Here is a 56,558-nt window from a genome sequence, read left to right as displayed (position 1 = left end):
TCCCCAATGGTGCAGCAGTGACGGTCTCCTGTGCAGAAGGGGAAGAGGGGCATGTCTATCAGGGACTGCTGCCCTTCCACGTGCAGGAAGTGGCTCTCGAAAATCTGCCGCGTACCCGCACCCAAATCCTGATGAACGTGGGCAACCCTGAGGAGGCCTTTAGTTTGGCGGCGATTCCCAATGATGGCGTTGGCCTGGCACGCATGGAGTTTATTATTGCCAACCACATTCAGGCTCATCCTTTGGCGCTGCTGCACTACGATGAACTGAAGGATGAGGCAGCAAAGCGGCAAATTGCTGAGCTAACCCAAAACTACAGCGATAAGGCGGAATACTTCGTTGATAAGTTAGCCCAGGGCATTGGGGCGATCGCCGCCGCCTTTTATCCCAAGCCCGTCGTGGTGCGCATGTCCGACTTCAAGAGTAATGAGTATGCCAACCTCTTGGGTGGTCGCCAGTTTGAACCCCATGAAGAAAACCCGATGATTGGTTGGCGGGGGGCTTCCCGTTACTACGACCCCAACTATGCCGAAGGCTTTGCCCTGGAATGCCGCGCCATGAAGAAAGTCCGCGATGAAATGGGTCTGACGAACGTCATCCTGATGATTCCCTTCTGTCGCACCCCAGATGAAGGGCGGCGGGTGCTGGCAGAGATGGCTAAACAGGGGCTGAAGCAGGGGGAAAATGGTCTGCAAGTCTATGTGATGTGTGAACTCCCCAGTAACGTGGTGTTGGCGGATGCCTTTGCTGAGGTCTTTGATGGCTTCTCCATTGGCTCAAATGACCTCACTCAACTCACCCTTGGCTTGGATCGCGATTCGGCCTTGGTGGCGCACTTGTTTGATGAACGCAATGAGGCGGTCAAACGCATGGTGGCGCAAGCCATTCAAACCGCGAAGGCCAAGGGACGCAAAATTGGCATCTGTGGTCAAGCCCCCAGTGACTATCCTGAGTTCGCTCGATTCTTGGTGGCGCAAGGGATTGACTCCATTAGCCTCAACCCTGATTCCGTCCTGAAGACCATGTTGCAAATTGCGGAGGCTGAAAAGGAAGCCTAGAACGCACAACCCAGTAGCAACTCCTCAGTTGAGGGCAGGGAATCGAAGCCGCGATCGCTCTGCCCTTTTCTGCGGCTAAGCGAGTAGGATAATAAGGAATTGGGTGGAGAATCTCGGCGTGGACACAGGGGCAATTCACGAACTCATTACCTCAGCGGATGTGGGCGATCGCCTGCGGGGCATCAATCAACTGCGCAGCCTTGATCCCAAGGACGCCTTTGCACTCATTCAACCCCTGAGTAAGGATGACAATGCCCGTGTCCGCTACGCGGCAGTCAGTCAGATTGCTAGCCTTGGGCACATCAACCTCAATCAAGCCCATGACCTGTTGCGCGATCGCCTGCTCCACGACAGCGAAACCGATGTCCGTGCTGCCGCAGCGGATGCCATGGCTGCTTTGCAAGTTCCCTTTGCCCTCGAAGATTTAGAAACCGCCTACCACAGTACTAACGATTGGCTGTTGCAGTTTAGTATCATTGCCGCCCTGGGTGCCCTCGGAAACCCCGCTGCTGTTGGCCTGCTCACGGAAGCCCTCAATAGTCCCCAAGAGTTGGTGAAATTGGCAGCGATTGGTTCGTTGGGTGAACTCAAACAACCAGAAAGCATTGAGCACTTGCGGCCGTTTGTGGCCTATCCTGATTGGCAAGTCCGCCATCGGCTGGCGATCGCCCTTGGCCAAATTGGCACCCTAGAGGTTCGCCCCCTTCTTGAACAATTGGCCACCGATTCTGCGGCAGCGGTTGCCGAAGCGGCGCGCAGTAGCTTGGCTCAGTTAACTACTCAGCACTAACTACTTAGCACCAATGGGTTATACGCTACCGGTTTTTGCAGCGGCTGCGGCTGTTGCTGCATTGCGTTGCCTCACGGAAGGCACCTGCCCTCAGGAAGTCACCCTTGCCCTGCTGCGCCCCAATCGCTGTGAAACGCTACCCATTGCCCAAGGGGCACCCTTAGATGACCAGCAGGCCTTGGCCATTACCTACAGTGAACCCAGTGACGCCCTTGATCTTACCCGCCATACCCCTATCTGGGCTTGGGTGCGCTGGCAAGACCCTGCAACTTCTCCCAAAATTCACATTGAGGGGGGCTTTGGGGTTGGGCGCGATCGCGCCACGGGCGAGGCAGCTATCTATCGTTATGCCCGTTTGTTGTTGACCACCAATCTATTGCTCTACTGCCCGAAAGAGCGGGCGATCGCCGTTACTCTTCTTTTGCCCCAAGGGCGAGACTTGGCAGAGCGCACCTCGAATGCCGCTTTTGGGATTGTTGAGGGCCTTTCCCTACTGGGGACAACTGCCTTGGCGCAACCCCTCACAGCCCCGGAGCAACTGGATCGCTATCGCGAGGACTTAGCCCAGAAAGCCGCCCAATCGCCAACCCTTGTCTTTTGCATTGGGGAGAATGGCCTGCAGGTGGCGCAACACCTCCGGATTCCCCCCTCCCTTTGCGTGAAAACTGCCAATTGGCTTGGTCCAATGCTGGTGGCAGCAGCGCAGTACAAGGTTCAACAGGTGCTGCTTTTGGGTTACCACGGCAAATTAATTAAACTTGCGGCGGGCATTTTCCATACCCACCACCACCTTGCAGATGCTCGCCAAGAAATTCTCACGGCCTTTTGTGCCCTTGCAGGCCTAGACCCAAAGATTCTGCATCAGGTGTGGCAAGCGCCAACGGTTGAGGCTGCCCTCAAACTTTTAGAAAGAATGTCTCCCCAACTCTTGCCTGAGATTCTGAGCCACATTGCCCACCGCATTGATCAACGTACCACTGCCTATATCCATGCCCATTGTGCCGCTCCCCTCGGACGGTCATTGCAAGTAGGCTGTGCCTTGTTTGGGCGCGATCGCCAAATTGTCACCACCAGTGAGACAGGAAACATCATTTTGAGGCGAATCAGCATCTCGATAGAGCCAGTCGGTTCTTTAGATTAGAGGCAAAGTAGAATACTTTATACTTTTCTATCACTTTTCTATGCAATATGATTTCCGATACCATCTCTTACATTAAGCAATAGATTAAGCAATAGGCAATAAATTAGATCTTAAACGAGGGGATTGCCTATCCTAAAACTGAAGTCATCTCAGCAGGCGACCTTCATGGCTTGCCGACTCCCTCTCACAATCACAGAAAGCTCTAAAGAACTGCAACACTATTTACCGCTTTCTATTTATTTAGGTCAATATCTTGTTAGGTCAATATCTTGACGCAACGTAACCGTGTAGCATAGCCAAACTACTGTTGTGCCCGTCATCCTTGTGAAAACGGCTGTACAGCACAAAACCGATGTCTGACCGCAGGAGCCCCTGCCGATGCTCTACTGGCTCCAGCAAGCACTTGTCTACAGCCGTCCCCCTCTATCGCAACGAGTCCACCATCACTTGCTAGCTGGACACCTATTGCCAAGGAGGACTCAAGCAGTGATTGGCCGTCAAGACACCCCCTGGTACTGCAGGAATCATCCCGCCAGCCGCTTTGACAACTACAGGAGCATCAGCTTGAGGTAGCCTACCCGCCGTGAACAACTGCAGTCAAGGCCATCGGTGTGGTGGCCAGGTCACTCTTCCTGCCTGGATTCTATCTGTTGCGATCATCCGTACTCAGTGCTGGCAACGTCTAGAGGCTTGGGACAACCTGCGGATTATCACGATTGGAATTCTTAGCTGCTGCCGCCAGCAAGCCATAAAAGAGAGGATGGGGCGCATTGGGACGGGAGCGAAACTCAGGATGAAACTGCACTGCAATAAAAAAGGGGTGAGCTGGATACTCAATAATCTCTACTAAGCGGCCATCGGGAGAGGTACCCGTAACTTGATAGCCCGTTTCCAAAAAGAGGCTGCGATAGGCATTATTAAACTCGTAGCGATGGCGGTGTCGCTCGTAGATGACTGTTTCACCGTAGAGCTTTTCCGCCAATGAATTGGGGGCTAGGCGGCAGGCATACAAACCCAGGCGCATCGTTCCCCCCAAATCGACAATATCCTGCTGTTCGGGTAATAGGTGAATCACCGGGTGGGGAGTATTGGCATCGAACTCAGCACTGTTGGCATTTTCTAAACCCGCAATATGGCGTGCCCACTCAATCACCGCGCACTGCATCCCCAGGCACAGTCCCAAAAAGGGAATTCCCTGCTCCCGGGCATACTGAATGGCAGCAATTTTGCCTTCGACCCCCCGAATGCCAAAGCCCCCCGGCACAACAATGGCTGTGACATTGCTAAGGGCATTTTCCACGCCATTTTCAACGATTTCTTCGGAGTTGACCCAGCGGATGCGCAGTTCGTGGTCTAAGGCGATCGCTGAGTGCCGCAGGGCTTCTACCACCGAAAGATAGGCATCACTAAGGCGTACGTATTTACCCACGATTGCCACCTCCAGGGGGCTGTGGGAACGGTAAAGTCGCTCCACAAGGGCTTGCCACTGACTGAGATCTGGCTGCCGTTGTTCCAGGTTCAACAGGTTGAGAACTTGGGTGGCAAGGCCCTCGCGCTCCAGCAGCAGGGGCACTTCATAGATGCTTTTTGCATCCGGCGAGGGAATGACGCATTCCACAGGGACATCACAGAATTGGGAGAGCTTTTCCTTAATGCCCGGTACAAGGGGGCGATCGCAACGGCAGATGAGAATATCCGGCTGAATACCAATGGAGCGCAACTCCTTCACCGAGTGCTGGGTGGGTTTTGTTTTCATTTCCCCTGCCGAGGGAATCCAAGGCACCAAAGTCACGTGCATAAACAGCACATGGTGCCGCCCCACCTCCGTGCGAAACTGGCGGATGGCCTCCAGAAAGGGCAGCGACTCAATATCGCCAACGGTTCCCCCAATTTCAATAATCACCACATCGGGATTTTTGTCCTTCGCCACCCGTAAAATACGTTCTTTAATCTCATTCGTAATGTGGGGGATGACCTGCACCGTTCCCCCCATATAGTCACCGCGTCGCTCTTTGTTAATGACTGCTTGGTAAATGGATCCCGTCGTGACGCTATTGAGGCGGGACATGGGTGTATCGGTAAAGCGCTCGTAGTGCCCTAAGTCCAAATCCGTTTCCGCCCCATCGTCGGTCACAAACACTTCCCCGTGCTGGAAGGGACTCATCGTGCCCGGATCGACATTGATGTAGGGATCAAGCTTGAGAATGGACACAGAATACTGCCGCGATTTCAGCAGCCGTCCCAGACTGGCGGCAACAATTCCTTTACCAATGCTGGAGACAACACCGCCGGTCACAAAAACATATTTCGTCATTGTTGAATGCTAGGGCTGAGCCCCAGAGGGCATACTCATCAAAACCTACGCAACTATTCTCGCATATTGCGGCATGGCGCCTAGGAGAAGTTATTCATCAATTCCTTGACGACTTGGGATTGCTCCTCAATGCGCCGCCTCAGCCGCTGACAGACCAAATCACACAGAGGAAAAATTGTCGGGTCAGCAATTTCGTAATAGACAGTAACTCCTTGGGGCTGTCGGCGCACCAGACCAGCCTGGGCAAGGGTTTTCAAGTGCTTTGAGACATTGGCCTGCCCCAATCCGGTTTCTTGAATAATCTCCGAGACATTGCGCCGTCCTTGTTTTAGAGCACAGAGCACTTGCAGGCGACTCGGTTCCGACAGCACTTTGAAATACTCGGCAACGTGGGTGAGCAACTCAGGGGAAGGGAGGTCAACCATAGGGGGTATTGTACTTTAGGGACATAGATTAATATAATCTAGGTCAGACATTCTATCATATAGCTGCACAGTAAATAATAGTGCTTCACCCCAGGGAGAGGGAATCCCGCTAGAAGCTTTAACGCAGTTTTACTGGTAACTTGATGGCAGGTTTGAGCGAGGTAGATGTTGTGTTTTTTGGGCGTAGCCGTTGGGCATAGAAGGAGGCCGCTTCATCACCGCGAGCACATTCTTGGGCAAAGTGAATCAGATGATGCCCCACCACACCCACGTGGATCAATTGTTCAATTTGGCCTTTTTTGAGGGCAGGCCATGCCAGTTTCCAGAACGTCTTGCGGTAGCTCCCCCAAAGCCCCACGTGCCAGAGGAGATTTTTCATAATCCGCAGTCCCCGCAGAATATTTTTACGGCTGAGGCGAGCTGGACTATTGGGCACTGCAATGCGATTGGGATAGGTGTGGGCCATTTGATAGGCAAACCGCTGGTAGAGAAACTCCGGTTCATAGGCAGTCGTGATAGTGCGGCGCCACATTTCTACCACTTCTTCATAGGGCATGAGGAACTCAACATTGGACTCGCGGTTTTCGTCGTGGTTGAGGCGGCCTTCCGCTTCCAAGCGACGCCAGAGGGGGGTACGGGGTAGGGCGTGCAGCAGGTTAATCGTTAATGTGGGGATGTGGGAGGCACGAATAAACTCAAGAATGCGATCGCCCGTTTGGGGAGTATCTGTATCAAAGCCAATAATAATGCCGGAGACAACTTCCATGCCATAGCGATTCAAAGTTTGCACAGCCTCCAAAATTGGCATACTCAGGTTTTGATCCTTGTGGATAGCGTGGAGGGCTTCAGGTTCTGGGGTTTCAATGCCACAGAAAATCGTACAGAAATAGGCTTCCCGCATCATCTCTAGAAGTTTTGGGCTTTGGGCAATGTTCAGTGTGGCTTCGCAGGCAAATTGCAGCGGGTAGCCATTGGCTTTTTGCCAGTCAATGAGGTGGGGCAGCAGTTCCATCACTGCGCGGCGATTGCCAATGAAGTTATCATCCACAAAATAGACTGCCCCCGGATTCCCTGAGGCCAGCATTGTGTCCAATTCCTTGAGGATCTGCTGCGGCGTTTTCAAACGCGGATTGCGGCCATAGAGTTCGGGAATATCGCAAAACTCACAGCGAAAGGGACAGCCACTGGAAAACTGAACACTGCCGAGGAAATAGTTTTCCATGCGCACATGCTGGTAGGCCGGCACAGGAAATTCACTGAGGGGTAGGCGAGCAGTGGTTTCAAAAATCAGTTGTTGGGGTGGACGCTGGCTACCGTATTCATCAAAGTAGGCAATCATCTTGTCCGTGGCATCTCCCAGTTCCCCCAGGTGGAGAATATCCACATCGGGATAGTATTCCGGACAACTGGAGACCGAGGGCCCGCCAAGGGCAGTGAGTTTACCGTGACGATGGGCAATTGCGTTGATTTCTAAAATTTGTGGCCGCTGAATGTGCATGCCACTGGTAATGACAATATCAGCCCAAGCATAGTCAGCATCGGTTGCTGGGTGTACATTTTCATCAATCAGGCGCACCTCCCACGATTCTGGAAGATAGGCGGCCACTAGCAAAATCCCTTGGGGTGGCATAAAGGCGCGTACCGTGCCCATGAGGGGGTAGGCGTGGTGAAATGTACCAAAGGAGCGGCTGTAGCGGGGAAAAATGCAGAGGATGCGGCGATGGTTACGGGGGGTATAGGGGACTCGACCACTGGTCATCTCGGGAACCAGTTTTATCTCATCGGTGCTCCGACTGAGGTTCATAGCCCACCACTCCTACCTACACGCACTTTTCAATAGGTATAGCCTACAAATGCGGCTATCGCCTAGGTTTTAGTACCCTTTGGCACTAAAGTCCAGCGTGAGGGGAATCTCTACCCGCTCAATGTAGGTTTTAAAAGTGCCATCGGGATATAGCGATAGATGACGAAAACCGGGACCAACGGGTTCAAGGGAAAATTCAGGGGCACGGGGCAAAAACTGGATACAGGTGGAGGGACAGCCGAGATACGTCACCCCTTGCCGCTCAGTAATAAATTCCTGATGGATGTGACCAAAGAGAACGAGCTTCACCTGCGGATGGGAATCTAACACGGCAAAAAGGTGCTCAGGGTTTTGTAGGCGGCTACTATCGAGCCAAGGGGCACCGGTCTCAAAGGGGGGATGGTGCAGGGCAATGAAGGTGGGGCGATCGCCCGTGTGACTCAAGGTTGCATCTAGCCAACTGAGGGTCTCAGGACTCAATTCACCATGAACTTTGCCATCGGCTTGGGAACTGAGGAGCAGGCCTTGCCAAGTCCCAAGATTGATTTGGCGATCGCCCCGTAGCGGCGGACGCTCTAGCGCCGGCACCATTGCCCTTGGCTCATCATGGTTGCCAGGAATCCAATATACAGGACAGCTAAAGTCCCTGAAAGCAGTGGCTAAACGTTCGTAGGTAGTAGTAACGGGTTCCTGTGCTAAGTCTCCCGTCAGGAGCAGGGCATTGGGACGATGATGACGAGTTGCCTCTAAAACAGCCGCTAGGGATTGAGCCGTAGGCAGGCCAAGGAGTCTGCCTTCATCTGTGGCAAATAAATGCAGATCTGATAACTGGATCAGGTAAACGGGTTCATTCATAAACTTGCTGCGGTCTGGGAATGCTGTAGCTCAAATGCTCAGGCTACTTCATCTGATCAACCACCTTAACGCTGATAGACGTTGCCGACTCCCGCAAGCGGGTGGGTAAGGGGAGTTGTTGCCACCACTGCCCAAGCACTTGGCGCTGATTAATGATGTAAATGCTAATGAGCGTCAGACCCACGCCTAGTAACTGAACTTGACTCAGGGTTTCCCCCAAGAACCAATGCCCAAAGGTGAGAGCAAATACTGGGGTGAGAAACGTTAGGGCACTGAGACTGGTGAGATTCCCCTTGGCAGCGAAATAGAAAAAGACACCGTAGGACAGCGCACTACCAAAGAAAGTCGCATAGCCAAGGTTGAGGACATCCGACCAGTGTAGGGCTGCCCAAGGCGCTGGGCTATTTAAGCTCGGCCAGATCAACAGCGGCAACCCGCCCAAGACCATGTGCCAGCCTGTAGCCACAATTGGATCCGCATAGCGTGCTAAGGGACGCATGAGAATCGTCCCCACTGCCATCGAGAGGGCAGCCAATAGCATCCACAGTTCGCCCCGCTGCCACCACTGTCCCCAAGAAATACTGTGCCATGCGCTGGGTTGATGGAGCAGGGTCAATAGATCATCACCTAGACCAATGCCACTAATGCCCACTAAGCCAAGAAAGAGCCCCAGCCAACCCCAGCCGCCAACTCGCTCTTGATACAACCAGCGGGACAACAGCGCCACCGCCAGGGGTTGGGAGTCAATCATCACAGAGCCAAGACCTGCGCCCGTTTTGGATAGGCCAGTGGCCAGAAGCCCCTGAAATAAAAAGCCATCCACAAGGGCAAAAAGACTAATCCATCCCCATGCCCGCAAGTGATTGGGTTGGGGCTTACCGAGGGCGATCGCCACCGCTAAAACTAGAAGACCTGCCGGCACAAGGCGCACACCGGCAACCCACAGCGGCGAGGTATGGGGCATGACCTCCTTCATGGCCACCATGGCAGTTCCCCAAAAGAAAAAGGGGGAGATTAAAATCAAGCGTTGCCAGAGTGCGGTCACGGGCGTTGCCAAACCAGGAGAATGTTAAGGATTATTGCGATTCGTATCCTTAAATTATAATCCTGCCGTGGGCAACGGCAACTTCAGGAGGGAATTCTCAAGTTGATTTGCTATAACAAGTTCTAATGACCTCCCTGGCATCCTAGGGAAATTTCAGGCAGTGGGTGAGGAGCCGCAGCAGGAGATGAAAGCACTAGAGGTTTGGCAACGGTGGTTCCGGCGGGTTCCTAAGTCAGCGGAGCTAGCGATCGCCCCTGTGGGGACAACGGCCACCGAATCTATGCCCGCCCGCTGGCAAGTCTATCGTCAACGGCTCATGGCATATGAGGGGTGGCCTTGGCTCATCCCTTTTTTTATCTCCGGGGCAACGCTCATGGCAGCCAGCACTTGGCTATTGCTGTTACCCCCCTTGCCCGATTGTCGTCACCCATTCTTGACCATGAGGGATGGCGATCGCCTCTACTGCGCCGATCAAGCAGCCCTCCACGGCAACTTACCCTCTCTTGCGCAAGCCATTGAAACCGTCAGTCAGTGGCCAGAAGATCACCCCCTGTTTCCTCAAGCTAAGCGGCGCCTGGACGAATGGTCAGCTGCCCTATTGGTCATTGCCCGCCAACAGTTGAGCCAAGGGAATATCAAACTGGCAACGCTGCTCCTGAAAAAAATCCCCACCACCGCAGCGAGCTACTCCCAAGCCCAGGAGCTACTAACCGCAACCAATGGGGGAGAAGGTGGAAACTTGTTGGCAACGGCTGAGGCGGCACTGCGCCAGCAGGATTGGGGATTGGCTTTGCTGCAAGTGAAACTCATGAACCAGCTCGGTACTGACTACTGGCGCGAACAGGCACAAAAGCTCTCGGTGCGCATCTCCCAAGAACAGGATGCGTGGGTACAACTGGTGCAGGCGCGGGATTTGGCGGCTTGGTTAACGGCCAATGAACTGGCGGCGGCAGTGATGCTGGCTCTGAAAATTCCCCCAGAGGCGGTTGTCTATTCCCAAGCCCAGGCGGATATTCGCCGTTGGATTCCTGAAGTGTTTGCCTATGCTGAGGAACGCTTAGCGGCCGGCGATCGCGAGGGTGCCTTAGCCCTCATTGAAAAAATTGCCCCGGCTCTCGATGTTTCCTACCACGATCGCCCAATCGTCATCCTTGGTCAAGCCAAAGCCCTTGCGGCGAAGGGAACGGTTCTCGGTTACTGGGAGGCGATCGCCCGGGTGCAGCAGATTCCGATCACGGATCCCTTCTATGAATCGGCTCAAGCCTACCTCAACAGATGGCAGCAACAGTTGCGTAACCAGCAGCACCTCCAGTGGGCAACATGGCTTGCCAATACCCGTCTGCGCTGGGGGTATGCCTTGGCCATTGCTCAAGCTCGGCAGGTGCCCCTTGGTCAGCCAGAACGGGGTCAAGCCCAAGGTTTGATTGCCCTTTGGCAGCGCGATCTAGGCACGATTGACGAGCGGCCTCTGCTCCATGCAGCAATCGCCCTTGCAAAACAGAAACAGTACCAAGCTGCCCTGGGGGTTTTACGATCTTTCCCCCGCGATGCAGTGCTGGCTGCCGTGATAGCTAACTATCGCGACCAGTGGCAAGCAAAACTCGAAGAAATTCAGGATCGTCCCATTTTGGATCGAGCGATTCGCTTGGCGCGGGAAGGCAAACTGGCGGAAGCCATTCAAACCGCTGAGCAAATTGGTCGAGATCGCGCCCTCTACCGTGAAGCCCTCAATCGCATTTGGCAATGGGACTATGAACTCAGCGTGCGTCAACGTCAACAGGCAGCACCCACGACGCCCGCTTGGTGGGAAAGCCCCCCCAGTACCCCTGAAGGGACTTCTGAACCAGTCGCCGAGCCACAATCAGCTCCCCCAGCAACACCCACGCCAGAGGCCACCACCCCTGCCCCTACCCCTGGGGTATCTCCCACACCCACCCCTGAAACCCCCGTTGCCCCTACCCCTACCAGTCCTTCACCAACACCTGACGCTACCGTTGTCCCTACGCCCACACCTGTTCAACCTCCACCAGCGGAACCTGAACCAACGCCTACCCCCTAGGGATCGCTGGTCATCGTAAAATAGAGGCTCTGTGCAGTATCGATAGCCCAGGTATGCGCCTCTCCCAAATGCTCTTTGTTACCCTCCGCGATGATCCAGCGGAAGCAGAAATTCCCAGCCACAAATTATTGCTGCGGGCGGGATATATTCGGCGGATTGCCAGTGGCATCTATAGCTATCTGCCTTTGATGTGGCGAGTGTTGCAAAAAGTGAGTGCAATTGTTCGTGAAGAAATGAACCGCAGTGGCGCCTTGGAATGTTTGCTGCCGCAATTGCAACCTGCTGAACTGTGGCAAGAATCGGGTCGTTGGGACACCTATACCAAAGCCGAAGGGATTATGTTTTCCCTCACCGATCGCGCTGAGCGGCAGTTGGGACTGGGGCCTACCCATGAGGAGGTGATCACTGCCCTCGCCAAGGACTTGATTCGCTCCTATCGTCAGTTGCCCGTGCACCTGTACCAAATTCAAACGAAATTTCGCGATGAGATTCGCCCGCGATTTGGCCTAATGCGGGGACGGGAATTCATTATGAAGGACGGCTACTCCTTCCATGCCGATGTGGCTAGTCTCAAGGAAACCTACCAGGTGATGTACGACACCTATAGTCGTATTCTGCAGCGCTGTGGCCTGAGGTTTCGAGCCGTGGAGGCCGATTCGGGTGCGATTGGCGGATCGGGTTCCCATGAGTTTATGGTACTGGCTGCCGCCGGCGAAGATGAGGTGCTCTATACGGCTGACGGCCAATATGCTGCCAATGTGGAAAAGGCCGTCTCGCTCCCCCCTGACGCAGTGCCGACAACCTACAAAAAGGTGGCGACGCTGGATACCCCCAATGCAGCGACGATTGATGCCCTGGTTGAGCAGTTGCAGTGCCATCCTACGCAAATTGTGAAAAATGTCCTCTATCGAGCAGTCTTCGATAATGGGCGAGTGGGTCTTGTGCTGGTGAGTATTCGCGGCGATCAAGAGGTGAACAGCGTCAAGCTGCACAACACCCTCACTTCCCTTGCGCCCAACTACGGGGCAACAAAACTGCTGGATCTGCGGCTGGCAGATGCCAATACAGCCCAAGAGTGGGCAGCCACCCCCATTCCCTTTGGTTACATTGGCCCTGATTTAGAAGATGCCGTTATTAAGGCCGATTCCCAAATTATTCCCCAGTGGATTCGCATTGCCGATCGCACCGTGGTGGAGTTAAAGCGATTTATTACGGGAGCCAATCGCGATCAACAGCATCGGGTGGGGGTGAACTGGGGCAAATCCTGTCCCTTGCCAGCAATTATTGCCGATGTTCGCAAAGCCCAGGCGGGCGATCGCGCCTGCCATGATCCAACGCAGCACCTAGAAACGGCACGGGGCATTGAAATTGGCCATATTTTCCAGTTGGGCACCAAGTATTCTGAGGCAATGAAGGCCACCTACACCAATGAGCAGGGGGAAGAGGTGCCTCTGGTGATGGGTTGCTACGGCATCGGCGTTTCCCGCTTGGCACAGGCGGCGGTGGAGCAGCACCACGACGCCCAAGGGATTATCTGGCCGCTGGCGATCGCCCCCTATCAGGTGATTATTGTTGTGCCCAACATTGAGGATGCGCAGCAAATGCAGGCGGCCACTGATCTTTACGAGCAGCTTCAGGCGGCAGGGATTGAGGTGCTCCTCGACGATCGCGATGAGCGGGCAGGGGTGAAATTCAAAGATGCGGATTTGATTGGCATTCCCTATCGACTGGTGACAGGACGGGCGATCGCCCATGGGGAAGTGGAACTCATCATCCGGGCAACAGGGGCGAAATCCACCCTCCCCTTAACCGAGGTTGTTCGTTATCTTCAAAAGGAGATTGCTCAGCAGTTAGCCCCATGATTCTCAATCCCCACCAGCGGACGAAATTGGACAGCCGTAGTGATGACCTCTTTTATGCAGCACCGCGCTTTGTCACCCATGTGGATGATTTCTTTCTGGCCCGCCTTACGGATCTCTACCGTCAATACTTGCAGCCGCAGATGCGAGTCTTGGACCTAATGAGTAGTTGGGTCTCCCATCTGCCGCCAGAGCTATCCTTTCAGGAAGTGGTGGGGCATGGGATGAATGCGGCGGAGCTAGCCCGCAACCCCCGGCTGGATCGTTATTTTGTTCAGAATCTCAATGAAGAGTTGGCCTTACCCCTAGAGGATGCCAGTTTTAATGCCGTGTTGATGGCGGTGTCGGTGCAGTACCTCCAATATCCTGAGGCAACTTTTACGGAAATTGCCCGCATCCTTAAGCCCCAAGGGGTAGTTATTGTCAGCTTCTCGAATCGCATGTTTTTTGAAAAAGCGATTCGGGCGTGGCGTGAGGGTAACGAGGGCGATCGCGTGCAGTTGGTGCAAACCTATATCAACAGCATTCCTGCCCTCAAGGTGATTGAAACGCATCTGCCTCGCCCTTGGTCTTGGCTGGGATTTATCGATCCCTTCTATGCTGTCGTTGGTCAAAAACAACCTGTGTAATGGTCAGAGGTGGGGTCTATGAGCAGTTTCGCGGCGCCCTCCTTGGACTCCTATGGGGGCTCGCTAAAGAGAAGGGCAATTTAGCGCAGACATTGCCCCACCAATGGTTAGCCCCTGACCAAGGGGAGTGGCCAGTTCAGCTGCCACAGTTGTTGGCATCATGGGATCAACCTTTGGTTTCAGTCCCCGAAGGGGTGCAGGAGATTCAGACCCTGCTCCATGAGTACCTAGAAGCAGCTTGGGCACCTGAGCCTTTGCCTGTCCCCCCCCAGAGAGGAGACATGCTCCGCTATGCCTTGGCGATCGCCCCTTGGGACTTAGAACTGGCCCATCAAATTGTCAGCAAACACCAACCCAGTGCTGCTTTGCTCTTAAGCTGTCTTTTTGGTGCCTATTGGGGGGCATTGGCCCTACCCCTAGGTGCTTGGGAGTATTGGACGCCCACCGTGGCTGAAGTGCTCAGGAAGGTGATGGCGCAATGGACAGGGGGGATGGGAAACGAGATCGTGATTGCCCCCAAGGCCGGCCTACAAAACTGGAGAAGGAACTGTACTGGGAACATAGCGCTCTAGCTGTGCGCCCAAACCCCGCAATTTGGCTTCGATTTGCCAGTAGCCCCGATCTAAGTGCTGCAAGCCATAGACGTGGGTTTCGCCGTGGGCAGCCAGTCCAGCAACAACTAAAGCCGCTGTGGCGCGCAAATCCGTACCTGTTACCGGTGCACCGGAAAGATGGGGCACCCCGCGAATGGCAGCGTGATTCCCCTTGACGCGAATATCGGCACCCATGCGATTCAGTTCAGCCACATGGCCAAAGCGATTTTCAAACACGGTTTCACTGACTAAACTATTGCCCTCACTGATCGCCAGCAACGTCATCATCAGCGCCTGCATATCCGTGGGAAAGCCGGGGTAGGGGAGCGTTTCAATGTCGGTGGCACGATAGCACTGGGCAGGGGTGAAGCAGGCACGGGTGGGATCGGGAAATTCAATCTTCGCTCCCATCTCTTCGAGTTTGGCAACCACAGGGGTCAGGTGGCTGGGAATCACAGGTGCAAGAGTAATGGCCGAGCGGGTGACAGCAGCTGCCAACAGAAATGTACCCGCTTCAATGCGATCGGGGATGATTTCGTATTCAGTGCCGTGGAGGCGATCCACCCCAACAATCGTGATCGAATTGGTGCCGGCGCCATAGATTTTGGCCCCCATCGTGATACAGAAGTTGGCCAAATCCACCACTTCGGGTTCTTGGGCAGCATTTTCAATCGTGGTTTCCCCCTCGGCAAGGGTGGCGGCCATCATTAATGTTTCGGTGGCACCGACGCTGGGATAGTCCAAGTAAATCCGTGTTCCTTTAAGTTTGGCCGCACTGGCGGTGACAACCCCATGATCGATCGTAACTTCGGCACCCATTGCTTGCAGACCACGCACATGCAGTTCCACCGGACGGGCACCAATGGCGCACCCCCCTGGCAAGGGGACGCGGGCAACACCCAACCGCGCCACCAAAGGACCAATGACAAAAAAACTTGCCCGCAGTTGGCTGACTAGGGTATAGGGGGGATCGTTGGTATTTAGTGCTGTGGCATCAATGGCGATCGCCTCACTCCCAAAGCGTTGTACCTTGACCCCCAATGATTGTAGAATTTCCCCCAGGCGGCGAATATCTGCTAGATCAGGCACGGCACGGAGAATCGTTGTATCCGCTGCTAGGAGTGCCCCCGCCATCAAGACTAATGCTGAATTCTTGGCTCCGCTAATCCTCACCTCACCCGCTAACCGATAGCCCCCCTGAATCTTGAGATGTGCCTGCTCTGTGGTCAGCGGCGTTGTGGTCAAGGCTAGCATATTTCACTCTCACAGCCAAAAGAATTCCAAGCGATTATATCCTATCAGTGCGAATTTTATGCAAAGATCAGTAGGGGAAAGACGGTTGTTGTGCCAGTAATTTCATCCTTTGATGGAACCCCAAAATCTCAGCGATTTACTGCGGCAAGAGGTCGCTAAGCAGCGTCCAGCCTCCAGCAAGCGGAGTCGTCATCAGCCCACCAAGGCAGAACTAGAGCAAGAACTGGCCACCCTCAAAGCAGCCTTAGCAGCCGTAGAAGCTGAGAAAACTGCTCACAGCGCCCAGATAGAACAACTGCAACAGGAATTACAAAGGTGGCGCGATCGCGCCCAAGCGCTCGACACCGCGCTTCAGGAACTCCAAACCCGCCATCAAGCCCTAGAAGCCAAATTTGAAGAGGCCAAGGCAGTCATTCGCCAACTCACTGCCCCTCAGCCCTACCGTTTTGAGGAGGTGGGATTTAAGCCCCTTGTCAATGAAATTCCTACCCCCAATCCCAATGCCTCTTCCCTTGGGGATGCGGAAATTGGTTGGTTTGACTAGGGATTGTCCAAGCCCTTCGGGGACCCTTTGAGAAGATTAAAAAAATGTAAAGGCGGATAAATCAATTATTAAAATTCCCGCAGTGGTAATCTAATGTACATTTCACAAATCTGTATTAGCCTTAAGTTAAGTTATTTCCGATTCCTGCAGAGCCACAGTTTTCATGAATAATCCCGACACTCCTAACGGTTATCCTGTTCATTCGGTTTCCCACACCCACCCTACTGCCAACGACGAACACTGCGATTTGTATATCGAGAGCGATCGCACAGGGATGACAGTGCAAACCCTGAAGCGCGCCTTTGTTGATAATCTCCACTACATCCAGGGCAAGGATGCCATGTTTGCCACGCCCTACGATTACTTCATGGCCCTGGCCTACACGGTGCGCGATCGCCTGCTGCATCGGCGGATTAAAACCGCCCAAACCTATTTTGAGCAGGATGCCAAGGTGGTCTATTACCTGTCGGCAGAGTTTCTCATTGGTCGCTTGCTCCTGAACAACCTGATTAACGTCGGCCTCTACGAGCAAACGAAACAGGCAATGGCCGATTTTGGCCTTGACCTCAATGAACTGATGGAGCGCGAACCGGAACCGGGGCTAGGCAATGGCGGTTTAGGACGCTTGGCGGCTTGTTTCCTCGACTCTCTCGCGACCCTTGAAATTCCCGCTGTTGGCTACGGCATTCGCTACGAGTTTGGCATTTTCGAGCAAATTATCACCAATGGCTGGCAGCACGAAGTCCCCGACAACTGGTTGCGCTTTGGCAACCCTTGGGAGATTGCCCGTCCGGATTACAACGTTGAAGTTAAGTTTGGCGGTCACACTGAAGCCTACACCGATGCCCAAGGGCACTACCGTGTCCGTTGGATCCCCAGCACTACCGTTTTTGGCACGCCCTACGATACGCCAATTCCCGGCTATGGCAAAAATACGGTGAATACGCTCCGTCTGTGGAGTGCCCGTGCAGCCCAAGACTTCAACCTTCAGGTGTTTAACGCGGGGGACTACACCCAAGCAGTCTCTGAAAAAACCTTTAGTGAGAACATCTCGAAGGTCCTCTACCCCAACGACAACACCCCCCAGGGGAAAGAATTGCGGCTGCGGCAACAGTATTTCTTTGTCGCCTGTTCGTTGCAGGACATTATCCGCCTCTACTTGCGTCGGCACACTAGCTTTGATGCCTTCCCCGACAAGGTGGCCATTCAGCTCAATGATACCCACCCCGCCATTGCTGTGGCTGAACTGATGCGATTGCTGGTGGATGAGTACCAACTGACGTGGGAAAAAGCGTGGCACATCACCCAGCGCACTTTTGCCTATACCAACCACACGCTGCTGGCGGAAGCCCTTGAACGCTGGTCGGTGGATCTCTTTGGTCAACTGCTACCACGCCACTTGGAAATCATTTACGAGATTAACTACCGCTTTCTAAATGAGGTTCGCCTGCGCTACCCTGGCAATACCGCGCGGTTGGCACGGATGTCCCTGATTGAGGAAGGTTATCCCAAGCAGGTGCGCATGGCACATCTGGCCTGTGTTGGCAGCCATACGGTCAATGGAGTGGCAGAACTGCACACAGAGCTGATCAAACAGGAGCTGATGCGGGACTTCTATGAGATGTACCCAAACAAGTTCCAGAACAAAACCAATGGCATTACCCCCCGCCGTTGGCTCCTGATGAGTAATCCCCGCTTGGCCAGTCTGATTACCGAAACGCTGCAGAGCGATCGCTGGATTACCCACCTTGACGACCTGCGCGGCCTAGAACCCTACGCGACCGATCCTGCTTTTCAGGCGAAGTGGCAACAAATCAAACAAGCCAACAAAGAGCGCTTGGCGGAGTACATCTGGCGCAACAACCAAATCGAGGTGGATCCCTACTCCCTCTTTGACATTCAAATTAAGCGCATCCACGAGTACAAACGTCAACATTTGGCTGTCCTCCACATCATTACGCTCTACGAACAAATTAAGGCCAACCCCAGCATTGACATTCAACCGCGCACATTTATTTTTGGCGGCAAGGCAGCTCCCGGCTACTTCATGGCCAAGATGATCATCAAGCTGATCAATTCTGTGGCCGATATGGTCAACCACGACAGCGATGTGAATGGTCGCCTCAAAGTGGTGTTCCTCAGCAACTACTCCGTCTCCCTGGGTGAAATGGTCTATCCCGCTGCCGATCTTTCGGAGCAGATCTCTACCGCTGGGAAAGAGGCCTCTGGCACTGGGAATATGAAGTTTGCTCTCAATGGCGCCCTGACAATTGGGACGCTGGATGGTGCAAATGTGGAAATCCGCCAAGAGGTGGGGGCAGAGAACTTTTTCCTTTTTGGTCTGACAGCGCAAGAGGTGATGAGCCTGAAAGCGGAAGGCTACAATCCCCGCGAGTACTACAACAGCAACCCAATGCTCAAGAAGGTAATTGACAGCCTGATTTCCAACTACTTCAATCCACGTGAGCCGGGGCTATTTGAACCGATTGTCAGTTCCCTGCTCAATGAGGATCCATATATGCTCTTGGCGGACTACCAATCCTATGTGGACTGTCAACAGCGGGCAGCCCAAGCCTTCCGCAATAAGAGCCACTGGACACAGATGTCTATTCTCAATGTGGCGCGCATGGGCAAATTCTCCAGCGATCGCACGATTGCCGAGTACTGCAAGGAGATTTGGCACGTTGAACCTGTTCCTGTTTCCCTGGACACGTGCCGGCCTGCTTTTCGCCCTAGCCGCATCAGTTAGGTCAGTGGTCTTTAGGTCACTGCCGCTTTTGCTCTACACTAGGGCAAGTCTCAAGCAGTGGAACGAAATGAATGGCGGGAATCGGCGCAGTCCTACGGGTTTTTCAAAGTCGCAAAATGGCGGCACTGCTCTTGTTAGGTTTTTCGTCAGGGTTGCCGCTGTTTCTCACCAGCCGAACGCTGCAAGCATGGATGACCGTTGAGGGCATTGACTTGACGGCCATTGGCCTCTTTAGCCTTGTGGGGTTGCCCTACTCCCTGAAGTTTCTCTGGTCCCCCTTGCTGGATCGCTATAGGATTCCCTTTTTGGGACGGCGGCGGGGCTGGTTACTACTGATTCAGGTGCTCCTGTTGGGGGCGATCGCCCTGATGGCGGTGCAGGATCCCAGAGGGAGCCTGCAGCTGTTGGCGATAAATGCCTTCGCCATTGCCTTCTTGAGCGCCAGTCAAGATATTGCTGTGGATGCCTACCGTGCCGATGTCCTCGAACCCCTTGAAATGGGAGCAGGTGCGGGTATTTATGTCCTTGGCTATCGCATTGCGCTTTTGGTCACCGGTTCCCTAGCCTTGATCCTTGCGGATCAACTGCCCTGGCCAGTGGTTTACGCCCTGATGGCGCTGCTAATGGTGGTGGGCATGGTCACTACTTTTTGGGCACCGGAACCAGAGGTGCATCCCCCGGCTCCGCCGTCATTGGCACAGGCAGTCACTCGACCCTTCCTTGATTTTTTCCAGCGCTACGGCTGGGGAACGGGGCTGATTATTTTGCTCTTTATCTGCCTCTATCGCTTGGGGGATGCCCTCACGGGCAATATGATGACCCCTTTCCTGTTGCAGCAGGGCTTTAGCCAAACCCAAATTGGCGCCGTACAAGGGGGGGTGGGGCTGATTGCCACCATCGTTGGCGCCCTTGTCGGGGGAGCGGCCATCAGTCAAATTGGTATTCACCGTGCCCTGTGGATTATGGGGGGATTGCAAGCTTCTAGCAATATCTCCTACTTTATTTTGGCCAATGCCGGTGCCAATCCAACAGTGATGGTGGCTGCCATTAGTGTTGATAACTTCTGTGCAGGGCTGGCGATCGCTGCTCTAACGGCTCTTTTAATGAGTCTTTGCAACCCCCAATTTAGTGCAACACAGTATGCGCTGCTCTCCAGTCTCTTTGCTTTTAGTCGGGATATCCTGGCGGCCCCTGCGGGTAAAGCGGCGGAAATGATGGGGTGGCCACTCTTTTTTCTCTTTACAATTGGCGCTGCCCTACCAGCCCTGCTGCTTTTGCCATTTTTTGCGCCTTGGCAAGCGAGGCCAGCCTTTCCCCGCCCCGGCAGTGACGATTGAAAATACATTGAAAATACTCAGTGTCGATGTCCCCCGCAAATCCTACAATGACAAGACTGATTCCCGTTCCCCTTGGTGAGCACTCCTACTGGATTGCCATTGGTGCCAACACCCGGCGGCAGTTGCCTGCCCTTTTGGCCGCATATACGCCCTTGACCCCGAAAGCACCTGCCCTCATCGTTTCTAATCCACAAATTTGGCGGCACTACGGCACGGATGTGCAAGAGGCATTAACGCAAGGGGGCTGGCAGGTTACCCCCTGTATCCTACCGGCGGGGGAACGCTACAAAACCCTCAGAACTGTTGAAAAGATTTATGATGCTGCCCTGACTCAGCGTTTAGAGCGGGGTTCCACCCTCTTTGCCCTTGGCGGTGGCGTCATTGGCGACATGACTGGTTTTGCGGCAGCGACATGGCTGCGGGGAATTGCTGTGGTTCAGATTCCCACCAGTTTGTTGGCGATGGTGGATGCGGCCATTGGCGGCAAAACAGGGGTAAACCATCCCCAAGGCAAAAATCTCATTGGTGCCTTTCATCAACCCCGTCTTGTGGTCATTGATCCCGATGTTTTGGCAACCCTGCCCCCGCGAGAATTTCGTGCGGGTATGGCAGAGGTGATTAAGTACGGCGTCATTTGGGATGCTGAGCTATTTCATTTGCTGAGTCAGTTGCCGCGCTTGGATCGCATGGGTGCTCTGCCCTCTGAGCAGTTGCTCCAAGTCCTGCAGCGTTCCTGCCAAGCGAAGGTGGATGTGGTTAGCAAGGATGAGCGGGAAGCGGGGCTGCGTGCCATTTTGAATTATGGGCATACGATTGGCCATGCCCTTGAAAGTATGGGCAACTATCGTCTTTTGAACCACGGCGAGGCGGTGGCCATTGGTATGATTGCCGCTGGGGAACTGGCTGTGGCGTTGGGGTATTGGTCCGCAGAAGCCGCCGCTGCCCAACGGGCACTGATTCTCAAAGCAAAGCTGCCAACAACGATCCCCGCCCACTTTGATGTGGAGGGACTACTGGCACTCCTACAGCACGACAAGAAGGTGCAGGCGCAAAATGTACGGTTTATTCTCCCCACCGCCATTGGCCATGGGGAAATTTGCGATCGGGTACCGGCAGAACTGATTCGAGAGACGCTCCATCGCCTGCAAGCTTAGCTAGCGGGTGGGGTATCTAGCAAACATTTTTTGCTGGCTTTTAATTCTTTCCAGAGATTTTTAATTTGCTTATAGGCTTCCTGAGGGGAGAGTTTGCCGCTGTTTTCGAGGCTGGCAATGTAGCTCACGCGGGTCGCAAATTCCTGCAAGTTGGCATCAAATAAAAAGTTTTCAGGTGTAAACTCACCGCGGTAACGGCTGTGGGGATATAAAAATTCGTATTTTTCGTATTTATCCATTGCTCATCTATCCTTTGCCCGCAGGCGTTAACCTATTTTTAACCTTATTTTAACCAATTTTCCCTGGAGTCACTGTAACTGCCGTAACAAAACTGTGATCTCCCTGAGGGTAAGACGGGGTTTTGTTAACAAGTATTAGCAGAAAATTAAGCATTATTAACTTTGATTGATTAAATAAAGAAGACTTATCACACTACATAAGGGAGGCGTGATCCCTAGCGATCGCCAGATATAGATACTGTGATTGAGGAAATAGATAGATGATGCACGGACTCTCCTTGGCGCCCCGTTATCGCTTAGATGATGTTGATCCTTGGCTTTTGGGAATTGATCCCAGCCGTCATTATTGGCTGCAAGTCAATGGAGATCCCCAGCAGCGGGTGGCCATTCCAGGAGTCTGCGTCCAGAGCATCTCTGAGCTGCGGGAGATCATGGCGGCGGTGCGATCGCTCCAACCGGGGCAGCAGTTGCAAATTCAGCGGGCGGCCACCTGCTTAGAAATTCACTGTGTCGCTGAAAATCTGCTGGCGATCGCTCACCCTGTTGACGGTGCCCCCGTTTGGCATCTTTTTGATCGCGAAACCCTCGAAAGTTTAGTCATGAGTGCCCATCCCCACTGGCAATGCCGGCCTGAGGACGTGGAGTTGGGGCGGCAGCAATTGTGGCAGTCCTTTCAGTTACCGGTGGCTGCCTGAGCCGTGTTAAGGGCTTCGCTAATCCGCCGCAGCACGCCATTGATAAAGCGGTGGCTGCCCTCATCGCTATAGCGTTTGGCCAGTTCAATGGCCTCGTTAATTGCCACCTGCTTAGCGACTTCAAGGTAACGCATTTCGACGACAGCAATTTCAATAATGGCACGATCTAGCTGCGTCAGCCGCTCCAATTGCCAATCCACCATTGAGCGATTTACCAGTTCTTCAATCTCTGTTTGGTATCGCTGTAAACAGCGGAGGATGGCGATCGCGTAGGCCTGAACTTCCTCCTGATGGGCAAAGTAGAGGATCTCAGGTAAATCCAAAGCAGTGCCTATTTTGTTCAAGCCCTTTTCCGCCCGCTGAAGGGCATCCTGAAGCACCATCTGTGCCTTTTCGAGGTGGGGCAACAGGAGTTCACTGTGGCGGAGCAGTCGTTGACTTTCACTAAGTTCGGTGCCCGCCTGTTCGAGGGTATCGCGCACATCACTCGCCAGCGTACGTACGGCCATCAAGATCAAACTGCGGCAGTCGCTTTCATCCAGCAGTTTTGGTTGGCGTAACACTTGAGCCCCACTCAGCAAAGCCAATTCACGAGCAACACGACGAGCAGTAATCATGGGTTAATCCTCAAAAAAAGTTCTTAGGGTACTAGAGCAGTGGTGGGGGGCAACGTCGAAGTTGGCACCGTTCCCGGTGTAACAATCCCTCCAGAAATAATTAGCTTAAAGGCGTCCTCGATCGAAATATCCAAATCTCGCACCTCCTGCTCACTGGCAATCACATACCAACCGGTGGTGGGGTTAGGGGAGGAGGGGATAAATAGACTCAACATTGGCTCGGAAAAGACCGTTTGCAATGAACCATTAACTGTGCCAGTGACAAAGGCCACGGCCCACAAGCCCGGACGTGGGTATTCTACGAGCACCACACGGCGAAAGCGATCGCGCGAGTCCCGCAGAATCGTCTCTAGGAGTTGTTGCAGCACTTTATAGGTTGTGCCCGCCAAGGGAATGCGCTGGAGAATGCTCTCACCGGTGTTCAATAGCCACTGGCCAAAGATATTGCGCGCCATCAAGCCAATGAGCAAGATGCCTGTTAAGGGCACAACAATCCCCACGGCTACATTGAGCAAATCCACCAGCAGGGGGTGCCAGGTTTTGAAAGGGTTCACTCGCTTGGGAATACGGGTGAGGAGATCCAGGACCCAACTGGAAACAGAAATCGATAGCCAAATCGTCGTTGCTAGCGGGATCACCACCAGCAGACCGGCAATGAGATCGTTTTTAATTGCTTGTTGGAGTCGGTGCAGCACAGATACTCGCACGAGCAGACTTCTGTTTCTAGCTTAGCGGTTGCTGCCACTGCGGGCACGGTGAAAGGCTAGACTGCTGTAGAGCATGAAGGCGGCATCCCAAGGACTGTCCTCACGGCGAAAGAGGTTAAGGTGGGGGGGAATTTTACTCAGGAGTTCTGTAAAGTCCAAGGCGGTTTCTGCAAAGCTGGTGAAGTCTTGCCAGACGGGGCGATCGCCACAGTGCTGCTGCCAAAGACTCGATAACTGCCGCCACTTTGCCCATGAGGTATGTTGATCCAAATCCAACTCACGCTGGATCACCTCGGCCCCGTGACTCAGGGGAATCCCTTGGTGAAACTGGTAACCGCCGCGATAAAAGCGCAGGATTTGATTTTGCTGCAACAGGTGGAGATCACAGCACTGGGCATGATCCTGAATTTGTTGTTTGCGCGTGACTTTCCCTTGGCGATCGCGATCGAACACCTGCTCAAAAATCGGCAGCAACCCCTCCACTCGCTGGCTCACCTGTGACCAAGTAAACGTAAACTCCACTGGCGCGGATGATAGGGAAGTGGTACACACCACACGCGGCTGTGGCTCTAAGGCCGCAAAATAACGCACCTGCAAGACGGGGGTGGCTGTCAGCGCCTCAAAGGGGACACAAAAGAGGGTAAACCCCTGCTGCTTTAGTTCTTGGCAATAAACGGTGAGTTCCGCAAAGTTGCCCGTGCGGATCAAACGCCAGCCCCGCGACGGGATCAAAAGACGCGCCGTATAGGCATCAATCTTAAACATGGTGGCCAAAAGGCGGGCAAGAATTACCCGCTGCTCCGGGGCAGCCACCCCTTCGAGGATCAGAACACCCTGCTGCTCTACCCCCACCACAGCATGGGTTTCTAAAATGGCCTGCTGCCGCTGCTGTTGGCGAATTTGCTCAATTTTTTCGAGGCCGCGCCGTGCCATTTGCATCAGCTTGGGGCCACAGTTTAGCCGCAGTAATTGGCAAAAGTCTGACTCAGCCTCCTCTAGCCGGTTTGTCTTGAGATAGAGTTGGCCTCGGCATAGAAGTAGACGCGCATCCCCCGGCGGCAAAGTGGCCAGCAATTTTTCTGCTTGCTGGAAATTTCCTTGATCCAAGGCTGTCAAAACCTCAGTCAGCATGGCCAGCGCCCCCAAATTTTTTTCTATTTTAGGCAATACTGCCTAACCACCAAATAGACTGCCGAGGAAGCCCTCTAAGCCGCCTTTGCCCAGGCGCTCGCCGCGAATTTTCGCCAACTTCTCCAGCAGTTCTCGCTCCTCATGGGTGATATGGGTGGGAATTTCGACATCAACGGTAATTAGGTGATCGCCCCGCGCCACGGGATTGCCCACCCGGGGAACACCGCGACCTTCTAGGACTAACACCGTGCCGGGTTGGGTACCTGCGGGAATTTTAAGTTCTGCCTCCCCATCCACGGTGCTGACGGGAATCCGACAGCCCAGAATCGCTTGCAGGTAGCTAATTTTAATCCGCGACAGGATGTTGTTACCTTCGCGCTGAAACTCAGGATCAGGTTGAACAAAAAGGTAGACGTAAAGATCGCCGGGGGGCCCTCCCCGCAAACCGGCATCCCCTTCACCTGAGACCCGCAACCGGGTGCCGTTGTCCACCCCAGCGGGAATGGTAATTTTTAGCTTTTTGCTGACTTGGATATGGCCTTGGCCGCCACAGGACTCACAGCGATCTTCAATCACCACACCGGAACCGCCACAGGTTGGACAGGTGGTTAGCTGGGTAAAACTGCCAAAGGGGGTTCGTGCCGATCGCCGCACTTGACCAATCCCACCACAGGTACTACAGGTAACTGGTCGTGTGCCGGGCTTTGCCCCTGTGCCTTGACAGGTTTTACAGGTTTCCAAATGGTTAATGCGAATTTCCTTTTCACCGCCAAAAACGGCTTCGCGAAATTCCAGTTTCAGGTCATAGCGTAGATCATCACCTCGAGTGGGTCCTTGCTGCCGCCGACTGCCAGTGGCAAACCCCCCAAAGAAGGTTTCAAAAATATCGGCGAAGCCACCCATATCGCCAATACCAAAGTCACTAAAGCCAGCAGCTCCGACACCACTCACGCCGGCTTCGCCAAAGCGATCGTAGTTGGCTCGCGCTTGGGGATCCGAGAGCACCTCGTAGGCGCGGTTGATTTCCTTGAATTTTTCTTCAGCGCCCGGTTCTTTGTTGACATCGGGGTGATACTTGCGAGCCAAGCGCCGATAGGCTCGTTTTAATTCTTCAGCATCCGCAGACCGTGAGACACCTAAGATCTCATAGAAATCACGAGCCATAGCCACCGTTACCTAAATTAATCAACCGCTTCATAATCTGAAACAACTGTTTCTTCATTATCGCTGATTATTGTGGCCTCGCTATCTAAAACTTGAGTCGCTTGGGAACTCATCGTAGCTCCCCCCATTGTTGGGATTGAGGTCATCATTGAACCGCCTGCTGTCTGTTGATATACCACGCTCCCCAAGGTCACCAAGGCCTGCTGCAGGGCTTCCATGCGCTTGCGAATTTCATCGGGGGTAATGTTGTCATCCACCATTGCGGCCTGCATACTCTGAACCACTGGCTCAATGCGTGCCCGCAGATCTGGGGTCAGGGTAATGCCATGGTTTTTGATTGTTGATTCATAGCTGTAGAGCAGGGCATCAGCTTGGTTGCGCAGTTCGGCAATCTCTTTCTTGAGTTGGTCTGCTTGGGCATAAATTTGTGCTTCTTGGCGCATGCGCTCGATTTCCATGCTGCTGAGGCCACCGCGATTGGTGATGCGCACACTTTGCTGGCGGCCCGTGGCGCGATCAACGGCCGACACACTCAGGATACCGTTGGCATCAATATCAAACGTAACATCAATTTGCGGCACTCCCCGAGGGGCGGGGGCAATCCCCGTGAGTTCAAAGCAGGCCAGTTGTTTATTGTCCTTAGCAATGGGGCGCTCCCCTTGGTAGACGGCAATTTCAACTACAGTTTGGCCATCGCTAGCGGTGGAAAAGGTTTGAGTTTTGCTTGTGGGGAGGGTAGTGTTACGTTCGATAATTTTTGTAAAGACACCGCCTAGGGTTTCCAGCCCCAAAGAGAGGGGCGTGACATCCAGCAGCAGGAGATCTTTAACGGTCGTTTCTTTGCCAAGAATCCCCCCTTGAATGGCTGCACCTATGGCAACTGCTTCATCGGGATTAACAGAGCGATCGGGATTTTTGCCACAGAATTGCTTCACCAACTCCTGAATAGCGGGAATACGGGTAGAACCACCGACGAGTAATACGCGGTCAATGTCTTTAACTGTAAGGCCGGCATCGGCGATCGCCTGCTCCATGGGTTCAAGGGTTGCCTGTACCAAGTGGGCGCAGAGTTCCTCAAATTTACTGCGGGTAAGTTCTATTTCAAGGTGCTTAGGCCCCGTTTCATCAGCAGTAATGAAGGGCAGGTTAATGGAAGTGCTCAGGGTGCCCGATAGCTCCACTTTTGCTTTTTCGGCAGCTTCGCGGAGGCGTTGCAGTGCCATTTTGTCTTTGGAGAGATCGATTCCCTCCTGCTCCCTGAAGCAGGCCAGGAGCCAATCAAGAATACATTCGTCAAAGTTGTCGCCCCCGAGGTGATTGTTGCCAGCTGTGGAGCGCACCTCAAAGACCCCATCCCCCAGTTGTAGAATCGAGACATCAAAGGTGCCACCGCCCAAGTCAAAAACCAGAATGGTTTGATCTTGATCCTGCTTGTCAATGCCGTAGGCCAAGGAGGCGGCGGTGGGTTCGTTGATAATTCGCAGCACCTCAAGGCCGGCGATCGCCCCCGCATCTTTAGTCGCTTGGCGCTGCGCATCACTAAAGTAGGCTGGCACAGTAATTACGGCCTGGGTCACGGCTTCCCCTAGATAGGCTTCCGCGTCCTGCTTCAGCTTTTGCAGAATCATGGCGGAAATTTCTTGGGGGGTATAGGTGCGATCGCGAATCTGCACATCCACCATGCCATCGCGGCCCGGCACACAGGTATAAGGGACACGGGCACGTTCCTCGGCGGTTTCCTCCCAGCGACGACCAATAAACCGCTTGATACTAAAAATGGTGTTTTCGGCATTGGTGACGGCTTGCCGCTTAGCCAGTTGACCCACCAGCCGTTCGCCCGACTTGCCAAAGGCAACAATACTGGGGGTGGTGCGCCCACCCTCTGCACTGGGGATCACGACGGGATTCCCCCCTTCTAAGACTGCCACACAACTATTTGTGGTTCCCAGGTCGATGCCAATGATTTTACCCATAGCCGTAATCGCCGTTTCCAAAAATGCGCTTCAGCGGGAGACTTCTTGTAAAAAGTCTTGCTCTTTAGATTAGGGTGCCGCAATGATGATGCTATCGTAACATCTGAATTCAGGGCAAAACTATTTACCAGTAATCTTAGTCAACTGGAACAGGATTGACCACGGCCTTACTGGCGAATCAGGGCCACTGCCACACGGTCATTGCCCTCATTGGTAATGGTTACCCGAATATTGGGGCCAAAGAAGGTCTGCATCTTGGCTTGCTTCGATTGCCACACCTCAAAGGGGACCGCCGGGGAGTCAAATTCCAAGATTAATGTATAGGCACCATCGGTTAGCGTCTCGGCGATCGCTACCAAGACAGGACGCTCCGCATTCGAAGGACTCAGGCCTAAACTAGCCAATGTGCTATCGAGGTGGGCTTCTTGACCATAACGATAGCGAGTGACATCCCTACGGATTTGGGTTTGGGTAGGTGTTGCTTGGCTACGGCCCGCGATCGCCTCCGGGGTTGGGGCTTCACGATAGGGCACCGGCTTGAGTTCTGCCGCCTTTAGGGCCAATCCTCCCAACAGTAGGGGCACACCATAGAAAAAGCCAGCCAGATTCAAGGTGGCATTCCCCGCAGCATAGGCCACCACCCCCACCCCTGTCAGCAGTGCACCAACAATTAACCCCAAAGTTCCCAGCGATACAGACCCCAACATGCCCCTTCAACCACTAGCGGTAATTTGTAAATTGTAATGGCACAGGATAATCTTCCGTTTTCAGGCGTTGGATCACCGCTTGTAGGTCATCCTTTGACTTGGCACTGACCCGCACCACATCCCCTTGGATGGAGGCCTGCACTTTCTTAAATTCATTGCGGATGAGCTTGCTAATTTCCTTGGCTAGCTCTGAATGGATACCACGCCGCAACTTAATCAACTGTTTGACCCGTTGGCCCCCCGCTGGCTCCACAGGCCCATAGTCAAAAATTTTCAGAGACAACTGCCGCTTCGCTGCCTTCTGCTGCAGAATCGTTTGCACTGAATTGAGGGTAAACTCACTATCGGTGTGAATCGTCAGTCCCTCTTTTGTCAGTTCAAGGGTAGTCTGGGTATCCTTAAGGTCATAGCGGGCCTTGATCTCTCGCTCAGTCTGATCCACCGCATTGACCAGCTCCTGCCAGTCAAAATCACTCACAATATCAAAGGAAAACGTGCTTGCCATGCCTAGGGTTTTTGGGGATTGACTTGACCAATTACCTTTAATTTACCGTCATCGGTGACCTCCCAAATGTCATAAACTCCCACAACATCCCCATTTTCATCAATATCCACATTGCCACTGGCGCCTTGATAGTTAATTTCTTTGCCTTCCCGCAGTAAAGCTAGCCCGGCACACACATCATCCACTTCTTCCCCCGGTGGATTGGCCACATCGCGCAATTTGTTGCGAATTCCTTCACCGGTATTTTGTCCGGAGGCCTGTGCAGCCAATACAAGAAGCGCAGCGGCATCCCAAGCCTGAGCGCCAAAAGCAGGGAGATCACCACCTTTTTTTGTTTTCCAGAGTTTTTGGAGTTTAGCCAGAGCTTTACCATCGGCACCCGGAACGGTGCCCTTGGCGCCGGCAATAATATATTTGCCATCGGGGGTGCGTCCCACTTGCTCTGGAAAACTTTCAGACTTCACACCATCAGTGAGGAGAATAGCCACATTTTGAGTCAGGCCTTGCTCAAAAGCAGATTTTAGGAGCAAGCTGCCAGTTTCCGGATACAGAATCGCCACCACCGCATCAGGTTTGCCGCCAAAGGCAGCAGCGGCCTCTGTTGTGAAGGTGGTTGCCCGCTCATCATAACGGGTTGGGCGGTCTTCATTGATCACTGTGCCCCCTAGGGCTTTGAAGGCACGGGTAAATTCCTGCTCAAAGCTGCGGCCATAGTCGTTGTTGATGACAACTGTAGAAACCCTTTGATAGCCTTGCTGTTTGGCCAGTTGAGCGAGGGCTTGGGCTTGGTAGTTATCAGGGGGAGCAGTGCGTGCCCAATAGCCGTTAAAGTCCCCTTTCTTGGCCCGTTCTGTGAGCAGTGTACTAGTACTGCCCGGAGAAATCAACATCACCTGACCGCGGGTGGCAATATCGGCTGCGGCGTTCGAGACACTGCTGCCAAAGGAGCCAACCACCCCTGCAACTCGGTCAATCTCGACCAACTTCGTCATCGCTTCTGCTCCAGAGGCGGGATTAGATTGATCATCGGCAGCAATGAGCGTGACGGACTGGCCATTAACACCACCACAGGCATTCACCGTTTCCACCAGCAGGGGTACCACCTCGGCAATGGGGGTTCCCACGGAGGCTAAGTCACCGGTTGAGGGCAATAATGAACCAATGCGTAGCCCTTCTGCTGTTGGAGCGGTGGTAGTAGTATCCGCCTCGCAGGCACCAACGGTAAAGAGGAGGAGTAACCCTGCAACAATTTTGGCGGCTGCCCATCCGCTTGACGGCTGTTGACCCATAGCTGTGATTCTCACAATTTGCCAGAATCCTACTGCAACTAGGGAGATATTGCAATGCGCGGAGACGATGCCTTGGACAAAAAAAGGGGCATTCCGACATCAAACAGCCCCTTTGCATCGAATGCTCTGTGAATGAGTTTTCCTAGGTCGAGGGACGAACTTGCCGCGCCATGTTCAAGAATGCAGCCATATTGGCTCCCGGACGACGACGGGTAAAACGGGTGTAAGGAACAGGGGTCGGTGTGGGTTCTGCTGGAGCTGTGGCAACGGGGGTGGGTGCTGCGGCAACGGCTTGAGCGGGTTGAGGTGCAGCAGCAGATTCAGAGGTCGGGGCAGGTTCTGTCGCTTTCGTAGGGGTTGGCGGTGCAGCAGGGGCAGCCCTGTTGTCATCTAATTCAATGTAAAATTCGCCCTTTTTGCCCAAGCCAAAGAGCTTGGCGATCGCCCCAAATAGGCCAAAGATAGCACCAAACAGTTTCTTCAACAGATTCATCTCAAAGCCTCCCAAGCGGTCGTTATGCTGCAGGTAGTAGAGGATACAGCTCCAAGGCGTCCTGAAGCTGTTGAGACTTTATTATCGGACGGTAGGTGGCACCAATCAACCTGAAAGCGCCTGGGCATCCCTTTTCTATGAAGGGGGATACATCAAGGGGAGGCCAATCTCTAGGTTTTCACAGTTTTCAGGGTGTTCTACCCCTGGGAAAAGGGCTGTAACTGAATGTGGAAAGTCTGAGAGGGCTTATGTTACATTTTTCAAAGTAAAGCAGCGGTTTCGCAGGACTAATCACTGTTATGAACAAAGTTTACGACTGGTTTGAGGAACGCCTCGAAATTCAGGCGATCGCTGACGATATCACCAGCAAGTATGTGCCGCCCCACGTAAACATTTTTTACTGTCTTGGTGGCATTACCCTCACCTGTTTTCTCATCCAATTTGCCACAGGCTTTGCCATGACGTTTTACTACAAACCTACGGTGGCTGAAGCCTTTGCTTCTGTGCAGTACATCATGAATGAGGTCAATTTTGGCTGGTTGATCCGCTCCATTCACAAGTGGTCCGCCAGCATGATGGTCTTGATGATGATTTTGCACGTCTTTCGGGTCTATCTTACCGGCGGCTTCAAGAAACCCCGCGAACTCACTTGGGTGACGGGTGTGGTCTTGGCGGTGATTACCGTCAGCTTTGGTGTCACGGGCTACTCCCTGCCTTGGGACCAAGTGGGCTATTGGGCGGTCAAAATCGTTTCCGGTATCCCTGCAGCGATTCCCGTGGTGGGTGACCAACTGGTGGAACTGATGCGTGGGGGTGAAAGTGTCGGTCAAGCGACCCTCACTCGCTTCTATAGTTTGCACACCTTTGTGCTCCCTTGGTCGATCGCCGTCTTTATGCTGATGCACTTCCTGATGATTCGTAAGCAGGGCATTTCGGGTCCCCTGTAAGCCAAGCATCAAGAAATGTAACAGAGCCTGCTATTTTCGGCGGTTCCCCTTGTTATGCTCCAAGTAATCTCCCCCTTGCTGACCCTCTAGGAGAACGATTGATTTATGGCAAAAGTTTTGAAAAAGCCTGATTTAACGAATCCGGCTCTGCGGGCAAAACTGAAAAAAGGCATGGGCCACAACTACTATGGCGAACCTGCTTGGCCCAATGACCTGCTCTATATCTTCCCTGTGGTGATTATGGGCACGATCGCTCTGGTGATCGGTCTGGCGGTGATGGATCCTGCTATGGTGGGTGAACCGGCGGATCCCTTTGCCACCCCCTTGGAAATTTTGCCGGAGTGGTACCTCTATCCCACCTTCCAGATTTTCCGGGTGGTACCCAACAAGCTGTTAGGTGTGCTCATCAATGCCTCCATTCCCTTGGGCTTGATGCTGATTCCTTTTATTGAAAGTGTCAACAAGTTCCAAAATCCTTTCCGTCGTCCTGTGGCGATGACGGTCTTCCTCTTTGGCACACTGGTGACGCTGTGGCTGGGTATTGGTGCTGCTTTCCCCTTGGATAAGTCCCTCACCCTTGGCCTGTTCTAGGCACCTAAGAAAATACGCTAGGATTTGCGCATCTGGCAATGCTGGGTGCGCTTTTTAATTTGAATTTTGTGAATTTTGCGGGTCAATTTTTTCAATAAACGGGCGAATTTCATTGAGATCAATGTAGCGATCAGTGGCGTTGCGCAGTTCCCGCGCAATCATCCCTTCGGTGGAAACAACTGTGATATGGGTGTTTTTGGAACGCAGCAATTCGATCGCTCGCTCAAAATCACCATCCCCGCTAAAGAGAACTACGCGATCGTACTGACCAACGGTGTTGAACATATCAATCACAATTTCAATGTCTAAATTGGCTTTTTGGTAGTACTTGCCAAGGGCTTCGTCGTAGTATTCTTTCAACAGCTTTGTGCGCACGGTATAGCCAAGGTTAATGAGCGCATCGCGAAACGAACGCTGATCTTGCATATCCTTGAGGCCGGTATACCAAAAGGCATTCACCAATACAATGTTGGGATCACGGGTGAAGAATTCGAGAACACGACGGGGATCGAAAAACCAGCCGTTTTTCTGCTGGGCATAGAACATATTATTTCCATCGATAAAAATTGAGAGGCGTTCTTGAAGGGGAAGCATAATTAGGGAGGACCTATGGATCAGTGAGGTATGTGTAATAGGAGAACAATTGATAGAAGCTTGAATAGGGGATGGGTTTTATAGATTCTCTTGGGAGAGAGCTTAACAGGATTCAAGAGGGGAGGAGCCAGCCCTTCAACGGGCAACAGGATAAAAAGAAATATACGATAAGTTCTGCGATTGCTAGTAATCAGACAAATAAAAGCTAGCTAACGGTTCAGTGGGAACACTTTTAAGAAAGAGAAAATATTTATTAATGCTTTTTTAATCACTGCAATCTATTTTAACGGAACTCCATAGGAGATGCTACAGTTTTTCCTTGGCGATCGCCCCTTACAAGCCCAAAAAGGGGGCAGGGCCCCCCAATCGTTAACGCTTTCCAGAAACTGTCAATACAGGGCGCGTACTGGCGGAGCTGGCATAGCTCTTGGGCGGGGTGGGGGGGCAAAGAAGGGCGGCTGCGAGGGTGGCAGCGGCGACTCCACCATCAAATTACAGGGAAAGGGCGTACCGTACATCGAGGTACAGAAGGGGCTATCGAGATCACGGGTGCGGACAGGAGGTTGATTGCTTTGCTGATACCACCCATCCTTAGAAACATAGTTGATTCGCTCTGCCCGCTTGATGATGTCGTTATCGCGATAGCTAGGAGCACCAAATGTAAAAGCGGCATCGCCAGCGATGGATTCATCCTGCCAGTACCTTTGGCTGTCATCAATGCGTTCAAAGGCTTGGGGCAAGGTGGGCTGAGTAACCGGGAATTGTTGCGGATTAATGGGTTGGCGGCGGCTTTGGGCAGTTGCCGGAGCGACCACCGCTGCCAACATTGCCACGCATACCAGCGGCACAAATTTCATGCCCATAGGTTCATCTCCATAAGCGTTTTACACTTCGGCAACAGTGATAGGTCTAAAGGGTGTTAGGTATCCTAGGATTTTTTGCTTAAAATTATTCTAGATTGATTCTAAATTGACTGCTCTTGCTGCCGCCAGAAGACTGTGCCGCTTTTTGCAGCGCTGAATGATCTCAGGGTTTAGGCCAGTGGAATGCCAGAGGCCGATTTGAAGCCGATACAGGCTGCCCTACAGCAATACTGGGGCTATTCTGAGTTGCGATCGCCCCAAGCAGAGGTGATGATAGCACTCTTGCAACGACGGGACGCCCTAGTTGTGCTGCCCACAGGAGCGGGCAAAAGTCTCTGTTTTCAGTTGCCAGCAGTGCTTCAACGGGGATTGACGCTGGTGGTTTCGCCGCTGCTTGCCCTCATGGAAAATCAGATCACTGAATTGCGGCAACGGGGTCTTGCGGCCGCAGCCTATCACAGTGAACTGCCCAGCAGCCAACGCCGCCAGATTCTCTCGCACCTAAGGGACTACCGTTTGCTGTATCTTTCGCCGGAGTCCTTATTTTCTAGCCCTCTTTGGCAGCGCCTCTGTTCAGCAGAAGTGGAACTCAATGGCTTGATTGTGGATGAAGCCCATTGCCTTGTGCAGTGGGGCGATCGCTTTCGACCCGCTTATCGTCGCTTGGGAACGGTGCGCCCTGCCCTTCGCCAATGTAAACCTCAGCAGCCACCCCTGGCGATCGCTGCCTTTACCGCCACTGCCGATCCCCATGCCCAACGCACCCTGATTGAGGTTTTAGGTCTAGAACAGCCTGTACAGATCATTCACAGCCCCTATCGGGCCAATCTCTATTTGGCCGTACGTTCTGTGTGGAGTCGGGGGTATCGCCGCCATTGTCTCCAGCAATTTCTCAAGCAGCAGGGGAGAACCTGCGGATTGATCTATGCCCGCACCCGCCACGATTGTGAAACCCTTGCCACTTGGCTTCAGGAGCAGGGACACCGCAGCAGCGCTTACCATGGCGGACTACCGGCAGTACAGCGACGCCAAATTGAGAGCGATTGGTTGCAGGACAAACTGCCTTTTGTGGTCTGTACCAATGCCTTTGGTATGGGAGTCAATAAACCCAATGTGCGTTGGATTTGTCACTACCAGCCGCCCCTGCAACTCAGTGAATATCTCCAAGAGGTGGGACGGGCTGGGCGGGATGGTCAGCCGGCACAGGCACTGGTTTTGGTGAGCGATCGCTGGGGTTTGGATCGCGAAGATCAACAGCGTTGGTATTTTTTTCAGCGCCAAAGTCAAGACACTTACAATCGCGCCATGGCACTGCAGGCGCAGCTGCCCCTGCGGGGCAATCTTCAGCAACTGCGGCAACACTTTCCTGAGGTGGAATTGACCCTGGCATTACTGCATCAACAGGGGGCACTCCGCTGGCAAGACCCCTTTCACTATTGCCGTCAACCCTTGGCACAGGTGCCACCCCCGCCCAAAGACCCTCAAGAACAGTTGATGCAAGAGTTCCTCTATCAGCGGGGCTGCCGCTGGCAGTTTCTCCTCCAAGCCTTTGGTTTTGCCACTGAGGCAAGGGGATTCCACTGTGGCCATTGCGATCGCTGTCGGCCTGCGCACCGCTCCCGCAAAACACTGTAAATTGACAGAGCTGTATCACTGGCCCATTGTGTACACTGGCACATAGAAGGGTAGCTTGACCATTGGTAGGCAAAAGTTTCCCAGCAGTCATTCTGTTGCCACAAAGTAGGGGTTGCGGGCATGGGGCTACTACAAGTTGAGGAAATTCGCGAAGCACTTCAAGAGGTGCTTTCAGAACACGCCCTTGTTGTGCAAGTCAATCAGTTTCGCAACCAATTAAACATTATTTTGAACAAACCCCCCGGCACCGTTGCCCATTATTCTGCCCTAGCGGATCTTCTCAAGTCTCGCTTGGGACAGTTTCACCTCGATGATATTGACCGCATTAAAATTATTGGCCGCATACAGGGTTCGCCTAAACCCGATTGGGAAGAGGTTATTGATCTGCGCCCTCTCAACCCAGCCCTAGCTGCCCCTGTGTATGCTTCCTCTGCCCCGTGGGTGGTGGCGATCGCTGCTGGCTTTGTTAGTTTACTGGTGATCTTTAGCTATCACCTTGGTCAGTGGCAGCAACAGCAACGGCTGCAGCAGTTGATCGAGGGTTCCCTTGGTCAAAAAGGGGTAGTGATGACGGACTTTAAGTGGCACATTGAGGGTGGTACACCGTTTATTGTCGGGGTTCTTAAAAACTACAGTAAAGACTATTTTCGCCTAGTTCAGGGGGACTTTGAACTCTTTGATCAACGCGGTCAGCAAGTTGGGACCGTGGCGGTACGGGTTTATGGTCTTGGCCCTGAGGAAACATGGCAATTTCGTGAACCAATAGCCAATCGTCAGGCAATGGGAGTACGGCTAGTAAAATTACAGTCATTCAATTAATGTTTTCCTAATGTTTAGGTTTCCCCAGCAGGGAGCAATACCGCTTGCTATGGCACACCTTAAAGCCCTGATCTTTGATGTTGATGGCACCTTAGCAGATACGGAGCGGGATGGCCATCGTGTAGCCTTCAACAAGGCCTTTGCCGCCGCTGGTCTAGATTGGGAATGGGATGTTTCCCTCTATGGTCAACTCCTGGCGGTGGCTGGGGGCAAGGAGCGGATAAGGTATTACCTTGAGTGCTTTCGTTCCGATTGGCCACGTCCCCAAAATTTGGATGCTCTGATTGCCGATTTACACAAGGCCAAGACCCGCTATTATACCGAGCTATTGGCGGAAGGGGCTATTCCCCTGCGGCCGGGGGTGAAACGGCTCCTCACTGAAGCCCGTGAAGCAGGATTACGTTTGGCGATCGCCACCACGACCACCCCTGCCAATGTTACTGCACTCCTTGAAAATACGCTCGCTCCTGATGGCGTCAGGTGGTTTGAGATAATCGCTGCTGGGGATGTGGTTCCAGCCAAGAAACCTGCGCCCGACATTTACTTCTACACACTTGAAAAGATGCGTCTCTCACCCCAAGAGTGCCTTGCCTTTGAGGATTCGGCCAATGGAATTCAGGCCGCCACCGCCAGTCGCCTAGCGACCATTATCACGATTACCGACTACACCAAGGATCATGATTTTCGTGATGCAGCACTTGTCTTGGATTGCCTAGGGGAACCGGACTATCCCTTTCAGGTTCTGCGTGGTGAGGTGGGTTGGACAACCTATGTGGATGTGCCCCTATTGCGATCGCTGCACCAGCAGTGGACAAGCACGTTGAGTCAGCGATAATTTTCTGGCCACAGCGTTTTACATTGAATATTACCCCCTTAGTCTGAGGAGGAAGGAACATAATGTACACAATTGATTTAGTTCTGCGTCATGTCCCCATGCCCGTCAGTATTGAACGCAAGGAAAGTGCAGCAGCGACGGCGGCCTATCAGCAAATTCAGCAGGCCATGGCCAGTGGTACCCCAACTGTCCTCGAACTGACGTGCGATCGCCAAGTGGGCAAGAAGTTAACGGTGCTCACCTCAGAAATTGTGGCCGTGCAAATGGCTGATAAGGATGCTCCCTCCAGTGTCACTAGTCGTGGCGGATTCTTTGCTCAATTGGTGCAGCAAACCAGCAACTAAGGGAAAGTCTCTCAATAAAGCTGAGTTTTTCTTGGCCATGGTGATTCTTTGCCGTTAGGATACTAAGCAGACTGATCCGTAGGGGAACGTGAAGCGAATCCTCCCCGTCTGAAAGTCAGGTATCTGTGGTGTCGTGTAATAGGGTTGTCTATGGTGAAGCGTTTCCTACCGGTTCTGATTCTGTTGGGGTGTAGTCTGGGTCCTGTGACCCCTGCCCTTGTGCGTGCCCAAGCCAATCAGGGCTTTACGTTTACCTGGGGTGACGCGCCCAGTGGCCGACAGCAGTTGCAATACCACTTAGATAACGGCACCCCCGGTTTTATGGGCGATCGCTATTGGCTGCGTCTGGGTCAGCAAAAAGTGGCCATCAACCGCATTAATATCACCTATCCTGACTATTACACCGGCATCATTGATCCTAAAGGCATTGAAGTGCGCATCGGGGGTAATCGCGGCAACAGCTTCTTCCAGTTTCGCCGTGACCTGGGTCAGAAAATCCCACTTGCTGAAGTGTCCGTTGATCCCGATAATCGCGTCATTGACATTGTGCCTGCGGAAGTGATTCCGGCCGGAACCCCCGTACAGGTGATCCTCAACAATGTCCGCAACCCCAACAATGGCGGCATGTACTATTTCAATGCCCGCATTGGTTCCCCCGGTGATATTCCCTTGATGCGCTACGTTGGCACTTGGATTCTCAGTATTGCCAACAACTGATAACCCCCCTTGGTTTGCCAATTGACTTGCCAATTTGCGAACTGCTTAGCCCTCCCTGGCAAGAGGGGGACGATCTCCCTAGGTTAGTCTTTGTGTGTTACAGCCGGGTCACGCTTCAGGCCAGATGCAAGATTCTGTCAAGTCTGCTCTCCTCACTCCTCTGATGGACCGTCTGGTGGGGGATTTTGGCCTGCGGCGCTATATTCGTACCCTTCGGGTGCAAGGGCAGGAGCAGCTGCCCAAAAGTGGTCCAGTGATCTTGATCCCCAACCATCGTTCCCGCTGGGATGCGCTGATTATTCCCTATGTTACTGGGCGGCGGGTGAGTGGGCGCGACCTCTACTCCATGGTCTCCCACGATGAGATGTTGGGACTGCAGGGCGGGGTGATTGGTCAGTGTGGCGGTTTTCCCGTCAATGCCCAAGCGCCTTCGCTGAGTGCGTTGCGTAGGGGTGTGGAACTTCTGCGGTAGAGGCAAGCCTGGGCGGTGTTCCCTGAGGGGAATATCTTTCGGGATTGCTAGACCCTCAAGCCGGGGTTGGCTCGCTTGGCCCTTCAAGCGGCCCAGCACTGTGAACAAGCAATCCAGATTCTGCCAATTTTACTCGATGATGCTCAGCCCTACCCGCAGTGGGGAAGTGAGGTCAAGGTATCATTGGTGCTCCCTTGAGTACTGGCAATGACGATGCCAGCTGCCCAAAAAGTGCTGCCTAACAACTGACCAGTGATCTCTTTAGCAGACTGCAGCAGCTCCAAAGCTCCAACAGGGGCGATCGCTCCTGTGTTTTGCTGAGACCTCAAACTTGAATCCCCCTAAGCTTCCGTAGGCACAATTAAGGCTTCAAATTGCTGGCGAATCTGATCAGTCACTTCCTTCACGGCTTGCCGTGCCCCCTGGCGATCGCGCCGATACAGAGGCCAATAGCTCTCTAAATCGAGAGGCTCTCCGACACTCAGGCGCACCTGCCGCAAACCCACCAAGCGATTCAGATTCGGGCTTTTTCCCTCTAGCCAATCCAACGTGCGCCAGAGAATCAGCACTACATCTGCAAAGCGATTAATCGTGAATTTCTCGCGGATATAGCTACCCGTAATTGAGGTAAATCGCTCCGCAAGACGCATATGACGCAATCGCACATTGGCTTCCTCGGCCAACCAATCGGCTAAGCAGCGCTCTACACTAGAAAGTTGTGCCAAATCACTGCGAAACATCCGTTCCCAAGCAGCCTGCTCAATGCGTCGGCAGCGACTGACAAAATCTGCACTGGGCTTAAGACCAAAGTAGGACTCCGCCACCACAAGGGCACTGTTGAGGAGTCGCTGAATTCGTGCTGCCAATTTAGCATTGGGGGAGTCAAAGGGGGGCAGTTCGGGAAAATCTTGACCATAGGAGGTAGCATAAAAGGCCTCTAGGCGGTCCAAAAGGTGCATTGCTAAATTCAGCAGGCGGCGGTAGAGGTCGTCTGGCTGGGTATGCTGAGAATCTGTAGGGCACCCAAGGCGGTTCTCCAGTTGTGCCATTAGCTTTGCCATGCGCTCCCAAGAGGGCTGACTGAGGCTGTACTGAATGCCGATGGGCAGAATGACCACAGGCAGCGATCGCCCCGCCTTAGCCAAATCTTCCAGACACCAAAATCCCAATTGTGCCACCCCCGGCTCTAAAGGTGCGACCAGTTCGTTGTGTTCATTCGTTGCTCCCTCCGGCGCTGCCGCTAGGGGAAATCGTCCCCCTACAAGTAACTCCCGCGCCGATCGCAGGGCTTGGCTGTCGAGCTTACCGCGCATGATTGAAATCCCCCCCAACCGTGAAAAGAGCCAACCAATCTGGGCCCCTGCCCAGAGGGGAATCCCGCGATCGTAGAGAAAATACCCATTTGTGGGGGGACGCAAGCGAATGCCCAGCCGCCGTGCTGTTTGCGGCAGGAGATGCCACATCAAATAGCCCATGACCAACGGATCATCCGTACAGGGATGGCGAAAGGCAATGAGGAGCCGTACCTGTCCCTGCTGAAACTGCTGGTAATAACGGGCAAGGGTCTCTACATTTACCCCTTCAACCCGCTGGAGCCCAAGACCATACCGAATATAGAGGGGCAGGAGTCTTGCCACTGTCCACCAGACGGGGTAGCTAAACCGCTGGGGGAGAAAATGCAACGGAGGTTGGGCAGTTGTAACTACACTGGACATCCGGCAAGCTCCTCAGGGCAACGGCTAAACTGAGGCAGTGGCCAACTCGGCAATTAACTGCTCTAACATCGGCTGATCCGCCCAATAGACAGCGTTACAGAACTGACAGGTGGCTTCTGCCTTTGCCTCTGTGGCTAGGATATCTCTTAATTCTGCCTCCCCTAGGAGCTTGAGTGCCCCTAACATCCGTTCGTGGGAACAGCCACAGTGAAAGCGCACCATTTGCCGTTGGGGTAAGATGTGCAAATCCATATCCCCTAAGAGTTCCTGAAAGATCTCTGGCAGTGTCCGCCCTGCCTGTAGCAGTGGGGTAAAGCCCTTAAGATTGGCCACCCGTTGTTCGAGGGTCGCGATCAGGTGTTCATCATTGGCGGCTTTGGGTAGCACCTGTAACATCAACCCACCGGCGGCAGTTACCCCCGCCTCTTCGACAAAAACACCCAATATCAGGGCGGAGGGGGTTTGCTCTGAGGTGGCGAGGTAGTAGGTGATATCTTCAGCAATTTCGCCGGAGACTAGCTCCACTGTGCTGGAATAGGGGTAGCCGTAGCCAAGATCGTGGATGACGTAGAGATATCCCCGATGGCCCACCGCCGCCCCCACATCCAATTTGCCCTTGGCATTGGGGGGCAGTTCAACACTAGGGTACTGCACATAGCCGCGAACTGTGCCATCGGCACCGGCATCGGCAAAAATGGTTCCTAGGGGACCGTTGCCCTGAATGCGCACGTTCACCCGTGCTTGGGGCTGCTTGAAACTGGAGGCAAGGATTAAGCCTGCGGCCATGGTTCGTCCCAGCGCCGCTGTGGCCACGTAGGACAGTTGGTGACGTTTGCGGGCTTCATCAGTGAGTTGAGTGGTAATGACACCGACGGCACGGATGCCTTCGGCCGCAGCAGTTGCTCGCAAGAGAAAATCGGCCATGTTCAACCTACGAAATGTTTTGTTACATTTAGTGTGACATACTCCCACCGCTGACCAGAGCAAAATGGGGCAAAAAACCTTCAATCCTGCCTTTGGTGATCGATCCAGTCCAGCTAGCCATGTGGTTAAGACGGGGGAGACCCCTAGCACTGGGGCCAGAAAATTGGCGATGATAGGCAAGCAATAGTCATGCAGCGTCCAGTCATTCCGCCTATGGCCATGCCCCTCACTGTCTTGCCTGCCACAACTGTTTTGACAGAAGCGATTCAATTGCCTCAGGGCGGCTTGATTACGGAGATTCCGACGCTGGCGATCGCCCACCGTTTGGCACAGCAGTTGCGCCGCCATTGGCCCTTGGAGACGCCCTTAACGCTGATTGATGCCCAACACCAGAGTATCCCCCTGACCCTTGGGGAATTGGCGGAGCTCACCGATGCCAACTGTCCTTTACAGCTCTATGTGCCACCCCCCTTGCCAGAGGCCTTGACGCAATTTCAACGCCTGATTGATGTGGTTCGAGAGCTGCGCCATCCAGAGCGAGGCTGTCCTTGGGATTTGCAGCAAACCCCAACCAGTCTCCTTCCCTATGTTCTTGAGGAAGCCTATGAAGTGGTACATGCCCTGCAGGAGGGAAATGCGGCGGCGATCGCCGAAGAATTGGGAGACCTGTTGCTTCAAGTTGTTCTCCAGAGCCAACTTGCCCAAGAAGCCGGCCAATTTACCCTTGCTCAAGTCCTTCAAGGAATTACCGAGAAACTGATCCGTCGCCATCCCCATGTCTTTGGTGAAGTAGCACTCACCACTGCTCAAGAGGTGCGTGACCAATGGGAGCAAATCAAAGCGGCTGAAAAAGGTAGCGAAGATCCCCTCCCCCTGAGTCAAAAGCTGCAACACTATGCCCGTACCCTCCCACCCCTGATGGCAGGGATGAAAATTGGTGAGCGAGCGAGTCGCGCTGGCCTAGACTGGCCGACTATTAGCGGTGCATGGGAGAAATTTTACGAGGAACTGGCGGAGTTTCAGGAGGCGCTTTTGCAAGGGAATGCTGAGCAACAGACTGCGGAATTGGGAGACCTCCTCTTTAGTGTGATTAACCTCGCCCGCTGGTGCCAACTGGATCCTGTTAATGCCCTGCAACAAACCTATCAACGCTTTATTCAACGCTTGGCGTGCATTGAGGCGGCTATTGATCGCCCCCTGGAGACTTACACCCTAGAAGAACTAGAAGTCCTCTGGCAACAGGCCAAAGTACAGTTAGCCACAGACAGCGAGGCAAGCCCTAGAGAACCTGACTCTGAAGGGGCCTAATCCGCTGCCGCCATTGCCACTTTCAGTTCATCGAGATTCCACAGGGCACCCCCCAGGGCGGTGGGATTCGCGCCAATGACATGATTGCGAAAAGCGGTGAGGGAGAGGGGATTCACCAGGTAGATAAAGGGGAGATATTCCTGAGCCAGGCGTTGGGCTTCAGCATAGATTTGCTTGCGTCGTTCTAGATTTAGCTCCTGGGCGCCTTGGACATACAGATCACTGATGCGCTGCTCCCAGTCAGCGACGACTCGCCCCGTAATGGGTGGTTGATTCGGTGACGGTTGCTGATTGAATGTATGCAAAAGGCCATCCACGCGCCAGATATTGGCCCCGCTATTGGGTTCATTGCCCCCCCCGGTAAAGCCGAGGATATGGGCTTCCCACTCTAGGGAATTGGAGAGGCGATCTACGAGGGTACCAAAGGCCAAAAATTGCAGATCCACCTGCATGCCGATCGCCCCTAAGTCCTGCTGAATTTGCGTTGCTATTGCCTCACGGATTTTGTTGCCCGCATTAGTTATCAGGGAAAAGCGGACGCGGTTCCCCTTGGCGTCAAAGAGGCGACCTTGATCGTCGTAGCGGAAGCCTGCCGCTTGGAGTAATGCCTTGGCTTTGGCCACATCGTAACTGTAGGTGGGCAGCCCCTGTGCCGGCGAGAAGTAAAAGGGACTTTGGACGGGAATCGTTGAATGTTGGGGCGCCCCTAGACCTTGGTAGATGTTGTTAATCATCCGCTGGCGATCGAGGGCATAGGCCACTGCCTGACGGAACCGCACATCATTAAACCACTCGGACTTCACGGGATCCACCAGCGGCTTGCCGTTGCGCCGACCGCGATTGAGATTAAAGCAAAGGAAGAGGGTGTTGGGACTTGGCCCACTATTGTAGATGGTGAACTGGCCGCGCTTTTCCTCGCGTTTCAAAAGGGCAAACATCTCAGGGGTGACGGCAAATAAATCCAGGCCGCCTGAGCGAAACTGCAGCATGGCGGTGTCGGTGGATTCCACAATTTGCCAAATAAAGCGTTCCAGATGGGGCAGCGGCGATCGCCAATAGAAGGGATTGCGGCGAAAAATCAACCGCTGGCCATTCACATAGCGATCCATGACAAAAGGGCCATTGCCGACAATTTGCCGCGGGTCGGTGTCTGTGCCCCACATAGACAGGAACTTCAACCGCCCTTGGCTATCCCGCTGTCGTACCGCTTCCCGCAGCAGATGGGCGGGCAAAATCGGCAATCCAGCATTGCGTAAAAAAGGAGCAAAGGGTTCCGGGAGCTTAAAGGTGACTTGGCGATCGCCTTGGGCGGTCACTGCCGGCAGCAGCCCCTTCTGGCCAATGCGGAGAATATCGCGGCTACTGGTGGGAATCTCAGGATTGAAGTAGATTTCATTGTAGGTAAAAACCACATCCTCACTGGTGAGGGGCACACCATCCGACCATTTCAGATTCGGCCTGAGTCGAAAGACAATCTCGAGGGTTTCCGGCTTAATTTCCCAAGACTCAGCAAGGGCAGGCTCTAGTTCACCCGTGAAGCCATTTTCTTGAATTAACCCTGTGTAGAGATAGCCAAAGACATTGGGGGATTCTTGGCTCAGGGCATAGTTAAAGGTTTTCGGGTCTGAGGTGACGGCGGTCACCAATTGGTTGCCACGGGGCGTAATCAGCCCAGCACAGCTTCCAAGGCTAAGGGTGCACAGATAAACCAGCAGCGCAATCAGAGGCCATCGCCACCAGCGCATCAGCCGCCACCGACAATTGTGACAATTTCCAAGCGATCGCCCGCCTGTACATAGGTCGTTTCCCAAAACTGCCGATGTAAAATCTCACCATTGTATTCAATGGCAACCAGGCGGGGGTGAATATTCAGTAGGTTGCAGAGTTCTGGAATCGAGAGCGATCGCCTCAAGGTGTGAGGAGTGCCATTGACATGAATGAGGATCGCTGGCTCAGCAGGAACCATGGCTGTAGGGGTAAATTCAACCTAATTCAACCTACAGGAACTGGGCAAGAGTCGCCTCAATTTTGGTTTTTGGCACCGCGCCTACTAAAATATCCACCTTTTGGCCACCCTTAAAAATCATCAGCGTCGGGATACTGCGAATGCCAAAGTCAGTCGCCACCTTAGAGTTTTCGTCAGTATTGACCTTGACGACCTTGACTCTGCCCTGATACTCATTGGCGATTTCATCAACGACGGGTGCCACCATGCGGCACGGCCCACACCAAGGTGCCCAGAAATCCACTAACACAGGAATATCGCTATTTAATACTTCTTGTTCAAAGGTGGCATCTGTAACGGACAATGCACTAGACATAAGCAGAACCCTTATCGCGAATCAGCAACCTTAAAAATATACTCTAGCAACTTTTAGGCTGACCTTGGGCTTTGGATTGTTTTTTAACTTTCCAGACCCTGGGCAGTCTAGCTCGTAACTAGGTTTGATTGGCAGTATATCACGTCTCCCTCCGCGGACAGGAGACTATCGGCATATAATAAAGTTACTGTTTTCTATCACGAGGATGTCAACTATGGCAACAAAATCTGCAAAACCCACCTACGCTTTCCGCACCTTCTGGGCTGTGCTACTGTTAGCCATTAATTTCTTGGTTGCCGCCTACTACTTTGGCATCCTCAAGTAGGACTTTAGACTAAGTATCGAGGGGGCACCCTAGCCCCCAACGATTCACACTCACCTCAACTCGCGGCCAAAGGGCAGTAATCCTAAAATCATGAGTTTGAAGTGCTGCTGCGCAAAGGGTAGGCCAATAATGGTCACCGCCAAGAGCAACCCCCAAAAGAGGTGATTCAGGGCAATGCCCCAGCCCACGACCAAAAGCCACAGAATATTAAAGATCATCGTTAGAGTGCTATTGGCATCAGGCGCCTCAACAATGTGCTTGCCAAAGGGGAGGAGCGTACTCCAACCCAGTTGAATGGCTTTAATCCCAAAGGGGATGCCAATGATCGTCAGGCACAGCGTCACACCGCCAAGCATATAGCCAATGCCCGTGAGGAAGCCGCCAAAGATCAACCAAATGAGATTGCCAAGAAGACTCATGAGCCGCTGCTCCAAACATTGCTTAGGCCCACTCTAGCAGCCACCTGGTGCTATTTGGGTAGCCTAATGCGGAATCCGGGGGGAAGATAGTCGTCCCCTAAGTAGGTGCTGGGAATCGTGCTGGTGTTGCCATCCCGCAGTGCTAAATAGCTCGGCGACATGATTTCAATACCTGCTTCATTGCAGGCATCTTGGAGGTTTTGATGCAATTCAGAAAGGGTATAGCGCAGCTCCTGCCAGTTACGGGTGTAAACATTCAGCTCATAGGCGATGTGGTAGTCATTTAGGGCAGTTTGCAGAACAAAGGGGGGAGGATCGTCAAGGATGTTGGCGGTGCGGCGGCCCGCCTCAATCATGACCTTATAAACATCGCGCCAAGGGACATCATAGCCAAGGGTAATCGTGGTTTGCACAATCAGGGGCTGACCCATTTCCCGAATGGCCACAGCATAATTGATGACCGTGTTGTTGAGCAGTGATGAGTTGGGGACTGTAATCACTTGATTGTTGAAGGCACAAATGCGGGTGACAAGGAGTGTTTTTTGTACCACAATCCCCTTGACATCGCCGATTTGGATGAGGTCGCCCACCTGAAAGGAGCGAGTATAGATGAGAATGACGCCGCCCACCACGTTGGCGATCGCCGAGGTGGAACCCAAGGAAAAGAGAATCCCCAAAAACACAGAAATACCTCGGAAGGCTGGGGAATCAAAGCCGGGTAAGTAGGGAAAGACAACGACTGCCGCCAAGGCAATAATTAAAATTTGCAGTAAGTTATAGGTGGGTTTTGCCCAATCGGTATAGAAACCGGGGATGACGAGGCGTTCACTTTCAATCGCGCTAAAAATTGCCCGCACCCCTTTCAAGAGGTAATAGGTGATGGCAACAATGATGGCGATCGCCACCAAATTAGGGAGATAGTTCCCAATACTCGTGAGAATAAATTCAAGGGAACCCAAGAAGTGATTGAGAAAATTCTTGCCAAAGGTGCGCGTCCAAGGAAAGAGATTAAAAACAAACGTCAGGTACAGATAGAGAATAAACAACAGCAGCGCTAGTCGGCTCAACTGCAATATCCGCAATAGCCAACGCTCAACCTTTTCCTGAGAAATAATCTCAAAATTTTGCAGGCGCAAGGGGGGAATCCGCTCCCCACCCCAGCGGCTCACCGGTGGGAAAATCTTACCAGAGATGCGAACCACCACCGAATAGAGCATCAGCGTAAGAATCGTTGCTAAAACCGCAAAAATAGTATTTTTGAGCAGGTTTTGGGGAACCCGATCTTGGCGATAACGGGTAATGGCCTCACGAATGTGCTGGGCCAGTTCAATCGCTACTTCTTCTTGACTTTCTAGGCGATTGTCAACATCCGCTTTTGTAATGGTAATGAGGGGGCGGTTTCCTTGAACAACCGTAACATTATCGCGATCGCCCCCTCTTTTGATGGTAATGCTGTCAACGGGGATATCTTCATCCTCTGCCACTTGTCGGATACGGTGTTGAATCGCTGCTGCCCGCTCCTCGGGGGTAAAGGAACCAACCCCTTCGCGCACCTCAAACAAAACTTCGCCATCGAGGGTAACTGCGTATTCCTGAATCTCAGCCGGGGCTGGGGGGGCTTGGGCATCTTGCGCCATTAGAGGCCACGGTGTCTGCCCCGCCACTAGCAAAAAAGTAAACAGCAGGCAGAGGAAAAAGCGGGGCTTTGTCATAGATGGCGGGGATGCAGGCAGTTCATTCTCCATTTTGGGTAAAATCCTTGCCTGCCGCTGCTTTAGCCAAAATCCTTAACAATCGGTGGCCAAGTATTCCGCCAGCGCCTCAGAACCGCCAATATATTTGCCATCAATAAAGACTTGGGGAACTGTGGTTGCGCCGGTAATGGCTTGGAGCGATCGCAGGCTAGCCCCCTCACCGATGACAATCTCATCGTAGTGAATGCCCTTTGCCGCAAGCATCGTTTTGGCGTTGGCGCAGTGGGGACAGCCCCGCTTCGTAAACAGGGAGACCCATTGCCGCTTGTAGCTGGGGTTGAGGTAGCAGAGCATCGTTTCCGCATCCGAGACCTTAAAGGGGTCGCCGGGTTCTTCCGGTTCAATGAACATTTTCTCAATGATGCCATCCTTCACCAGCATTGAATAACGCCAAGAGCGTTGACCAAAACCAAGGTCTTCCTTATCCACGAGCATTCCCATGCCGGCGGTAAATTCACCATTCCCATCGGGAATCAGACGCACATTCTCTGCCTGCTGGGTTTTGCTCCACTCATTCATGACAAAAGCATCATTGACAGAAATGCAGAGGATATCATCCACGCCACATTCACGAAACAGAGGTGCCAATTCGTTGTAGCCGGGGAGATGGGTTGAAGAACAGGTGGGCGTGAAGGCACCCGGCAAAGCAAACACGACAACTGTTTTGCCATTGAACAGATCATTGGTGGTCACATTGACCCATTGATCGCCTTCGCGGGTGCGAAAGGTAACTTCAGGAACACGTTGGCCTTCACGGTTGGGTAGCATGGTGGAATCCTCTACATAATGTTGCTTTCTAAAGCGTAGTCGTTATGACTTTGTTTTGTCAAGTTGTTATGGAACAGCAAATTGTTCATGCCACAACAGGGCGGGTGCGCTTTCGAGTGCCGCGTGTGCAACGGGATCCTGCCTATGGAAAGTTATTGGTGCAGTTGCTGGAGTCTTTGGCGATTGTTGAGCAGGTGCGTCTCAATCCGCAGGCGGCGACAGTGGTGGTGCAGTATCAGCCCCATTTGCTCGATGAGGCGGCAGTCTATGAACGTTTGAAGCAGTGTTTTGAACAGGCAATGGTGGCCGTGCCGCAGCCCTTTCCGGACAGTGCGGCTCCTGCGGAGGCGATCGCCCTTGAAGACTACGAAGCACAGGTAGAGGCGGATGCTCGCCTTGAAACCGATTGGGAACGCTTGGGGCTGCCCTTGGTGGCCTTAGGGGTCTCCCTCCTCAGTGCGCCCTTGGAATTGCCCTTCGCGGTTGTTGGGGCTACGGTCTTGGCCAGTGCTTGGCCTTGGTTTCAGCGGGTGGGGCATCAGATGAGTCAGGGGCATCCCCCCAATGTAGATCTGCTCGATAGCCTTTGGATGGTACTGCATACCGTCAATGGCCAGTTCTTAGCGCCTGCATTGAAGACCACGTTGGCCGGGGCACGGGCAGATGTGCGCGATCGCCAGCGACGGCAACAGATGGATCGATATCCCAGTGTCTTGATGGCTCACTATGAACACCTGACGGTGGAACGTCAAGGTCACTGCCTCAGGATTGAAACTCAGGAGTTGCAAGCTGGGGATCTGCTGTGGTTGCAGCCCGGGGATGTTGTGCCTGCGGATGGCCGCGTTGTGGCTGGATTGGCGGAGGTGGAGCCTGCCCATTTTGAACCCTCCCGACAGGTGTGGATCTGCCGCCCCGGCGATGCCCTCTATGCAGGCTGTCAAATTCTCACGGGACAGGTTCAACTGTGGGTGATCCGCAGCGGTTGGCAAACGCGCCTTGGTTTGATGACAGATCTGCTGCACACTGAACCGGTCTATGACAGTGCCCTTGCCCACCAACAGGGAGAATTTGCCCGCCATGCGGTGCTGCCAACGCTTGCCCTGAGTGGTGCCCTCTGGCTGACGACAGGTGCCTACGGACCAGCGATCGCCCCCCTACAGTTTGACTTTGGCAGCGGTGTGCAGCTGTCACTGCGGACGGTGATGCTCTCGGCACAGGTATTCGCGGTGCAACAGGGGGTGTATCTACCCACTGCCGGTACTTTAGAACAACTGGCGCAACTGGAGAGCTTGGTGATTGATGCTCGCGCCGGTCTTCCCCAGCCTCAACAGGCCCACATCCTGATTCAGCAATTGCGACAGCTTGGCCTTGATATCTATCTGCTTCAAGATCAAGGTAGGCCCCTTGAGGGGACCACAGAGGTCACGGGCGATCGCCTCCCTGATCTTCAGGCCTATCTGGTGGGTAAGCGGCGGCGGGTCGGCTGGATCAGCTTTGGTGAAACCTGTTCCTGTCCTGAACCCACATGGTTACCGATTCGCTGGCGGCCCCCTACCTTTGACCCCAATGCCAAAGTGGTTGTTCTTTTGGACGGCGACTGGTCTGCCCTTGGCCGTGGCATTGCCATTGCCCGCGATGCCCTAGAGCGAACCTATCAAAATGTGGCCTTGATTGCTCTGCCAAATTTAGCGGTTACCTTTGGCGGCCTGTTTTTGGGCTTGCATCCTGTGGTCAATGTCGTCACCAACAACGCTACTGCCTTTATTGCTGAGTTTTGGCATGGAAACTCAACCCAGTTTCGTACCGCCCTATTGCCAAGCGTGTCAACGACCGTCCCCCTGCAACCGCTGCCCCTAGAATCCCCTCAACTGGCGGTGGCCCCATAGAGGGAAGGCCTCCAGGGGCTAATAGCGCTGCTTCAAAAATGTGAGAACCGACCAAAGCCCCGTAAACCAACTGCCAAGGGCGAGGGTTAGGAAAATTCCCCCCGGCAGCATCGTCAGCCAACCGATTCCTCTTAACGCGTAGAGAATGAGGAAGATGCTAAAACAAGCCGCAAAAGCATAATAGGCGGGGCGCACGGCAAATTCGGTAATGAAGTGTTATAGTGATCTCGTAATGTAAGGGCATGGGACTTGTCAACAGTGAAACAATTGACGTTGATGGGCTATCCCAACATCGCAACTTGGTATCTCGAAATGGGGTTGCGCCAACGGCGAGCAGCCATCCCTGCACTGTCGGTTGTGGATAATTGCGAAGGACCGAGTATGAACTGATCGGCCTGCAACTGGAGGTTCACACCCTTGTGAACTGGGTCGATCAGAAGTGTTGAGCGTGTTCATCACTGTTATTGCACTTCAAGTTTTTAACAACTTCAACCAATTAGACACCCCTCAGCGGGCTCAATGGTGCTGCGGTTAGGAATGTTCCTGCCTAAGTGGCTATGCCTGCTGTGGAATTAGTTTGCGAGGAACGACCGATGTCTGCATTTGCTACCCCCATTACCCCCGCACCCATTCCCGACAACATCAGCTTAACAGAACTTATTGACAAATACTTCACCGCCTATAACTCAGCACGGCTACGGGAAATTTGCCAACTCCTGAGTCAACGGGTGTTTCAGCCAGAGGTGACGGTTGGCCTGAGCCTCTCAGGGGCGATGACCCCCACGGGGTTGGGCATCTCAGCCTTAGCGCCTTTAGTGCGGGCTGGCTTTGTCGATTACATTATTAGCACTGGGGCAAACCTCTACCACGATATTCACTATGCCCTAGGCATGGATCTCTATGCGGCCCATCCTTTTGTCGATGATGTGCAACTGCGCAAGGAAAGCAAAATCCGCATTTATGACATTATCTTTGACTACGATGTGCTCCTGGAAACCGATGCCTTTTTGCGGCAGGTGCTGCGCAGTGAAACGTTCCAACGCCGCATGGGTACAGCTGAGTTTCACTATCACTTGGGGCGCTATGTGCGCGAACTGGAGGTGCAGCGGGGACAGCCCCATTCCTGTTTGTTGGCCACGGCCTATGAGTGCGGTGTGCCCATTTACACCTCCTCCCCGGGGGATAGCTCCATTGGCATGAATGTGGCGGCGATCGCCCTCGAAGGGTCGAAACTGATGATTGACCCTGCCATTGATGTCAATGAAACCGCAGCCATTGCCTACTTTGCCCGTGAAGCCGCTGAGGGCAAAGGCAAAAGTGCCGCCTTGATTATTGGTGGTGGGAGCCCGAAAAACTTCCTGCTGCAAACCCAGCCGCAAATCCACGAAGTGTTGGGGCTCGAGGAACGGGGGCACGATTACTTTATCCAGATTACCGATGCCCGTCCGGATACCGGTGGCCTGTCGGGTGCTGTGCCCAGTGAAGCTGTCAGTTGGGGTAAAGTGGATCCCCAAGGGTTGCGGGATACCGTCGTTTGCTACACCGATAGCACGATCGCCCTCCCCATTCTCACCGCCTACTGCCTCAATCGCTGTCAACCCCGTCCTCTGAAGCGGCTCTACGATCGCCGCGGCGAAATGGTCGAGCGCCTCCAGCAGCTCTACCTGCAAGCCCAACTTCAGCACAAGGTGAAGGAGCTGCCCACTGAAGCGCCTGTAGCCACCTATCCCTGTGGTACGCCGATTCGTCGCCGTTAGTCCCAGCGCCGGGGGATCCTCAGGGATCCCTCGAAGGCGCGCGCTAGATTTTCTGGCGTAAATACTTCACTGGTGCGGCCATAGGCTAGGATACTGCGGTTCACCAGCACCACCTGATCACAGAAGGTAGTCATCGAGGAGAGATCGTGGGTAGAGATGAGAATTGTGTGCCCTTTCTCCCGCTCTGCCATGAGGAGAGCAATCATCAGTTTCTCCGTTTTCACATCCACACCTGCAAAGGGTTCATCCAAGAGCAACACCTGTGCTTCTTGGGCAAAGGCCCGAGCAAGAAACATCCGTTTCTTTTGACCGCCGGAGAGTTCGCCAATTTGGCGCTGCCGCAAGGGCCAGAGTTCCACCTGCTCTAGGCTTTCCTGTACCCGTTGGCGATCGCGCCCCCTCGGTTGGCGCAGCCAGTTCATCTTGCCGTAGCGTCCCATCATCACCACATCCCAGACCCGCAGCGGAAATTGCCAATCCACATCTTCACTTTGGGGCACATAGGCCACAAGGGACTGCCGTTGTACCTGCTGGCGGGGTAATCCATGAATGCGCACCTGACCTCGGATGGGCTTGACAAATCCCATGATGGCCTTGAAAAGGGTGGATTTACCGGCACCATTCATGCCCACAACCCCACAGATCGTGCCGGCGGGCAGTTGCAGCGTTGCCCCATGGAGGGCAAGATGGCGATGATAGGCCACCGTTACATCTTGTAAGTCAATGGCAGGGCTAGAAATCATGGGGTTGTCCTCCCGCTGAGACCACGGATAAGGGTGTTGATGTTGTACTTGAGTAGGTCAAGGTAGGTCGGGGCATTCCCCTCAGGGGGTGATAGGGAATCCACATAGAAAATGCCAGCAAATGTAGCGCCAGACTCCCGTGCCACCTGTTGTTGGGGATTTGCATTGACGGTACTTTCGCAAAAGACAGCGGGAATCTGTTGCTGTCGCACAATGTCAATCACCCGCGTAATTTGGCGGGGTGTCCCCTCCTGATCGGCATTCACTGGCCAGAGATACACTTCCGTCAGGTCATAGTCTCGCGCCAGGTAGGAGAAGGCACCTTCACAGGTGACAATGTAGCGTTTGTGGGCAGGAAGGGTAGCAAGGGCCTGACGTAGCTCCTGATCAAGGGCGCGAATTTGGGCTTTGTAGGCTTTGGCATTGGCGGCATAGATCTCGGCGCCAGCAGGATCGAGGTCTGTGAGAGCCTTGCGAATGTTTTCAACGTAAATCAGGGCATTTTGGGGGGACATCCAGGCATGGGGGTTGGGTTGTCCTCGGTAGGCATCCTCTTGAATGGGAATGGGGCTAATTCCCTTTGTGAGCGTGACACGGGGCACATTCGGTAGGCTGTTGTAGAAGCGATCGCCCCACCGCTCGAGGCCAAGGCCATTTTCTAAAATGAGGGCGGCTTCCTGTCCCCGCACCAGGTCACTGGGGGTAAATTCATAGCCGTGAACTTCCGCTCCCGGTTTAATCAGTGACTCTACCCGCAGGCGATCGCCCGCCACCTGCTGCGCCATATCGGCAAGAACTGTAAATGTGGTCAGCACTAAGGGGCGTTCATCCCTATGGGTTTGGGTGGGGCGGGTTTCTTGGCGATTCTCCGGGGCTGGGACTCCACACCCACCCAGCAAGAGAATTCCTATCAGCAACCAACTCAGACCCCGCATGGTGGGCAATCTTTCATAATCCTTTCATAATTCTCAGCCTAACACAGGATGCTGCGGAAAATGAAGGAAAAATGAAAAGCTCCCCCTTGGAGGGCGATCGCCCCGTCCGATACACTGAGGGGAGACAGTCATGGGAAGAAATGGTGAAACGACGCAAACGCTGGTTCGCTCTTTTGGTGATACTCCTCCTCTGGTTGGGCACCTTCCTGTTGCCGCCGCTGGCGATCGCGCTGCCTGTTGAACCTCCACTAATTGCTGCCCTGCCCCAAGGGAATGCCATTACTGATCCCAAAGCCCTGCTCCGTTGGGCCTTACCTATTGACAATCCAACGGTGCGAGAACTGCAAAAGGATCTGGAACAAATCTCTTTTTGGGTGCGGGGCAAACAGTGGTCAAAAATTGCCAGCAACATCAGCAAGGCGAAAACTATTATCCGCGATCGCGCCGATGAACTCCTCCAGAGGATCCCTGCCGAGAAACAGGAAGCGGCCAAAACCCTCTTAGCAGAGTTAGAGACTTCCCTCGATACGCTTCAGGAAGCCGCCAAAGCCAAAGATCGCAGCCAACTCTTACCCGCTAAAGCCGCCGCCCTCGACAAAGTGGGGGAGTTGGAGGCCATGATGGTGCAAAACTTTAGCTACACCCCTCCCAAAGGCTATGAGCACTTGCCGCGATTGTTGGGTCGCGCCACTGTAGAGATGGAAACTAGCAAAGGCAAGCTCACAATAGTTGTCGATGGCTACAGCGCCCCCCTGACCGCTGGCAACTTTGTGGACTTGGTACAACGCCACTTCTACGATGGCCTACCCTTTACCCGTGCTGAGGAATCCTATGTGCTGCAGGCAGGGGATCCACCGGGACCAGAGGTTGGCTTTATCGATCCCAAGACCAATCAATACCGCGCCATTCCCTTAGAAATTCTTGTGGAGGGAGATAAGTATCCCCTCTATGGCATTACCCTTGAGGATGCGGGTCGTTACCTAGAACACCCCGTGTTGCCCTTTTCCGCCTATGGTACGGTTGCCCTAGCGCGTCCCAACGATGATCCCAATGGTGGTTCGTCGCAATTTTTCTTTTTGCTCTTTGAACCTGAACTGACCCCAGCAGGATTAAATCTCTTGGACGGCCGTTATGCTGTCTTTGGCTATGTTGTCGAAGGAGAAGAAACTCTGCGGCAACTGCGCCAAGGGGATAAAATTCTCTCAGCCAAGGTTGTAGATGGACTTGAACATCTGGTGCAGCCCACCTAGGCTCCCTACTAATTAAAACAGCGTGAAAAGTTATTCAGTGACTAGGGGTATTGTGAACAATCAGCCAAAATTACTTGATCCCTCAAGCATTGCTCCCACCCGACCAAAACCACGACTAAGCATCGGCATGCCAGTATATAACGGTGCCAAATTTATTCGTGACGCTCTCAATTCATTGTTAGGGCAAAGCTTTACCGATTTTGAACTGATCATCTCAGATAATGCCTCAACGGACGAGACCGAGGCCATCTGCCGAGAATACGCAGCAAAAGACAGCCGGATAAGGTATATCCGCCAAACGCACAACATGGGTGCAGCTGCCAACTTTAAGTATGTTCTAGATCAAGCAGTTGCCGAATACTTCATGTGGGCCGCTGCAGACGATGTATGGGATAGGGATTGGATTGCTGCACTCTTGCCTATAGCCGTTGAAAATTCTTGCCTTGCATTCGGCAGTATCCGAACGATAGATGAAGTCGGTAACGTAATTAGCCACCCTGCAAGCAACGGCACTTTCACTTATTCTGGAAGTAAACTATTGCGTCGCCTAAAGTACGCACTAGAGCCTAATTTTTTGGGAAAAGCCAATCCAATCTACGGGATTTTTCCAAAAAAAATTATAAGCGATGACGCAATGAACATCCTTTCCTCGGGACTCTATGCTGCCGATACGCATTTCTTGTACTATATCCTAGGGAAGTGCAACATTAAGTCAACTAAAGAGGTGTTTCTCTATAAGAGAATTCACAATGTATGTTCTAGCAACCGAGAATATTCAGATCTTGACCGTGCTGTCGCTAACTTGAGAGGTTACGGAGTGCAGAGTAGCATCCTCGAGCGTATTCTTTTGGTGTCTCTTCTGCCAGTTGCTCCGCTTGCACGACTTTACGGTATGTTCGTCCAGGTGAAGCGCTATATTGCTATATTGAAGACGCGATGTTTTTGAACTCTAAGGTATGATCATTATCATTGCTCAGTTGTACTGCAGAATTGGCACCCAGATGTTTCAGTACGCAGCAAGATTGACCTTAGCGCTCCAGAAAATGTGCCATTGCGCTTCGAGACTTGAATGGCTTGACCGACTGTGTTTGAACTGGGGATTGAATTTGGGCTGCGTATTCAGCCTTGATTTCCACACTTAAACCCATTGAGACGCAGCAGTTGCTTGATCTCTCTGTGCGCCCACTGGTACAGCCTCTGTTCGATATGACCAAGCCCAACGGCATGTCGAGAAAGGTCTTGGATATAAGTCGGTCATAAATCTCGTCGTATTCTTGTGCTGATGTCCTTTGCTTCCCTCTACTAACGGGTCTATTATATCATATTGATGCATATTGATGCTACACCGATTAAGCAAATCAATAATGAAAGCTGTTATTCTTGCCGGTGGCTTAGGCACCCGCATCTCTGAGGAAACTCATCTTAAACCAAAGCCGATGATTGAAATTGGTGGTAGGCCCATTCTGTGGCATATCATGAAAATCTACGCCGCCCACGGTGTAAACG

At 53.2% G+C, this 56,558-nt stretch carries 56 protein-coding genes (1 of these 56 running past the window's edge); 27 read left to right on the top strand and 29 right to left on the bottom strand.

Annotated elements, in window-relative coordinates; translation table 11 throughout:
- From ppsA to cbiD, 3 genes are all read left to right on the top strand, one after another.
- Positions 1 to 1,058, top strand: the final stretch of a protein-coding gene (ppsA, locus tag IGQ16_RS07115; protein ID WP_297060754.1) for a phosphoenolpyruvate synthase. It extends 1,381 nt beyond the left edge of the window; only the last 1,058 of its 2,439 coding nucleotides appear in the window; its start codon lies beyond the left edge, outside the window; the stop codon is at positions 1,056 to 1,058.
- Positions 1,059 to 1,161: 103 nt separating this feature from the next.
- Entirely contained in the window at positions 1,162 to 1,848 is a 687-nt protein-coding gene (locus tag IGQ16_RS07110; protein WP_024125691.1) for a HEAT repeat domain-containing protein, read from the top strand.
- Between the two features lie 13 nt (positions 1,849 to 1,861).
- Positions 1,862 to 2,989: a cobalt-precorrin-5B (C(1))-methyltransferase CbiD gene (cbiD, locus tag IGQ16_RS07105; protein WP_024125692.1), complete on the top strand. Its 1,128-nt coding sequence runs from the start codon at positions 1,862 to 1,864 to the stop codon at positions 2,987 to 2,989.
- Between the two features lie 682 nt (positions 2,990 to 3,671).
- Here the strand turns inward: cbiD and IGQ16_RS07100 are convergent.
- The 5 genes from IGQ16_RS07100 to IGQ16_RS07080 all read right to left on the bottom strand — a co-directional run bounded on the left by IGQ16_RS07100 (position 3,672) and on the right by IGQ16_RS07080 (position 9,432).
- Positions 3,672 to 5,303, bottom strand: coding sequence for a CTP synthase (locus tag IGQ16_RS07100; protein ID WP_024125693.1), 1,632 nt, complete (start codon positions 5,301 to 5,303; stop codon positions 3,672 to 3,674).
- Positions 5,304 to 5,383: 80 nt separating this feature from the next.
- Positions 5,384 to 5,728 (bottom strand): helix-turn-helix transcriptional regulator, encoded by a 345-nt coding sequence (locus IGQ16_RS07095; protein WP_024125694.1) that lies wholly within the window; start codon positions 5,726 to 5,728, stop codon positions 5,384 to 5,386.
- Between the two features lie 118 nt (positions 5,729 to 5,846).
- On the bottom strand, positions 5,847 to 7,487 hold the full coding sequence (locus tag IGQ16_RS07090; protein WP_225871811.1) for a B12-binding domain-containing radical SAM protein: 1,641 nt from the start codon (positions 7,485 to 7,487) through the stop codon (positions 5,847 to 5,849).
- Positions 7,488 to 7,601: 114 nt separating this feature from the next.
- The gene (cpdA, locus tag IGQ16_RS07085; RefSeq protein ID WP_024125696.1) at positions 7,602 to 8,387 is read right to left on the bottom strand and encodes a 3',5'-cyclic-AMP phosphodiesterase; all 786 of its coding nucleotides are present in this window, start codon (positions 8,385 to 8,387) and stop codon (positions 7,602 to 7,604) included.
- Positions 8,388 to 8,430: 43 nt separating this feature from the next.
- Entirely contained in the window at positions 8,431 to 9,432 is a 1,002-nt protein-coding gene (locus IGQ16_RS07080; RefSeq protein ID WP_297040938.1) for a DMT family transporter, read from the bottom strand.
- Between the two features lie 184 nt (positions 9,433 to 9,616).
- Here IGQ16_RS07080 and IGQ16_RS07075 point away from each other — a divergent pair, with 184 nt between their 5' ends.
- The 4 genes from IGQ16_RS07075 to IGQ16_RS07060 are packed head-to-tail and all read left to right on the top strand — an operon-like array spanning position 9,617 to position 14,551.
- Positions 9,617 to 11,491, top strand: coding sequence for a hypothetical protein (locus IGQ16_RS07075; protein WP_297060752.1), 1,875 nt, complete (start codon positions 9,617 to 9,619; stop codon positions 11,489 to 11,491).
- A 53-nt stretch (positions 11,492 to 11,544) separates the two neighbouring features.
- Positions 11,545 to 13,353 (top strand): proline--tRNA ligase, encoded by a 1,809-nt coding sequence (locus IGQ16_RS07070; protein WP_297060751.1) that lies wholly within the window; start codon positions 11,545 to 11,547, stop codon positions 13,351 to 13,353.
- The gene (locus tag IGQ16_RS07065; protein WP_297039786.1) at positions 13,350 to 13,979 is read left to right on the top strand and encodes a methyltransferase domain-containing protein; all 630 of its coding nucleotides are present in this window, start codon (positions 13,350 to 13,352) and stop codon (positions 13,977 to 13,979) included. Before IGQ16_RS07070 ends, IGQ16_RS07065 begins: the two co-directional genes overlap by 4 nt.
- Positions 13,979 to 14,551 (top strand): hypothetical protein, encoded by a 573-nt coding sequence (locus IGQ16_RS07060; RefSeq protein ID WP_297060749.1) that lies wholly within the window; start codon positions 13,979 to 13,981, stop codon positions 14,549 to 14,551. The genes IGQ16_RS07065 and IGQ16_RS07060 overlap by 1 nt, the downstream gene beginning before the upstream one ends.
- Here the strand turns inward: IGQ16_RS07060 and murA are convergent.
- On the bottom strand, positions 14,507 to 15,826 hold the full coding sequence (gene murA / locus IGQ16_RS07055; RefSeq protein WP_297039791.1) for a UDP-N-acetylglucosamine 1-carboxyvinyltransferase: 1,320 nt from the start codon (positions 15,824 to 15,826) through the stop codon (positions 14,507 to 14,509). The genes IGQ16_RS07060 and murA overlap by 45 nt on opposite strands.
- 112 nt (positions 15,827 to 15,938) lie before the next feature.
- Here murA and IGQ16_RS07050 point away from each other — a divergent pair, with 112 nt between their 5' ends.
- The 4 genes from IGQ16_RS07050 (at position 15,939) to aroB (ending at position 21,610) form a co-directional block, all read left to right on the top strand.
- Positions 15,939 to 16,370 carry a hypothetical protein gene (locus IGQ16_RS07050; RefSeq protein ID WP_024125702.1) on the top strand — a complete coding sequence of 144 codons (432 nt, stop codon included), beginning with the start codon at positions 15,939 to 15,941 and terminating at the stop codon, positions 16,368 to 16,370.
- Positions 16,371 to 16,533: 163 nt separating this feature from the next.
- On the top strand, positions 16,534 to 19,119 hold the full coding sequence (locus IGQ16_RS07045) for a glycogen/starch/alpha-glucan phosphorylase (RefSeq protein ID WP_024125703.1): 2,586 nt from the start codon (positions 16,534 to 16,536) through the stop codon (positions 19,117 to 19,119).
- 71 nt (positions 19,120 to 19,190) lie between these two features.
- Positions 19,191 to 20,456, top strand: a complete 1,266-nt coding sequence (locus tag IGQ16_RS07040) for an AmpG family muropeptide MFS transporter (protein ID WP_297039797.1) — start codon at positions 19,191 to 19,193, stop codon at positions 20,454 to 20,456.
- Positions 20,457 to 20,503: 47 nt separating this feature from the next.
- Positions 20,504 to 21,610 (top strand): 3-dehydroquinate synthase, encoded by a 1,107-nt coding sequence (gene aroB / locus IGQ16_RS07035; protein ID WP_297060747.1) that lies wholly within the window; start codon positions 20,504 to 20,506, stop codon positions 21,608 to 21,610.
- Here the strand turns inward: aroB and IGQ16_RS07030 are convergent.
- The gene (locus tag IGQ16_RS07030) at positions 21,607 to 21,849 is read right to left on the bottom strand and encodes a hypothetical protein (protein ID WP_024125706.1); all 243 of its coding nucleotides are present in this window, start codon (positions 21,847 to 21,849) and stop codon (positions 21,607 to 21,609) included. The genes aroB and IGQ16_RS07030 overlap by 4 nt on opposite strands.
- Before the next feature lie 260 nt (positions 21,850 to 22,109).
- On the opposite strand from IGQ16_RS07030, the gene IGQ16_RS07025 reads away from it, so the two are divergent.
- Positions 22,110 to 22,544 carry a hypothetical protein gene (locus tag IGQ16_RS07025; RefSeq protein ID WP_297060744.1) on the top strand — a complete coding sequence of 145 codons (435 nt, stop codon included), beginning with the start codon at positions 22,110 to 22,112 and terminating at the stop codon, positions 22,542 to 22,544.
- Here the strand turns inward: IGQ16_RS07025 and nusB are convergent.
- From nusB to IGQ16_RS06980, 9 genes are all read right to left on the bottom strand, one after another.
- Entirely contained in the window at positions 22,523 to 23,161 is a 639-nt protein-coding gene (nusB, locus tag IGQ16_RS07020) for a transcription antitermination factor NusB (RefSeq protein WP_024125708.1), read from the bottom strand. The two genes, IGQ16_RS07025 and nusB, sit on opposite strands and share 22 nt — an antisense overlap.
- Before the next feature lie 23 nt (positions 23,162 to 23,184).
- Positions 23,185 to 23,856, bottom strand: a complete 672-nt coding sequence (locus tag IGQ16_RS07015; protein WP_297060742.1) for a DUF502 domain-containing protein — start codon at positions 23,854 to 23,856, stop codon at positions 23,185 to 23,187.
- 33 nt (positions 23,857 to 23,889) lie between these two features.
- Entirely contained in the window at positions 23,890 to 24,999 is a 1,110-nt protein-coding gene (locus IGQ16_RS07010; RefSeq protein ID WP_297060740.1) for a tetratricopeptide repeat protein, read from the bottom strand.
- Positions 25,000 to 25,041: 42 nt separating this feature from the next.
- Positions 25,042 to 26,163 carry a molecular chaperone DnaJ gene (dnaJ, locus tag IGQ16_RS07005; RefSeq protein ID WP_024125711.1) on the bottom strand — a complete coding sequence of 374 codons (1,122 nt, stop codon included), beginning with the start codon at positions 26,161 to 26,163 and terminating at the stop codon, positions 25,042 to 25,044.
- 17 nt (positions 26,164 to 26,180) lie between these two features.
- The gene (gene dnaK, locus IGQ16_RS07000; protein WP_297060810.1) at positions 26,181 to 28,136 is read right to left on the bottom strand and encodes a molecular chaperone DnaK; all 1,956 of its coding nucleotides are present in this window, start codon (positions 28,134 to 28,136) and stop codon (positions 26,181 to 26,183) included.
- Between the two features lie 167 nt (positions 28,137 to 28,303).
- Positions 28,304 to 28,843 (bottom strand): DUF2854 domain-containing protein, encoded by a 540-nt coding sequence (locus tag IGQ16_RS06995; protein ID WP_024125713.1) that lies wholly within the window; start codon positions 28,841 to 28,843, stop codon positions 28,304 to 28,306.
- 13 nt (positions 28,844 to 28,856) lie between these two features.
- Positions 28,857 to 29,348 carry a YajQ family cyclic di-GMP-binding protein gene (locus IGQ16_RS06990; RefSeq protein ID WP_024125714.1) on the bottom strand — a complete coding sequence of 164 codons (492 nt, stop codon included), beginning with the start codon at positions 29,346 to 29,348 and terminating at the stop codon, positions 28,857 to 28,859.
- Positions 29,349 to 29,350: 2 nt separating this feature from the next.
- Positions 29,351 to 30,637 (bottom strand): ABC transporter substrate-binding protein, encoded by a 1,287-nt coding sequence (locus IGQ16_RS06985; protein WP_297060736.1) that lies wholly within the window; start codon positions 30,635 to 30,637, stop codon positions 29,351 to 29,353.
- Between the two features lie 142 nt (positions 30,638 to 30,779).
- A complete protein-coding gene (locus tag IGQ16_RS06980; RefSeq protein WP_297060734.1) occupies positions 30,780 to 31,130 on the bottom strand; it encodes a hypothetical protein in 351 nt (116 codons plus the stop codon).
- Between the two features lie 299 nt (positions 31,131 to 31,429).
- Here IGQ16_RS06980 and petB point away from each other — a divergent pair, with 299 nt between their 5' ends.
- The gene (petB, locus tag IGQ16_RS06975; protein ID WP_011056639.1) at positions 31,430 to 32,077 is read left to right on the top strand and encodes a cytochrome b6; all 648 of its coding nucleotides are present in this window, start codon (positions 31,430 to 31,432) and stop codon (positions 32,075 to 32,077) included.
- Positions 32,078 to 32,182: 105 nt separating this feature from the next.
- A complete protein-coding gene (petD, locus tag IGQ16_RS06970; RefSeq protein ID WP_024125716.1) occupies positions 32,183 to 32,668 on the top strand; it encodes a cytochrome b6-f complex subunit IV in 486 nt (161 codons plus the stop codon).
- A gap of 54 nt (positions 32,669 to 32,722) precedes the next feature.
- Here the strand turns inward: petD and IGQ16_RS06965 are convergent, their stop codons facing one another.
- Together IGQ16_RS06965 and IGQ16_RS06960 are read right to left on the bottom strand one after the other, a co-directional pair.
- Positions 32,723 to 33,262 (bottom strand): NYN domain-containing protein, encoded by a 540-nt coding sequence (locus tag IGQ16_RS06965; RefSeq protein WP_041429269.1) that lies wholly within the window; start codon positions 33,260 to 33,262, stop codon positions 32,723 to 32,725.
- Between the two features lie 389 nt (positions 33,263 to 33,651).
- Positions 33,652 to 34,125 carry a hypothetical protein gene (locus IGQ16_RS06960; RefSeq protein WP_024125718.1) on the bottom strand — a complete coding sequence of 158 codons (474 nt, stop codon included), beginning with the start codon at positions 34,123 to 34,125 and terminating at the stop codon, positions 33,652 to 33,654.
- Between the two features lie 198 nt (positions 34,126 to 34,323).
- Between IGQ16_RS06960 and IGQ16_RS06955 the strand changes: the two genes are divergently transcribed.
- The 6 genes from IGQ16_RS06955 to IGQ16_RS06930 all read left to right on the top strand — a co-directional run bounded on the left by IGQ16_RS06955 (position 34,324) and on the right by IGQ16_RS06930 (position 38,947).
- Positions 34,324 to 35,760, top strand: a complete 1,437-nt coding sequence (locus IGQ16_RS06955; RefSeq protein WP_365970646.1) for a RecQ family ATP-dependent DNA helicase — start codon at positions 34,324 to 34,326, stop codon at positions 35,758 to 35,760.
- 120 nt (positions 35,761 to 35,880) lie between these two features.
- Entirely contained in the window at positions 35,881 to 36,579 is a 699-nt protein-coding gene (locus IGQ16_RS06950; protein ID WP_024125720.1) for an FxLYD domain-containing protein, read from the top strand.
- 49 nt (positions 36,580 to 36,628) lie between these two features.
- On the top strand, positions 36,629 to 37,414 hold the full coding sequence (locus IGQ16_RS06945; RefSeq protein WP_041429271.1) for an HAD family hydrolase: 786 nt from the start codon (positions 36,629 to 36,631) through the stop codon (positions 37,412 to 37,414).
- Between the two features lie 62 nt (positions 37,415 to 37,476).
- Positions 37,477 to 37,758, top strand: a complete 282-nt coding sequence (locus IGQ16_RS06940; RefSeq protein ID WP_024125722.1) for a hypothetical protein — start codon at positions 37,477 to 37,479, stop codon at positions 37,756 to 37,758.
- Between the two features lie 150 nt (positions 37,759 to 37,908).
- Entirely contained in the window at positions 37,909 to 38,475 is a 567-nt protein-coding gene (locus IGQ16_RS06935) for a DUF2808 domain-containing protein (protein WP_297060732.1), read from the top strand.
- 124 nt (positions 38,476 to 38,599) lie between these two features.
- Entirely contained in the window at positions 38,600 to 38,947 is a 348-nt protein-coding gene (locus IGQ16_RS06930; protein WP_297060730.1) for a 1-acyl-sn-glycerol-3-phosphate acyltransferase, read from the top strand.
- Between the two features lie 341 nt (positions 38,948 to 39,288).
- On the opposite strand, the gene IGQ16_RS06925 is transcribed toward IGQ16_RS06930, so the two are convergent.
- Positions 39,289 to 40,662, bottom strand: a complete 1,374-nt coding sequence (locus tag IGQ16_RS06925; protein ID WP_024125724.1) for a 1-acyl-sn-glycerol-3-phosphate acyltransferase — start codon at positions 40,660 to 40,662, stop codon at positions 39,289 to 39,291.
- A gap of 24 nt (positions 40,663 to 40,686) precedes the next feature.
- A complete protein-coding gene (gene hslO / locus IGQ16_RS06920) occupies positions 40,687 to 41,586 on the bottom strand; it encodes an Hsp33 family molecular chaperone HslO (protein WP_024125725.1) in 900 nt (299 codons plus the stop codon).
- A gap of 189 nt (positions 41,587 to 41,775) precedes the next feature.
- On the opposite strand from hslO, the gene mazG reads away from it, so the two are divergent.
- On the top strand, positions 41,776 to 42,894 hold the full coding sequence (gene mazG, locus IGQ16_RS06915) for a nucleoside triphosphate pyrophosphohydrolase (RefSeq protein ID WP_367116117.1): 1,119 nt from the start codon (positions 41,776 to 41,778) through the stop codon (positions 42,892 to 42,894).
- Here mazG and IGQ16_RS06910 read toward each other — a convergent pair.
- From IGQ16_RS06910 to trxA, 3 genes are read right to left on the bottom strand one after another with little or no spacing between them, the layout of a single operon-like run.
- Positions 42,891 to 44,639, bottom strand: coding sequence for an ABC transporter substrate-binding protein (locus tag IGQ16_RS06910; RefSeq protein WP_297060728.1), 1,749 nt, complete (start codon positions 44,637 to 44,639; stop codon positions 42,891 to 42,893). The two genes, mazG and IGQ16_RS06910, sit on opposite strands and share 4 nt — an antisense overlap.
- A complete protein-coding gene (gene thiS, locus IGQ16_RS06905) occupies positions 44,639 to 44,860 on the bottom strand; it encodes a sulfur carrier protein ThiS (RefSeq protein ID WP_024125728.1) in 222 nt (73 codons plus the stop codon). Before thiS ends, IGQ16_RS06910 begins: the two co-directional genes overlap by 1 nt.
- Before the next feature lie 31 nt (positions 44,861 to 44,891).
- The gene (gene trxA, locus IGQ16_RS06900; RefSeq protein WP_024125729.1) at positions 44,892 to 45,215 is read right to left on the bottom strand and encodes a thioredoxin; all 324 of its coding nucleotides are present in this window, start codon (positions 45,213 to 45,215) and stop codon (positions 44,892 to 44,894) included.
- A 214-nt stretch (positions 45,216 to 45,429) separates the two neighbouring features.
- Between trxA and psaX the strand changes: the two genes are divergently transcribed.
- A complete protein-coding gene (psaX, locus tag IGQ16_RS06895; RefSeq protein WP_081711791.1) occupies positions 45,430 to 45,540 on the top strand; it encodes a photosystem I protein PsaX in 111 nt (36 codons plus the stop codon).
- Between the two features lie 50 nt (positions 45,541 to 45,590).
- Here the strand turns inward: psaX and IGQ16_RS06890 are convergent, their stop codons facing one another.
- From IGQ16_RS06890 to IGQ16_RS06880, 3 genes are all read right to left on the bottom strand, one after another.
- Entirely contained in the window at positions 45,591 to 45,959 is a 369-nt protein-coding gene (locus IGQ16_RS06890) for a YccF domain-containing protein (RefSeq protein ID WP_297060726.1), read from the bottom strand.
- Positions 45,960 to 46,009: 50 nt separating this feature from the next.
- A complete protein-coding gene (locus IGQ16_RS06885; protein WP_051372849.1) occupies positions 46,010 to 47,671 on the bottom strand; it encodes a mechanosensitive ion channel family protein in 1,662 nt (553 codons plus the stop codon).
- A 75-nt stretch (positions 47,672 to 47,746) separates the two neighbouring features.
- The gene (locus IGQ16_RS06880) at positions 47,747 to 48,481 is read right to left on the bottom strand and encodes a glutathione peroxidase (protein ID WP_297060723.1); all 735 of its coding nucleotides are present in this window, start codon (positions 48,479 to 48,481) and stop codon (positions 47,747 to 47,749) included.
- 68 nt (positions 48,482 to 48,549) lie between these two features.
- On the opposite strand from IGQ16_RS06880, the gene IGQ16_RS06875 reads away from it, so the two are divergent.
- The gene (locus IGQ16_RS06875; RefSeq protein WP_297060721.1) at positions 48,550 to 50,367 is read left to right on the top strand and encodes an HMA2 domain-containing protein; all 1,818 of its coding nucleotides are present in this window, start codon (positions 48,550 to 48,552) and stop codon (positions 50,365 to 50,367) included.
- 18 nt (positions 50,368 to 50,385) lie between these two features.
- Here IGQ16_RS06875 and IGQ16_RS06870 read toward each other — a convergent pair whose 3' ends face one another.
- Entirely contained in the window at positions 50,386 to 50,562 is a 177-nt protein-coding gene (locus IGQ16_RS06870; RefSeq protein ID WP_024125734.1) for a hypothetical protein, read from the bottom strand.
- Positions 50,563 to 50,960: 398 nt separating this feature from the next.
- Between IGQ16_RS06870 and speY the strand changes: the two genes are divergently transcribed.
- The gene (gene speY, locus IGQ16_RS06865) at positions 50,961 to 52,124 is read left to right on the top strand and encodes a deoxyhypusine synthase (RefSeq protein ID WP_297060720.1); all 1,164 of its coding nucleotides are present in this window, start codon (positions 50,961 to 50,963) and stop codon (positions 52,122 to 52,124) included.
- Here the strand turns inward: speY and IGQ16_RS06860 are convergent.
- On the bottom strand, positions 52,121 to 52,867 hold the full coding sequence (locus IGQ16_RS06860; RefSeq protein WP_024125736.1) for a metal ABC transporter ATP-binding protein: 747 nt from the start codon (positions 52,865 to 52,867) through the stop codon (positions 52,121 to 52,123). The genes speY and IGQ16_RS06860 overlap by 4 nt on opposite strands.
- Positions 52,864 to 53,802 carry a metal ABC transporter substrate-binding protein gene (locus tag IGQ16_RS06855; RefSeq protein WP_024125737.1) on the bottom strand — a complete coding sequence of 313 codons (939 nt, stop codon included), beginning with the start codon at positions 53,800 to 53,802 and terminating at the stop codon, positions 52,864 to 52,866. Before IGQ16_RS06855 ends, IGQ16_RS06860 begins: the two co-directional genes overlap by 4 nt.
- A gap of 71 nt (positions 53,803 to 53,873) precedes the next feature.
- Between IGQ16_RS06855 and IGQ16_RS06850 the strand changes: the two genes are divergently transcribed.
- The 3 genes from IGQ16_RS06850 to IGQ16_RS06840 all read left to right on the top strand — a co-directional run.
- Positions 53,874 to 55,052, top strand: a complete 1,179-nt coding sequence (locus IGQ16_RS06850) for a peptidylprolyl isomerase (protein ID WP_297060719.1) — start codon at positions 53,874 to 53,876, stop codon at positions 55,050 to 55,052.
- 52 nt (positions 55,053 to 55,104) lie between these two features.
- A complete protein-coding gene (locus tag IGQ16_RS06845) occupies positions 55,105 to 55,998 on the top strand; it encodes a glycosyltransferase family 2 protein (RefSeq protein ID WP_297060717.1) in 894 nt (297 codons plus the stop codon).
- Between the two features lie 418 nt (positions 55,999 to 56,416).
- Positions 56,417 to 56,558: sugar phosphate nucleotidyltransferase (locus IGQ16_RS06840; protein WP_297060806.1), on the top strand; the 142-nt coding region annotated here is incomplete at its 3' end.

Origin of the sequence: Thermosynechococcus sp. M3746_W2019_013 (assembly GCF_015296045.1) — a bacterium.
In the GTDB taxonomy this organism is placed as follows: Bacteria; Cyanobacteriota; Cyanobacteriia; order Thermosynechococcales; family Thermosynechococcaceae; genus Thermosynechococcus.
Note: the sequence above shows the minus strand (reverse complement) of the source record. Positions and strands in the feature narration are given on the sequence as shown.

Bases quoted from the DNA above. Each gene is read 5' to 3' on its own strand.
- IGQ16_RS06910 (WP_297060728.1), bottom strand. From the start codon at position 44,639: ATGCGCTGGTGGCGATGGCCTCTGATTGCGCTGCTGGTTTATCTGTGC.
- cbiD (WP_024125692.1), top strand. From the start codon at position 1,862: ATGGGTTATACGCTACCGGTTTTTGCAGCGGCTGCGGCTGTTGCTGCA.
- IGQ16_RS06960 (WP_024125718.1), bottom strand. From the start codon at position 34,125: ATGGGCATGAAATTTGTGCCGCTGGTATGCGTGGCAATGTTGGCAGCG.
- trxA (WP_024125729.1), bottom strand. From the start codon at position 45,215: ATGTCTAGTGCATTGTCCGTTACAGATGCCACCTTTGAACAAGAAGTA.
- IGQ16_RS07065 (WP_297039786.1), top strand. From the start codon at position 13,350: ATGATTCTCAATCCCCACCAGCGGACGAAATTGGACAGCCGTAGTGAT.
- IGQ16_RS06875 (WP_297060721.1), top strand. From the start codon at position 48,550: ATGGAACAGCAAATTGTTCATGCCACAACAGGGCGGGTGCGCTTTCGA.
- IGQ16_RS06965 (WP_041429269.1), bottom strand. From the start codon at position 33,262: ATGCTTCCCCTTCAAGAACGCCTCTCAATTTTTATCGATGGAAATAAT.
- nusB (WP_024125708.1), bottom strand. From the start codon at position 23,161: ATGATTACTGCTCGTCGTGTTGCTCGTGAATTGGCTTTGCTGAGTGGG.
- petB (WP_011056639.1), top strand. From the start codon at position 31,430: ATGAACAAAGTTTACGACTGGTTTGAGGAACGCCTCGAAATTCAGGCG.
- IGQ16_RS06890 (WP_297060726.1), bottom strand. From the start codon at position 45,959: ATGAGTCTTCTTGGCAATCTCATTTGGTTGATCTTTGGCGGCTTCCTC.
- IGQ16_RS07100 (WP_024125693.1), bottom strand. From the start codon at position 5,303: ATGACGAAATATGTTTTTGTGACCGGCGGTGTTGTCTCCAGCATTGGT.
- IGQ16_RS06990 (WP_024125714.1), bottom strand. From the start codon at position 29,348: ATGGCAAGCACGTTTTCCTTTGATATTGTGAGTGATTTTGACTGGCAG.
- dnaJ (WP_024125711.1), bottom strand. From the start codon at position 26,163: ATGGCTCGTGATTTCTATGAGATCTTAGGTGTCTCACGGTCTGCGGAT.
- IGQ16_RS06935 (WP_297060732.1), top strand. From the start codon at position 37,909: ATGGTGAAGCGTTTCCTACCGGTTCTGATTCTGTTGGGGTGTAGTCTG.
- psaX (WP_081711791.1), top strand. From the start codon at position 45,430: ATGGCAACAAAATCTGCAAAACCCACCTACGCTTTCCGCACCTTCTGG.
- murA (WP_297039791.1), bottom strand. From the start codon at position 15,826: ATGCTAGCCTTGACCACAACGCCGCTGACCACAGAGCAGGCACATCTC.
- IGQ16_RS07050 (WP_024125702.1), top strand. From the start codon at position 15,939: ATGGAACCCCAAAATCTCAGCGATTTACTGCGGCAAGAGGTCGCTAAG.
- petD (WP_024125716.1), top strand. From the start codon at position 32,183: ATGGCAAAAGTTTTGAAAAAGCCTGATTTAACGAATCCGGCTCTGCGG.
- thiS (WP_024125728.1), bottom strand. From the start codon at position 44,860: ATGGTTCCTGCTGAGCCAGCGATCCTCATTCATGTCAATGGCACTCCT.
- IGQ16_RS06945 (WP_041429271.1), top strand. From the start codon at position 36,629: ATGGCACACCTTAAAGCCCTGATCTTTGATGTTGATGGCACCTTAGCA.
- IGQ16_RS06850 (WP_297060719.1), top strand. From the start codon at position 53,874: ATGAAAAGCTCCCCCTTGGAGGGCGATCGCCCCGTCCGATACACTGAG.
- IGQ16_RS07025 (WP_297060744.1), top strand. From the start codon at position 22,110: ATGATGCACGGACTCTCCTTGGCGCCCCGTTATCGCTTAGATGATGTT.
- mazG (WP_367116117.1), top strand. From the start codon at position 41,776: ATGCAGCGTCCAGTCATTCCGCCTATGGCCATGCCCCTCACTGTCTTG.
- IGQ16_RS06885 (WP_051372849.1), bottom strand. From the start codon at position 47,671: ATGACAAAGCCCCGCTTTTTCCTCTGCCTGCTGTTTACTTTTTTGCTA.
- IGQ16_RS07070 (WP_297060751.1), top strand. From the start codon at position 11,545: ATGCGCCTCTCCCAAATGCTCTTTGTTACCCTCCGCGATGATCCAGCG.
- IGQ16_RS06880 (WP_297060723.1), bottom strand. From the start codon at position 48,481: ATGCTACCCAACCGTGAAGGCCAACGTGTTCCTGAAGTTACCTTTCGC.
- IGQ16_RS07090 (WP_225871811.1), bottom strand. From the start codon at position 7,487: ATGACCAGTGGTCGAGTCCCCTATACCCCCCGTAACCATCGCCGCATC.
- IGQ16_RS06980 (WP_297060734.1), bottom strand. From the start codon at position 31,130: ATGAATCTGTTGAAGAAACTGTTTGGTGCTATCTTTGGCCTATTTGGG.
- IGQ16_RS06925 (WP_024125724.1), bottom strand. From the start codon at position 40,662: ATGTCCAGTGTAGTTACAACTGCCCAACCTCCGTTGCATTTTCTCCCC.
- IGQ16_RS07010 (WP_297060740.1), bottom strand. From the start codon at position 24,999: ATGCTGACTGAGGTTTTGACAGCCTTGGATCAAGGAAATTTCCAGCAA.
- IGQ16_RS07060 (WP_297060749.1), top strand. From the start codon at position 13,979: ATGGTCAGAGGTGGGGTCTATGAGCAGTTTCGCGGCGCCCTCCTTGGA.
- IGQ16_RS06995 (WP_024125713.1), bottom strand. From the start codon at position 28,843: ATGTTGGGGTCTGTATCGCTGGGAACTTTGGGGTTAATTGTTGGTGCA.
- IGQ16_RS07040 (WP_297039797.1), top strand. From the start codon at position 19,191: ATGGCGGGAATCGGCGCAGTCCTACGGGTTTTTCAAAGTCGCAAAATG.
- dnaK (WP_297060810.1), bottom strand. From the start codon at position 28,136: ATGGGTAAAATCATTGGCATCGACCTGGGAACCACAAATAGTTGTGTG.
- IGQ16_RS07095 (WP_024125694.1), bottom strand. From the start codon at position 5,728: ATGGTTGACCTCCCTTCCCCTGAGTTGCTCACCCACGTTGCCGAGTAT.
- IGQ16_RS07030 (WP_024125706.1), bottom strand. From the start codon at position 21,849: ATGGATAAATACGAAAAATACGAATTTTTATATCCCCACAGCCGTTAC.
- speY (WP_297060720.1), top strand. From the start codon at position 50,961: ATGTCTGCATTTGCTACCCCCATTACCCCCGCACCCATTCCCGACAAC.
- IGQ16_RS07075 (WP_297060752.1), top strand. From the start codon at position 9,617: ATGAAAGCACTAGAGGTTTGGCAACGGTGGTTCCGGCGGGTTCCTAAG.
- IGQ16_RS06930 (WP_297060730.1), top strand. From the start codon at position 38,600: ATGCAAGATTCTGTCAAGTCTGCTCTCCTCACTCCTCTGATGGACCGT.
- IGQ16_RS06950 (WP_024125720.1), top strand. From the start codon at position 35,881: ATGGGGCTACTACAAGTTGAGGAAATTCGCGAAGCACTTCAAGAGGTG.
- IGQ16_RS06860 (WP_024125736.1), bottom strand. From the start codon at position 52,867: ATGATTTCTAGCCCTGCCATTGACTTACAAGATGTAACGGTGGCCTAT.
- aroB (WP_297060747.1), top strand. From the start codon at position 20,504: ATGACAAGACTGATTCCCGTTCCCCTTGGTGAGCACTCCTACTGGATT.
- IGQ16_RS06985 (WP_297060736.1), bottom strand. From the start codon at position 30,637: ATGGGTCAACAGCCGTCAAGCGGATGGGCAGCCGCCAAAATTGTTGCA.
- IGQ16_RS06855 (WP_024125737.1), bottom strand. From the start codon at position 53,802: ATGCGGGGTCTGAGTTGGTTGCTGATAGGAATTCTCTTGCTGGGTGGG.
- cpdA (WP_024125696.1), bottom strand. From the start codon at position 8,387: ATGAATGAACCCGTTTACCTGATCCAGTTATCAGATCTGCATTTATTT.
- IGQ16_RS06940 (WP_024125722.1), top strand. From the start codon at position 37,477: ATGTACACAATTGATTTAGTTCTGCGTCATGTCCCCATGCCCGTCAGT.
- IGQ16_RS07045 (WP_024125703.1), top strand. From the start codon at position 16,534: ATGAATAATCCCGACACTCCTAACGGTTATCCTGTTCATTCGGTTTCC.
- hslO (WP_024125725.1), bottom strand. From the start codon at position 41,586: ATGGCCGATTTTCTCTTGCGAGCAACTGCTGCGGCCGAAGGCATCCGT.